Here is a 57671-nt window from a genome sequence, read left to right on the forward strand (position 1 = left end):
CCAGTTCTCGCCCTGCGACAGGGTCTCGCGGTTGCGCTCCACCCGGATCCGCGGGTCGCGGAACGACGTCGCGATCTCCCAGCTGCGGTCGGAGCTGTTGTTCTCCAGCACGACGAGCTCGAAGTCCCGCCAGGTCTGCTCCAGGACGCTGCGGATGGTCTCCGCGAGGTAGCTCTCACCGTTGTAGACCGGGATGCAGACGGACACGCTGGGCAGGAAGCCGCCGGGCCTCATCGGGTACCTCGCGGGATCGGGGACAGGACACGGACCGATCACGGTACCCGCCGGGGGACCACGTCCGGACGGCGGCGGCCGGGAACCGGCGACGGTCGCCGGGCGGGAGACGAAGGTCGACCCACCGCCCGTCCGTTCGTCGTGATCGACTGGCCGTTCGTCGGAAATTCGGCGTACGGCCCGCTACGCAGCGGCGTACGGGCGGTCCCGGGGACCACCGAACGGCGCACCGTCCGTACTATGAGGCGCTGTGTCCACCGGGTCGGAGCGCCTGCGGACGGCTCGTCGCGCAGCGGCGCTACGCCGTCCGGATGACACCCGCTGCGGTACGGGTCACGTAACGCAAGCGGCGGGGGCGCAGATAAGCCCTATGCCCCCCGTTGTGGGGGAACGCCACGATCCGGTGCCGCTGACGCCGCCGGACACCACCACATGCACGCCGAACCGCGCGCGCCCAGACCGATCGATTCGGGGGAGAGACCGGTGAACAAGCGCCCTGACCACGGAACCCACCGTCCGGACAGACCACGGGTGTCGGTGATCGTGCCGACCCGTAACGAGGCCCGCAACCTGGAGATCGTCCTCCCGGCCATCGCCGCCGTGCGGCCCGCCGTGCACGAGGTCCTCGTCGTCGACGGGAACTCCAAGGACGGCACCGTCGAGACCGCCCGGCGCGTCCTGCCCGGTGTGCGGATCGTCCGCCAGACCCGCAAGGGCAAGGGAAACGCCATGGCCTGCGGTTTCGCCGCGGCCAACGGTGACGTCCTGGTCATGTTCGACGCCGACGGCTCGGCCGACCCGCAGGAGATCCCGCGCTTCGTCCAGGCACTCGTCGAGGGCGCCGACTTCGCCAAGGGCAGCCGCTTCGCCAAGGGGGGCGGCAGCGACGACATCACCCTGCTGCGCAAGAGCGGCAACGCCGGTCTGAACCTGGTCGCGAACACGCTGTTCGGCACCCGCTACACCGATCTCTGCTACGGCTACAACGCGTTCTGGGCGGACATCCTGCCGCAGCTGGAGCTGCCGGCGGTCGACATGCCCCCGCACCCCGACGACGGCATGTACTGGGGCGACGGGTTCGAGATCGAGACCGTCCTGAACTGCCGGGTCGCCGCCGCCGGTCTGTCGATCACCGAGGTCCCCTCGAAGGAGCGGGAGCGGATGTTCGGCGAGACCAACCTGCGGACCTTCGCCGACGGCACCCGGGTCCTGCGCACCCTGGCCGCCGAGCGCCGCCGGGCCGGGCGCGAGCCCGGTGCCGCCGCCGCGCTGCCGGCCGCCGTCACCCCGCCCGCCGGGCACCCGGTGGCGCCGCAGCCGGGCCGGACCAACGGTACGAACCCGGCACCGCCCGTCTCCGGAAGCACCCCGCCCGCCGCTGCGCCGGAGCGTCCGCGCCCGGCCCCGCGGCCCGCGGAGGCCGACGCGCCGACCCTGCCGCCCTACCGTCCGCAGCCCTCGTCGCAGCCGGTCGCCCGTGATCGCCGTGGTCAGGAGGCCGGTGCGACCGGTCTGTCCGGCCGCGCCGCCGCGGCGCCGGGTGGCGCGGACCGGGACGGGACCGCGCGTCCCGACCCGGCCGGCGTGCGGTACGCATGGGGTGAAGAGGCGTCCTGAGGACCGGTCACCGGGCCGGTCCAGGCCCGGTGACCGCAGACCCGTGACCGTGCGGGTCCTACGACACACCACCGGCGCTCGTCCGATCGGACGAGCGCCGGTCATCGGAGGAAGGGGAGTGCCGCGGTGAGCGTGCCGTCCGCAGCAGAGCTGACCCGGGCGAGGACCGCGCGTCGCTACGTGGCGATCCTGCTCGTGGCGGCGGGGGTACTCGCCTGCGTGCTCAACATCGCGAACGTCAGCGGGGGCGGGCTCGGCGAGTTCCGGCTCCTGCTGACGATCGGCTTCCTGCTGCTCGGTCCGGGGTGGGCCGCCGCGGGCTTCCTGCGCCGCGCGCCCGCCGCGCACGTGTGGCTGCTGACGCTGGGCGTCGGGACCGCCGTCACGTTGATCGGCGGGCAGCTGATGGTGAGCCTCGGGCTCTGGTACCCGAGCGTCGCCCTGTTCGTCGTCACCCTGCTCAGCATCCCGTTCCTGCTACGGCACGCGGTGGTCGCACAGTGAGGCCGGTCGGGCCGGCGCACACCCGCCTCGGTGCGGGTGCCGCCGGTCCCGGCCCGGCCTCCGGTCCCGAGCGGAACCCGGCGGTGCCGGGCCGGCACGCCTCCGACTCCGGGACCCGTGCGATGCCCTCCCGTCCGACGGGCGGCCCCGGCCCGCACGACCCGTACGCCGACCCGACGACGCGGGCGCTGCCGGCCGCGGGGGGTGCCCCGGGCCCCGACACCGGCCCGGACGCGCCGACCCAGCGCCTCGAGCCCGCCCGCGAACGCGTGCGGTCGCGCGAACTCTCCGAGCAGCGCACCGAGTACATCCCGCTCGTGGGCCTGCGCGGCCCGGGCGAGAACCCGCCGCCACCCTCCGACCACGGCCCCGACACCGACGGCGACGACGGCGGGCACGGGAAGAACGGCGGGATCGGCGACGGGATCGCCCTCACCCTCTGCTCCGGCTTCGGCTCGGTCGCCGGCCTGCTCGGCGTCCTGATCGCGGCGCGGATCATGCCGCAGGAGGAGGTCGGCCGGGCCTCGGAGTTCGTGTCGGCGTTCCAGCTGATCGGCGGGATGGCCCAGCTCAACCTGGGTCTCGGCCTGATGCGCTGGCTGCCCGGGGCGGGCCGGAGATCGGTCCGGCTGACCTTCGGCGCGTTGCTGTTGATCATGCCGTTGTCCGGCCTCATCGGCCTGGTGTACGGCGTGATCGTGCCGCGCATCGCCGAGACCGCCGGTGGCGGGAGTCTCGGGCTCGGCCTGCTGGTTCTGGTGCTGACCTGCGCAGGCTGGGGCGTGTTCGTCGTCCACGACTTCGTCATGGTCGCGATCGGGAAACCCTGGGTCGCGGTCTGGCGGAACGGGACGTTCGCCGTCGTCCGGATCGTGCTGCTGCTCGCGCTCGGTGCGTCGCTGCACTCGCAGGCGATGGTCCTGTCCTGGGCGATCCCGGTCGTCCTCTGGGTGGCCGCCGGCACCGCGATGCTCTGGTACATGACGCGGCGGTTCGCCGCGGCCGGCGGTCCCGGCATCGTCCCGAGCCGTGCCGAGGCGATCGCGTTCCTCGCCCCGACGGCCCTGGCCCAGTGCGGGAACGCGCTGCTCTACAACCAGGTGCCGCTGTTCGCGAACATCCGCATGGGCAACGAGATCGGCGCGGTGTTCTTCATCTGCTGGCAGGCGGTGACGGTCATCGACCTCGCCGCCACGTTCTTCACGAACTCGCTGGCCGTGCAGACCGCGCGGGAGCCGCACCGGGCCGACGAGTTCGCCCGGCTCGCGCGGCGTCGCATGCTCCTGTTGTTCCTGCCCGCGCTCGGCGTGGGAGCCGTCCTCGGCTACCCCGTGCTGTCGCTGCTGGGCGAGGGCTACGCGGCCGGTGCGCCGGCCCTGGCCGTCCTGATGGCCGGCCTGCTGTTCCGGCTGCTCGTCGTGTTCGAGCTGGCCCGGCGCCAGGCCGACGGCGACGGCATGGGCTACGCGAAGATCCAGTTGCTCAACACCGGACTGGTCGTCGTCTTCGCCGGCCTGGTCCCGCTGCCCGACCCGGCGACCACGTCCGTCAGCATGGTCATGCTGCCGATGGTGCTGGGCTATGTCGGCGCACAGGTGCTGTGCGCCCTCGCTCTCAGATTCGTCCCGGCGTGGAACCGCCGGCCTTCCACGGAGGTGAAGTCGTGACGTCGGAGACCCGCCGGACGGGCGGCCCCGACCCGTCCGCCCGGTCCCGCGGCGAGCAGGGCCGGGCCGGTCGGACCACGCAGGTCGAGGAGAGCCCGAGCGAACGGACGCAGTTCGTCGCGCCGCCCGGGCCGGACTCGCCCACGACGGCCGTGCGCGGACCCGTTCCGCGCCCGGGCGGCGACGGGCCGGTCCCGCCGCCGCCTCCCGGCCCGGGCGGGCAGCCCCCGCCACCGCCCGGGCCCACCGGGCCGGTCGGCCCGTTGTGGACCTGGGCCGCGCCGGTGCTGGCCGTGCTGGCCGTCGTGCTGCTGCCGCTGGCCGCCGCGACGACCGACCTGTCGGACATGGGCGGCTGGGGTCTCGCCCCGGTCCTCAGCCCGCTGGCCTGGGTCGCGTTGCTCCTGGCGATCGCCTGCTGCGTGGTCGAGCTGTGGTCGCCGCGGCCGCGGATCCCGATGCTCGGCGCCGCGACGGGTGTGCTCGTCCTGTGCTCGACGGGCATGCCGTCGGTCGTGGAGCCGCAGGCCCGGTTCACCACCGCCTGGCTGATCTCCGGCTTCGTGGACGCGGTCTCGGCGAACAACGGTGTCCCGCCCACCGGTGTCGACGCCCGGTTCTACTGGCCGGGGTTCTTCGCCCAGTGGGCCTGGTTCCGTGACGCCGGCGGTGCCGACCAGCTGGACACGATCCTGCGCTGGTACCCGCCGGCCGTCACCGCGGTCTGGGCGATCGGCGTGTACGCGCTCGCCCGCTCGATGCTGGGCGGCACCCGCGCACCCTGGGTGGCCGCGTGGCTGTTCATCGGCCTGAACTGGATCGAGCAGGACTACTTCTCGCCGCAGGCCACCGCGATCGTGCTGCAGCTGACCGTCCTGACCTTCGCGCTCGGCCCGCTGGCGACCCGCCGGGTCGACAACGCCGGCATCGGCGGCTGGCCACGGTCGCACCGCGGTGCGCCACCGCTACCCCGGTGGCGGCGCTGGCTGGTCAGCGCGATGACCCCGCCGAACAGTCCGACGCTGCCGCCCCGGCAGCTGCTGCTGATCTTCTTCTGCGCCGCGCTCTGCGTGATCGCGGTCGCCCCGACGCACCAGCTGACCCCGTTCGCGATCATCGGCCAGCTCGTCGTGCTGGCGCTGGTCGGCCGCTTCCGGGGCCGGGGCCTGGTGTTCATCGCGATCGCTGCGGTCTCGGTGTTCATCCTGATCGCGGCCCGGGACTTCTGGATGACCCAGATCAGCATGATCATCGGCAGCAGCGACGAGGGCGGTGCGCTCGCGGCCGGTGTGGCAGACCGGTTGCAGGGGGATACCGGTCAGCTCGTCGGCAAGGGCCTTCGGATCGCGATGACCGGGCTCATCTACGTCATCGGCTTCGCCGGGGCGTGGGTGTACTGGAAGCGGCGCCGTGACCTGGTGCCGATCCTGCTGGCCGTCATCCCGATGGGCATGGCCGCGGTGCAGAGCTACGGCGGCGAGCTCTTCCTGCGCATCCTGCTGTTCGGCCTGCCGATCCTGACGATCCTCGCGGTCGACGCGCTGCGGGCGTTCGTCCGGGTCGACCGCGCCCGGGAGAAGCTGCTCGCGGTCGCGATGGTCGTGGTCTTCGGGCTGCTGGTCCTGATCCGGGGCGGCAACGAGGCCTATGCCGATGTCACCACCGAGGACGTCCAGATGACCCGGCAGGCCTATGACCAGGCTCCGCCCGGGGCGACCGTGCAGCCGTTGTCCACCATCGGCCCGTACGCGCTGGAAGGCGTCGGCGAGCACAACAACATGGCTTCCGGTGGTGAGGGCTGCGCGATCCTCGCGGCGGACGAGTTCCGGTGCATCGACCAGGTGCAGCCGCAGACGATCCTGTTCTACACGTCGATCGAGAAGCAGGGCATCGTGCTGAACGACCGTCAGCCGGGATGGACGCTCGCGATCCGTCAGCAGCTGATCGCCTCCGGGCAGTACCGAGCCACCTATGAGAACGGGTTCAACGCCGTCCTCGTCCGCAACGAGGTCGCTCCGGCCCCGGGTGTCCCGGCACCGGCCCCGCCGGCCGGGGACGCCCCGGCACCGGCTGCAGGGGAGGAGGTGCCGAACCCGTGACCGGATTCGCACTCACCTGGATCGTGTTCGCCCTCGTGCTCGCCATGTTCGGTGCACGGGCATGGGTGGTGGAGACCAACCGGGGGCGGCTGAGCACCGGTGGGGCCGCCCAACGCACGATGACGGTCGCCGTCGTGGCGTCGGTGGGGCTGCTGATCGTGATGATGGTGGCCAACGGCGGTGGCGAGCTGTTCCAGCTCGTGCTGAACGGGCAGACCGACATCACCGCCCCGGCCGAGCCCATCCCGGGGCAGGACCCGGCCGTGCCGGTGCCCCCGGGCGGGGCGCCGGCTCCTCCGGCGAACTGACCCGCCGCACACGACGAGGCCCGGTACCCGAACTCGGGTACCGGGCCTCGTCGTCCCGGGTCCGCGGACCCCGGGGGATCAGCCGGAGAAGCCGATCGCCACGTACTTGGTCTCGAGGAACTCGTCGATCCCGACGTTGCCGCCCTCGCGGCCGAGCCCGGACTCCTTGACCCCGCCGAACGGCGCCGCCGGGTTCGACACCAGGCCGGTGTTCAGGCCGATCATGCCGCTCTCCAGGTTCTCCGCGATGCGCAGCGCCCGGTTGATCTCACGGGTGTAGACGTAGTTGACCAGGCCGAACTCGGTGGCGTTGGCCGCGTCGAGGGCCTGCTGCTCGGAGTCGACGACCGTGATCGGCGCGACCGGGCCGAAGATCTCCTCGTGGTTGAGCCGGGAGTCGGCGGGCACGTCGGTGAGCACGGTGGGCGGGTAGAAGTAGCCCGGCCCGTCCTGGGCCTTCCCACCGAGTGCGACGCTCGCGCCGTTCGCGACGGCGTCGGCGACCAGGTCGGTGACCTTGTCCCGGCCCTTGGCGTCGATCAGCGGTCCGACGTTGACGCCGTCCTCGGTGCCCCGGCCGACCTTGAGCGCGCCCATCCGCTCGGCCAGCTTGGTCGTGAACTCCTCGACGACGCCGCGCTGGACGTAGAACCGGTTGGCCGCGGTGCACGCCTCGCCCATGTTCCGCATCTTGGCGACCATGGCGCCCTCGACGGCGGCGTCGACGTCGGCGTCGTCGAGCACGATGAACGACGCGTTGCCGCCCAGCTCCAGCGAGCTGCGCAGCACCTTGTCCGCGGCCTGCTCGAGCAGCTTCTTGCCGACCGGGGTGGAGCCGGTGAAGGAGATCTTGCGGGCGCGCCCGTCGCGGATGATCGGCTCGATCACGGCGCCGGCGTCGGTCGCGTTGATGACGTTGAGACCGCCGTCGGGCAGACCGGCGTCGGCGAGGACCTGGGCGAACGCCAGCATCGTCAGCGGCGTCTGCGGGGCAGGCTTGATGATCGACGCGCAGCCGGCCGCGATCGCCGGCGCGATCTTGCGGGTGCCCATGGCGAGCGGGAAGTTCCACGGCGTCACGAACACGCAGACACCGACGGGCTGGCGGATCGTGAGGAACCGGGTCTGCCCGTTCGGCGCGACCTGGTAGCCGCCGTCGATCCGGACGGCCTCCTCGGCGAACCAGCGCAGGAACTCGCTGGCGTAGACGACCTCGCCGCGCGCCTCGGCGACCGGCTTGCCCATCTCCAGGGTCATGAGCAGCGCCAGGTCGTCGGCGCGCTCGTGGAGCAGCTGGTAGGCCCGGTAGAGGATCTCGCTGCGCTGCCGGGGCGGCAGTGCGGCGATCCCCGGCTGGGCGGTGTGCGCGGCGGACAGCGCGTCCATGCCGTCGGCCGGGGAGGCGTCGGCGACCTCGGTCAGCACCTCACCGGTGGCCGGATCCTCGACCTTCGCGGTGGCCCCGTTCGCGGCCGGTCGCCACTGCCCGCCGATGAACAGCCCGGTCGGGACGGCCTCCAGGACCCTGCGCTCGTCAGCATTGGTGGTCATGGCCGCAACGTACCCCGGTGAGAAGCGGCATGGACACCGGCGAGCCGCGCCGTCGTGGGTGATGATGGCGGTCGTGGCAGGAGCAACGACGACGCTGACCAGACTGCCGGAGCTGGTGCCCGACCCGGTGGAGCTGCCGGGGCACCTGGCCGGCCTGCGGGCCGAGGTCCGGGAGTTCCTCGACGCCGAACGCGCGGCCGGGGCGTGGACCCCGCGGGCCGACGTGTGGCTCTCCGGCTGGGACGCCGGCTTCTCGCGACGGCTGGGGGAGCGCGGCTGGCTGGGCATGACGATCCCGGCGGAGTACGGCGGGCACGGCCGCTCCGCGCTGGAGCGCTACGTGGTGACCGAGGAGCTGCTCGCCGCCGGTGCCCCGGTGGCGGCGCACTGGATCGCCGACCGGCAGATCGGGCCCTCGCTGCTCCGGCACGGCACCGAGGAGCAGCGCCGGGCGTTCCTGCCCGGCATCGCCCGCGGCGAGGTCTACTTCGGCATCGGCATGTCCGAACCGGACTCCGGCTCCGACCTCGCGTCGGTACGGACCCGGGCGGAGAGGGTCGACGGCGGCTGGGAGCTGTCGGGCACGAAGGTCTGGACGTCCGGTGCGCACCACGCGCACGCGTTCTTCGCGCTCGTCCGCACCGAGCCCCGCGACGACGGCAACCGGCACGCGGGATTGTCGCAGTTCCTGGTGGAGCTGGACCGGCCCGGCGTCGAGATCCGGCCGATCCCGCTGCTCACCGGCGCGCACCACTTCAACGAGGTGCGGTTCGACCGGGTCTTCATCCCGGACGAGCGGGTCTTCGGCGAGCTGGGCAACGGCTGGGCGCAGGTCACGGGCGAGCTCGCCTTCGAGCGGTCCGGGCCGGAACGCTTCCTCTCGACCTACCCGCTGCTGGCCGCGCTGGTCGGCGAGCTGACGGCCCGCGGTGACGTGGACGCGGGCACCCGCCGGCGCATCGGTTCGCTGGTGTCCCGGGTCTGGACGCTCCGGTCGATGTCGCTCGCCGTCGCCGGAGCCCTGGAGTCGGGGGAGGCCCCCGAACTGGCGGCGGCCCTGGTGAAGGACCTCGGCACGCGCTACGAGAACGAGATTATCGATGCGGCCCGGCTGCTCGTCGACGTCCCGCCGGATCCCGGCGCCGAGGCCGGTTTCGCCCGGCTGCTGGCCGACGCGGTGCTCCACGCACCCGGCTTCACACTGCGGGGCGGTACGAACGAGGTCCTGCGCGGCATCGTCGCGCGGGGGATGGGACTGCGCTGATGGCACGCAACGCCGAGCTGGCCGAGCTGGCGGAGTCGATCTTCGCGGACTCGCACGACAAGGACGCCGCAGGATTCGACGCCGCGGCCTGGAAAGCGTGCGCCGGGTCCGGGCTGACGACGCTCACCGCCCCGGACACGGGCGGAACCCTGGACGACGCCGCCGTCCTCCTGGAGGCGGCCGGGGCCTGGGCGGCGCGGATCCCGCTGGCCGAGACCGACCTGCTCGCGGGATGGCTGGCCCGGGCCGCCGGCGTCACCGTGCCCGACGGGCCGCTGGCCGCGGTGGTCACGGGGCCCGCCCCCGGAGGATCCGGGCCCGGCGGGACCGCCGGGGGGACGCTGACCTCCACCGGTGACACGGTGTCGGGGACCCTCACCCGGGTGCCGTGGGGGCGGTCGCTCGCCGCGGTCGTCGTCCTGGACGGGGACCGGGTGCTGGTGCTGGAAACCTCCGCCGCCGCGGTCACCGAGGGCGTCAACCTCGCCGAGGAGCCGCGGGACACCCTGACCCTGACGGGCGTGACGCCGCTCGCGTCCGGTGCGGCGCCGTCGGGTGCCGCGGAGGAACTCGCGCTGCGCGCCGCGCTGGCCCGGTCGCTGCTGCTCGCCGGTGCCGCCCGCGGGGCGCTCGCCCGGGCGATCGGCTACGCCGGGGAGCGGCAGCAGTTCGGCCGCCCCATCGGGAGGTTCCAGGCCGTGCAGCAGATGCTCGCCGAGGCGGGCTCCGAGGTCGGCGCGGCGTCGGCCGCCTCCGCCGCCGCGGCCCGCACCGCACAGAACGCGGGGTTCGCCGACCCGGCGACCGGGTTCGCCGTCGCCGCCGCGAAGGCCCGGTGCGGGGAGGCCGCCACCGCGGTGGCCCGGATCGCGCACCAGGTGCACGGCGCGATCGGCTTCACCCGGGAGCACGACCTGCGGCTCGTGACGACCCGGCTCTGGGCGTGGCGCGACGAGGACGGCGACGAGTCGTACTGGACCGACCGGGTCGGCACCGCGGCCCTCGCCGCCGGCCCGGACGGCCTGTGGCCCCTGGTGACCGGCCGCCCCTGACCCACCTCGCCACCACCCCGCAGCCCCACAACCCCGCCACCCCGCCGCCCCACCCACCGCTCGCGCACTCGGTCTCCTGGCCCTTCGCGCTCACCGGATCCGAGTCCGCTCGCCCGATCGCGTGAGCATCGCCGCATCCGGTGAGCGTCTCCGGGACAGCGGTCCGTGAGTGAGTGGCCCGCGGATGGGCGGTGCGGGGTGGGCGGTGCGGGGTGGGCGGTGCGGAGCGGGCGGTGGTTCGGGAGGGGTGGGCGTCGGTGGGCGTCGGTGGGTGACTCGGGGCCGGCTCGGGGTGGCTCGGGGCCGGTTCTGTGGCGCTCAGGCCTGGGCGAGCTTGCGGAAGTCCCAGCTGCTGATCTTCTCGGGGCGCAGCCGCAGCCACCCGTGCCGCCCGTCGATCAGGACGTGCCCGCCGGTGTAGCGGTCCGCGAAGCTCTGCTCGACGCGCTCCAGCTCCGGGTTCGGCTCCCCGGTGCGCGGCACCTCGCCGACGATCTCGACCGAGCCGCGCAGCTCGACCCCGCGCAGCTCGTCGTAGGCGTGCCCGGCGTCGACGACGACCGCGATCCGCGGGTCCCGCTCCAGGTCGGTCCACCGCTGGGACCGCGACAGCGAGGTCAGCCACAGCGCCCCGCCGTCGGCGCCGTCCCAGAGGTACCAGAGCGGGGTGGCGTGCGGGCCGTTCGTGCCGTTGGTCGCGACCCGGCAGGTCCGCTCCTCGGCGAGGAACGCGGCGACCTCCTCGGGGGTCATCGCGATCTTCCGTGCGCGGCGTTGCGGCTTCGGTGCGGTCATACCCCGAACCTAGATCACCATCTGCCGCCCCGAGCGTTGCGTCCGGGTCCGCCGGACCGCCCGGGTGTCACGCCCGACGGGTCGTCCGGCTCACCTGGACGGTCGACGGCGGACGTGGGGAGGACCCGGTGCTCGGCGGATGCGCCGGACGGTCCGGCGCCGGCCTGCGGGAGCGGAGGCCCCGCCCGATGGTGACGGCGCCGGCGTCCGGGATCCGCGCGGCGCCCCGCCCGCGCCCGTCCGGAGGGCCCGGGAGAGCATCGGGACCGTGCTCAGCCCCGGTCTCGAGTCGATCCTCGCGCGCCCCCGTCCCACGCCCTTCCTCGCGCTCGACCCGCAGGTCGTGCGGGAACGGCACGCCGCGCTCGCCGCGGCGTTCGGCGACGCGCGGATCCTGTACGCGGTGAAGGCCTGCCCGGAGCCCGCGGTGCTGCGGGTGCTGGCCGACGCCGGTGCCGGGTTCGACGTGGCCTCCCAGAACGAGATCGCGCTGTGCCTGGCCGCAGGCGCCGACCCGGCGTCGTTGCAGCACGGCAACCCGGTGCGCGGTCCCGGCGCCGCGGCCCGCGCGGCCGCCGACGGGGTGCGCCGGTTCGTCACCGACAGCGCCGAGGACGTCGACGCCCTCGCCGCCGAGGTCCCCGGGGCCCGGGTGCAGGTCCGGCTCTCCGTCGACGACGCCGGGTCGGCCACCCCGTTCCACGGCAAGTTCGGGGCGCTGCCCGGCGAGGCCGTCGCGCTGCTCCGCCGCGCGGCCCGGCTCGGGCTGGAACCGGCAGGGGTCACGTTCCACGCCGGGTCGCAGCAGACCCGCCCGGCGACCTACGCCGAGGCGGTCGCCGTCGCCCTCCGGACGGCCGGACGGGCCGGACTGCGCCGTCCCGAGCTGGACCTCGGTGGGGGCTGGCCGGTCACGTACCGCGCGGACGTCCCCGGGCCGGGCGAGTTCGCGGCCGCCGTCCGTGCCGCGGTCGCGGGCGCGGTGGCCGCCGGGCACGTCGACGGCGCCGACCTGCTCCTCGAACCGGGACGCGCGATCGCCGGCCCCGCCGGGGTGCTCCGGGCGACCGTGCTGCGGGTGTCGCGCCGGCCCGGCATCGACCACCGTCGCTGGGTCTACCTCGACGTCGGCCGCTACCAGGGCCTCGCCGAGACCGAGGGGGAGGCGATCGGCTACCCGCTTCGCGTGCCGGGCCGCAGCGGGCCGGACGGGCCGTGCGTGCTGGCCGGCCCCACCTGCGACGGCGACGACGTCATCTACCGGCGGACCCCGGTGGCGCTGCCGGGTGACCTCGCCGCGGGCGACGTCGTCGACCTGCTGCACGCGGGCGCCTACACGTCCAGCTACGCCTCGGTCGGCTTCAACGGGTTCGGCCCGCTCGACGTCGTCGTGGCCGGAACGGCATGAGGCGTGCCACCGCCCGGCGCGCAGAGGGGGCACACGTCCCGCCGGGCGTTTAACGTGTCCGGACGTGTCACTCTCGACTTCGCCGACCCCGCCCGCGCCGTCCGAAGCGGCCGGAGAGCTCCATCCGAGCGTCGCGCTCACCGGATCGGAGAGTCCCGCGCTGCCGAGCACGGCGTCACCGGTGGGCCGGCACGTGCTCGCCGAGCTGGGCGGCATCGCGCCGGCGGTGCTCGACGACGTCGACCGGCTCCGTACCGAACTCGCCGGCGCGCTGACCGAGGCCGGTGCCCAGGTCCGGCAGATCGTCACCGAGCGCTTCGAGCCGCAGGGCGCGACCGTCGTCGCCGTGCTCGCCGAGTCGCACGCGTCGATCCACACCTGGCCCGAGCACGGCGGCATGCACGTCGACGTGTTCACCTGCGGTGAGAGCGCCGACCCGGTCGCGGCCGTGCGGAACCTCGCCGCGCGGGTCGACGCGTCCGACACCGCCCTGCAGGTCGTCGACCGCGGCGGCGCCCCGCGCACCGTCACCGAGCCGATCTCCGACGACCTGACCCGGCGCTGGCAGCTCGGCACCGTGCATCACGTGTCGCACACCGGGTTCCAGAAGGTCGTCGTCGCCGACACCGCGCACGGCGTCACCCTGTTCTGCGACGACGAGCGCCAGTCCGCCGAGCACACGCAGCTCACGTACCACGAGGCACTCGTCTGGCCGGGCGCGCTGCTGGCCCGCACCCTGGACCGGGTGCTGATCGTCGGCTCGTCCGAGGGGGTCGCGTCCGAGATGGCCGTCGCCGCGGGTGCCCGGCACGTGGACCACGTCGACATCGACACCGAGGCCGTCCGGATCTGCGCCGAGCACCTGCCCTACGGCTACACACCCGAGACGCTCGCCGCGGCCGAGCGCGGTGACGGCCCGGTCCGGCTGACCTACGCCGACGGCAGGCGGTTCGTGCTCGACGCGACCGAGCACTGGGACCTGATCCTCGTCGACCTCCCCGACGAGCGGCCCGACGAGCCCGACGCCCAGATCAACCGGCTCTACGACGAGGAGTTCGTCCGGGCCTGCTCGCGACGGCTGACCGAGGGCGGCGTGCTCGTGTTCCAGGCCGGTAGCCCCGCCGTCTGGCGCGACGCGACCCTGCGCGCGGCCTGGCAGCGCTTCCGGTCCGTGTTCGGCGAGACCGGCGGGCGCGGGGTCTACATCGGCTGCGAGGAGCACGAGTGGGCGTTCCTGGCCGGGGTCCGCGAGCCGCTCGACGACCCCGGTGCGACGGCCGCCGCCCGCCTCGCGGAGATGCCCTCGCGTCCCGCCCTGTGGGACGAGGTGTCCCTCCGCCACCGCCTCGTCGCGCCGCTGGCGCTGCGCCGCCTGGGGGAGTGAGCCGAGCACCCCGCCGCTCCGGCCGCCCGTTCCGCGGCCCGGAGCACCCCGTCGCCCGGTGCCGCACCCCTCGCAGCGGGTGCGGCACCCGGGTACGGAGTGCCGGGCCCGGGGAACGGGTGCGGCACTCCGGCACGAGGTGCCGGGCCCAGGGGTGCGGCACCCGGGCACGGGGTGCCGGGCCCAGGGACGGTGTGCGGTGGCCGGGGACGGGTGTGCGGCGGGGGAGGAGAGCGCGTCCCGGTCACCGGTGGCGTACGTGGCGTAACCGCGGCTCCCGATGATCGTTGGGCGGGACAGGCCGGTGCGGTGAGCTCCGGTCCCCCCCACGACCGGAGGTCCGAGAGCTCGTGCGCCGTCCCCGTCCCGCCCGGTGGCTCGCCGTGGCGACCATGACCCTGCTGAGCTCGGCGGGGATGGGTGCTCTCGCTCCCGCCCAGGCGGAGGCCCCGACGACGTTCGCCGAGACGACGATGTCGGCGCGCAACCTGGACACGGCCCCGGTCGGGCGCTACGTCGCCCTCGGCGACTCGTACGCGGCCGGGCCGCTCGTGCCGCTGCAGACCGGGCAGCCCGCCGGGTGCCTGCGCTCGGACCACAACTACCCGTCGGTGCTGGCCCGCTCGGCCGGCTTCGCGGACTTCACCGACGTCTCGTGCAGCGGCGCGACCACCGAGGACATGACCGCCGCGCAGGAGGTGAAGCTCGGCCCGAACCCGCCGCAGCTCGACGCGCTGGACGGCTCGGAGTCCCTGGTCACGCTCACCATCGGTGGCAACGACATCGGCTTCGGCGAGATCATCCAGGAGTGCGCGACGCGGTCGTCGACGAACCTGCTCGGCTCCGCCTGCAAGGACTTCTACACCGAGGGCGGTGACGACCAGCTCGCCGCGCGCATCGACGACGCCTCCTCGAAGGTCGCCGACGTGCTCTCCGAGATCCGGGACCGGGCGCCCGCCGCGCGGGTCGCCGTCGTCGGGTACCCGTCGATCCTCCCGGACACCGGCCCCGGCTGCTACCCGGTCGCGCCGTTCAGCGCCGGCGACACGGCCTACCTGCGGGACACCGAGAAGCTGCTCAACGGGATGCTCGCCGAGCAGGCCGCCGAGGCGGGCCTCGACTACGTCGACACCTACGGCCCGACGGTCGGCCACGACATCTGCCAGCTCCCCGGCGTGAAGTGGACCGAGGGGCTCGTCCCGACCTCGCCCGCGGCACCCGTGCACCCGAACGCGCAGGGGATGCGGGCGATGGCGGCCGCGACCGGCGCGGTGATCGGCGTCCCGGTGGCTGCGCCGTCCTCGCAGCCGGTCCCGGCCGAGGCCGCGGCCGCCCGCACGAACGGCTGACGACACCCGGTCCACTGTCGGGGCGGCGTGTCAGACTCGCCGCCGTGAGCGGGTGGACGAGCGGGCAGAGGCCCGCGTGGTGGGCCGAGCTGCGCTCCCGGGCGGCGGCCGTCGATCCCGGGCACACCCGCCTGCACCTCGCGTCGGTGGCGACGGCGTCGATGATGACCGCCGCGCTCGTCATGAGCGGGCTGCGGGCGCTCACCGGGCAGCCGGTGACGATCGTGCTGTTCGCCGTCGTGCTGGCGATGGTCGGCAACCTCGCGGTGAACGAGCCGGAGCTGCGCCGCCGCCGGGTGACGACGGCGCTCATGGTGCTCCCGGCCTGCGCCTCGGCGACGCTCTCGGCGCTGCTGTCCGGGCACCGGGTCGTCGCGGACGTCGTGTTCGTGCTGGTCATGATCGTGGCCGTCGCGGTCCGGCGGTGGGGCCCGCGCGGCGTCGCCCTCGGCATGGCCGCGTTCATGCCGTACTTCTTCGTGCAGTTCCTGCAGGCCGGGCCCGCCCAGCTGCCCTACCTGCTGGCCGGCGCGGTGGTCGGCATCGGCAGCACGTTCCTGCTGCGCTGCGTGGTGTTCACCCGCCGGGTCGAGGTCGTGCTCGAGGCGCTCGTGCGGTCCTTCGAGGCCCGCCTGCACGTGCTGCTGCTGGCCGCCGTCGACGTCCTCGAGGAGCCGGGCGGTCTCGCCGACCCGGATCTCGATCCGCTGCTCCGTGCGCAGGCCCGGCTCAACGCGACGGCGCTGGCCGTCGCGGACCGCCTCGACGACGCCGACGACGACCCGGCCGCCCGGCGCCCGGTGTACCTGCCCGGCGGCGCCCGTCCCGGCGGACCGGACGACGCCGAGACCGAGATCGCCGGGCTGCGGCAGTGGATCGTCGACTCCGAGCTGGCCGCCGAGCGGGTCGCGATGTCGATCCGGCGGACCGTCGAGCACCACGACCCGATCCCCGGCCCGGACCGCGAGGCGCTCGCGGCGGGGGTGCGGGCGCTGGCCGCGGCGACGGCCGTCGGGACTCCGCGCGCGATCGCCGCGAGGCTCTACCAGGAGGCTCGGGAGGCGGTCGGCGAGATCGTCGGACGGCCCGGTGGCACCGGGGCGGAGGCCCGCGAGCAGCGGATCGGGTTCGCCGTGCTCCGGCTCGCCGACGCCGTGCAGTCCACCATCGAGGAGGCGTGGCGGGGGATCGCGCGGCGCCGCGACGCACCCGGGGAGGACCCCTCCGACGACGACACCGGGGGCGCGGGCCTGCAGGGCGGGCCCGAGCTGCACACCCGGCAGGCGGTGCAGGTGGGCGTCGCGACCAGCCTCGCGATCGTCGTCGGCGAGCTGATCTCCCCGGCGCGCTGGTACTGGGCGGTGATCGCGGCGTTCGTCGTGTTCGCCGGTACCGCGAGCCGCGGTGACGTCCTCAGCCGCGGCTGGGCCAGGGCGGTCGGGACCGCGGGCGGGGTGGTCGCCGGGATGCTGCTGGCGCTGCTCGTCGCCGGGAACCTCGTCGCCAGCCTCCTGCTGCTCTTCGCCTGCGTGTTCCTGGCGCTGTACCTGGTCCGGATCTCGCAGGCCATGATGGCGTTCTGGATCACCGCGGTGCTGGCGCTGCTCTACGGCGTGATCGGCCAGTTCAGCGTGGAGACGATGCTGCTGCGGGTCGAGGAGACCGTGGTGGGCGGCGCGCTCGGCATGCTCGCCGCCTACCTGATCCTCCCCACCCGGTCCCGGACGGCGTTCGCCGAGGCGCTCGACGACGCGCTGACGGCCGTGGACGTCTCGCTGCGGTGCTCGGTGGACCGGGCGCTGGGCCGGCCGGGGGAGAATCCGCTGGAGAAGGCGCGGGAGGTCGACGAGGCCGTCGCCACCGTCCGGGAGCGCGCCCGGCCGCTGGAGCACCCGGTCGCCCGCAGGCCGCTGCGCCGCGGGGTGCACCACACCGTGCGGGTGGTCGGCGCGCTGGACCACTACACCCGGCTGCTCGCCGCGCAGGCCGCCGTCGCACACGTCCCGGAGTGGGCCACGACCCTGGACCCGGCCACCGACCGGGTCCGGCAGAACGTCGACGGCCTGCGCCGGATCCTCGTCGACGGCTGGGGCCCGGCGGCCCGCCGCGAGCACGCCCCGGGCACGAGTCCCGCCGACTACGGCGTCGGGTCCGCCGAGGACCTGATCGACGCCGCGGAGGCCGACGCGGCGTCCTCCGGTCCCGCGACCGGCCGGACCGGCGGGGCGGTGGACCCCTTCGGCGCGCTGCCCGCGGGCCACGGTGCCACGGACACCGCGGGCTGGGTCGCACCGGCCGATCCGCGGACCCGCGACAGTGCCGCCGGCGCCCCGCCCGGGGACCGGCTCCGGCGGCTCGCGGCCGCCCGGCTGCTGCGGCGGATCGACCAGCTCGCCGTCGGGCTCGCCCGGGAGCTGAGCGGCGGGACCCGGCACGAGGCGCCGGAGCCCCGGACCGGGACCGACGGGACCCGCAGCGGCCCGGGTTAGGCTCCGGTGCGTGATCACCGTGAGCACCACCGACGGCGTCGGGCTGATCGAGCTGAACCGCCCCGAGCGGCGCAACGCGCTGGACATCGCCACCTGCAGGCAGCTCGTCGGGGCGGCGGAGCAGGTCCGCGCGGACGGGGCGCGGGCGGTCGTCGTCGCGGGGAACGGTCCGGCGTTCTGCTCCGGGGCCGACTTCGGCGAGGTCTACACCGAGGAGTTCCTCGACGCCCTCTACGCGGGCCTGCACGCGGTCGCCGACCTGCCGATGCCGGTCGTCGCAGCGGTCACCGGCCCCGCGATCGGCGGTGGCCTGCAGCTCGCGCTGGCCTGTGACCTGCGAGTCGCGGCCCCCGAGGCCGTGTTCGGGCTGCCGACGGCGCGGCTCGGGCTCGCCGTCGACCCCTGGACGATCGAGCGGCTGGTGCAGATCGCCGGCGGGGGCACCGCACGGAGCCTGCTGCTCGCCTGCGCGACGCTCGACGCGACGACGGCGCACGCCCGCGGACTCGCCGACACCCTCGGCGACCGGGACACCGCCCTGGCACTGGCCGCCGACATCGCCACGATGGCCCCGCTGACCCTGGCCTACAACAAGCGGACCGCGAACGCGTTCGGCCGCGGCGGGGACACCGCGCCCGGTGTCGTCGCCGACCTGCAGGCCGAGTTCGACGCCTGCTGGCAGGCCGAGGACATCACCGAGGGCCGGACGGCCCGCGCGGAGAAGCGCGCGCCCGCCTTCCGGGGCCGCTGACGCCCGTCCGGACGCGTGCGGACCCCCCGCACGGATGAAGATCCTCTTCGGCTACCCTCCGGAAGCAGATGATCGCGGAGGGCGTCGAGTCCGCGTGGTCGTCGCCCCGGAACGGACGGCAGTCGCCGCCGGCCGGGCTCGACAGGAGGACGGGACGGATGCAGCGACGGATCCGGCGTGGCCGGTGGATCGGTTCCCTGGCCGGGGTGCTGGCGCTGGCCGCCGCACTCACCGCGGGCGTCGCGATCGCCGAGCCGTCGTCCGACTCGGCCGAGCCGGCCCCCGCGTCCGCACCGCAGGTCGCCTCCGGTGCGCTCGTCCCGGGCACGCCGTGCACGGCGTCGGCGCGGGCGTGCGTGGACGTCGCCGCCCGCTCGACCTGGCTGATCGAGGACGGCGCCGTCGTCACCGGGCCGGTGCCGATGCGCCCCGGCGACGCGTCCGACCCGACCCCGCGCGGGACGTTCGGCGTGCAGTGGAAGGCCGAGCAGTGGACCAGCCGGGAGAGCTGGACGCAGATGCCCTGGTCGGTGTTCTTCGCCGAGGGCGGCGTCGCCTTCCACCAGGGCCGGATGGACACGCCGTCGGCGGGGTGCGTGAAGCTCGACGAGGCGAACGCGAAGGTCTGGTTCGACGGCCTCCAGGTCGGCGACCAGGTCCAGGTGCACTGAGCCTCCTGTCCGCACCGGACCATGGGTGACCGGCGGATGTCCTGCCGTGCAACCGGGTGTGACGTTTCTCCCGGAGCCTTTCTACACACCGTAGAACGGTTCGCGTAGGATGAGCTGCGTGACGAGTCTGGGGGAGCTGGAGCGAGCGGTCATGAACGTCCTGTGGGAGACCGACCGGGACATGACCGCGCGTGAGGTGCAGGACCAGCTCGCCGACCGGGACCTGGCCACCACCACCGTGCTCACGGTGCTGGGCCGCCTCGAGCGCAAGCAGCTGGTGCAGCGGATCCGCGACGGCCGGGCGCACCACTACCGCCCGGTGGCCAGCCGCGAGGACCACGTGGCGGAGCTGATGAGCGACGCCCTGGACGACGCGTCCGACCGTGGCGCCGCGCTCGCCCGCTTCCTCGGAACGATGTCCGACGAGGAGCGCTCGCGGCTCCGGGACCTGCTGGGCTGAGCGCACGCGGCCACCGGTCCGGCCGCCCGGCTCCCCGTTGTATCGGAGGGGTCGTGCAGCGCGCCGCCGCAGGTTCGGCCACGATGTGACGCGATGGAGCTGATCGCGCTGGGACTCGGGCTGCTCGGCCTGGCACTCGCCGAGCCGTTCAGCCGTGCGCTCGCGGGGGCCCGCTGGCCCGCGCGGGACCCGGTGGGGGCCCTGCTGCTGTGGCAGGCCGTCGGGCTCGGCGGGGGGATCTCGCTGTTCGGTGCCGGGCTGGCCTACGGGCTGTCCCCGATGGGCGACAGCCTCCCGGCCGCGGCGTGGGCGTTCCGGGAGTCGCTCGCGTCGGGCGGCTGGCCCGCCGCGATGGACCCGCTGCACGTGGGCGCGCTGCTGATCGCGCTCGGCCTGCTGATCCGGCTGCTGGCGGTCCTGGTCGTCACCACGGTCCGGACGCTGCGGGCCCGCCGCCGCCACCGCGACCTGCTCGACGTCCTCGCCACCCCCTGGCCGTACGCCTCCGGTACCCGCGTGCTCGACCACCCGGTCCCGGTCGCCTACTGCCTGCCCGGGCGCAGCTCGCGGCTCGTCGTGTCGGCCGGGGTGCTGGACGCCCTCGACACCCCCGGTGTCGTCGCCGTCCTCGCCCACGAGCGCGCCCACCTGCGGGAACGGCACGATCTGGTGGTCCTCCCGTTCGTCGCGTGGGGCGCGACGGCGCCGTTCGTGCGCGGGATGGTGTGCGCCCAGCTCGCCGTCGCCCGGCTGATCGAGATGCGGGCCGACGACGTCGCCCGCAAGCTGTGCGACCCCACCGAGCTGGCGACGGCGCTCAAGGCCGTCGGCGGGTCGGCCCCGGCGGCGGCGCTGTCGTCGTTCACCGACGCGCTGGAGGCCCGGATCGACCGGGTCACCGCCCCGCCGGCGCCGCTGCCCGCGGCGGTGCGGTGGCTGGTCCGTGTGGTCGCGGTGGCACTCGTCGCCGGGCCGCTGTGGCTGCTGCTGGCCCCCTGATCACGGCCCGCGGGGCCCCCTGATCACAGCTCGCGCCGATACGCTGCCCGGCATGACGCTGCCCGACGCGCACGGGTTCGAGGGCCGTACCCGTGCACTGGCCGACCGGGGCGTGGTCGGTGTGACGATCGGCTGGGCCGACAACAACGGCGTCCTGCGCTCGCGCACGGTGCCGGTCGAGAGCCTGTCCGACGTGGCCCACCGCGGTGTCGGGGTGACGTCGCTGTTCGCCGTCTTCGACACCGGCGACGCCATCACGTTCGACGCGCCCGGGATCTCGACCCCGTCCGGCGACGTCCGGCTGGTCCCGGCGGCCGGCCCGGACGCCGTCGTCCCGCTCGCCCGGCGGCGTGGTCTGGGCTGGTCGCCGGGCCGGCTCGTCGCCGACGACGGGGCGGCCTGGCCGTACGACCCGCGCGGGGTCCTCGAACGGCAGCTCGCCGCCGCCGACCGGGCCGGCGTGACCGTGCGCGCCGGGTACGAGCTCGAGTTCGCGCTCTACCTCGACGACGGCGCCGAACCCCCGGTGCCCGCCTTCACCGGACCGGTCTACGGGCCGAACGCGCTGGTCGGCCTGGACGGCTTCGTCACCCGGCTGCTCGGCGACCTGCGCGACAACGGGGTCCCGGTCGGGCAGTTCCACGCCGAGTTCGGGCCCGCCCAGATCGAGCTGAGCATCGAGGCCGCCGATCCGCTCACGGCCGCGGACCGCCAGCTGCTGGCCCGCCAGACGGTGCACGCCGCCGCGGCCGCGCACGGGTTCCGGGCGAGCTTCGCGCCCCTGCCGTCGACGTCGTCGGCGGGCAACGGCTGGCACCTGCACACCTCGGTCTCCCGCGGCGACGTGCCCCTGCTCGCCGGTGGTGAGGGCCCGGCGGGGCTGACCGGCGACGGGTCCGCGTGGCTGGCCGGGCTGCTCCGCGACCTGCCCGCCGTCGCCGGGGTGACCGCGCCGAGCGTCGGGTCGCTGCACCGGCGCCGTCCCGGCCACTTCGCCGCCGCGTACGCGTTCTGGGGCGTGCAGAACCGGGAGGCGGCGCTGCGGATGGTCCCGGCGACCGGACTGCTCGGTGCGGCGCACGCGAACGTCGAGCTGAAGGTCTCCGACGCCTCCGCCAACCCCTACCTCGCCCAGGCCGTGGTCATCGGCGCCGGGCTGGCGGGGCTGGCCGACCGGCCCCCGCTGCCGGACCCGGTGCAGAGCGATCCCGGTACGTGGACCGCCGCCGAGCGCGACGCCGCCGGGATCGTCGCGCTGCCCGCCACACCGGAGGAGCAGGCAGCCGCGCTGCACGCGAACCCGCGGATCACCGGGGTGCTGGGGGAGGAGCTCACCGGGGCGTTCCGCGCCGTGCGGGCCTCCGACGCCGCGTCCGCCGAGGGCCGGGCGGTCGACGACGTGCTGGCCGCGCTCCGCTTCCGGTACTGACGGCCCCGCCCATGGCCTTCGTGCCCTTCACCGCGGTCGACCTGCTCCTGGCCGAGCACGCCGCGGCACTGCCCCAGCCCGACCAGCTGTGCGGGCCGTTCGTGGCGCGGCTCGCGGTCTCGGCGCTGACCGGAGCACCGGTCCCGGACGTGACGGCGTTCGCCCGCGCGGCCGGGAGCGCCGTCCTCGCCGAGGACGTCGTGTCCGCCCGGCCGCCCACCGCCCCGTCGCGGACCGACGCCTGGACGGGCGTCGGCCGGACCGCGTCGGCCGAGCGCGCCGGGACGTCGGCGCCCGGCGTCGGCCGCGCCGTCGAGGAGCTCTCCGGCGGCGCGCTCGCGGCGGTCCCGGCCACCGGGACGTGGAGCGCCGACCGGCTGCGCGTCCTGCTCGACAACGTCGTCGGCATCCCGCTGCTGCCGATCGCGAACGTCCTGACCAGGTGGTTCGTCTCGTCGCACACCCCGGCGGAGGATCTCGAGGCGTTCCTGGAGACCGGCGACGACAGCGGGCTGCCGCGCGCGGACTGGCGGGTCGGGCACTTCGTCGTGCTCTACGGCCGGGAGGACGGCCCGGGCGGGACGCTGCTCGCCGTCGCCGACACCTACCCGCAGCTCGGCGAGCGGGGGACGCACCGCCAGCCGTTGCCGCGGGTCGCGGCGGCGCTGGCCCGCCGCCGTCGCCGGGCGGGTGGCCTGGTGCTCGTCACCCCCGCGGACCGGCGGGGGGAGGCCGAGGCCGCGGTGCGGGCGGCCGGCATGCGGGTCGAGTGGTGGGACAACGGCACCCCGGACCCGGGGCCGGCGGACTGACCCCTGGTGGGCGTCGTCAGCTCCGGGCGGGTTCGGACGTGTCCGGCCGGTACGTCTGGAACAGCGCGGGGGCGCCGTCCGCGGCGAGGATCGCGCGGGTCGCGGCGACGTGACGGGCCCGGGTCCGTTCCAGCGCGCCGGGCCGTCGGCGGATCCACGCCCGCCGGGCCCGCACCACGCGCGCACCGGCGCCGAGGAGCGCATCGAGCCCGGCGTTGCGGCGCAGACCCAGCGCGTCCGCGGTGGCCGGCCCGTGGAAGCGGCGGCCCAGGACCTCCAGCAGGAGCCGCCCGGCCGGGAGCGGGAGCCGCAGCGGCTCGCGCAGCAGCCCCGCGACGGCGTCGACGGTGGCGGCCGCGAGCGTGCGGGACTGCGGGGCGAGCGGCCCGGTGACGGCGCCGACGAGCGCGTCGAGCCGGGCGGCCCCCGCGTGGCCGGTGATCCCGTCGAGCAGCTCCGGCTCGATGCCGAGCTGGTGGGCGAGCACCTGCCAGTAGGCGTACACCTCGGCGGTCTCCGGACCGGTGAGCCCGAAACCGATGGTCTCCTCGGCGGTCAGCGAGACGAGAGTGAAGTCGAGCCAGGTCCGGGCGAGGTCGATCTGGTTGATCGCGACACCGTGCACCGTCTCGTCGTAGCCGCGGGTGCGGGCGAGCTCCCGCATGTGCGCGTGCAGCATCCGGACCTGCAGCGTCGTGATGTAGCCGGGGCTGCCGGGACGCAGCCCACCGGGCAGGGTCGCCGAGAGCAGCCAGCGGCCGGTCTCGGCGAGACGGCGCTCCGCACCGTCGACGAGCCGGCCCGTGGTGTCGAGCAGGACCGCGATCGACGGCGATCCGTAGGTGCGCAGCAACGCCCCGGCGGACAGCGAGAGGGTGTGCACGGGCGGCGGTGAGGTGAACAGCGGCCGCGCACCGGTGTCGAGCAGCGCCGGGTCGGCGCCCGGGGGCAGCGACTCCGCCGACGCCAGCAGTGCGGCGACGGCGGGCGGTGGGTCCTCCAGCGCGGCGAGCCCCTCCCGGATGCCGAGATCGAGCCGGGCACGGACCTCGCGACCGCCGTCCCGGATCTCGGCGACGACGGCGTCCGCGAGCGGGTCACCGGTGCGCAGCGCGCGCCCGGCCATCTCGGCCCGCTCCGCACCGACGCGTGCGGCGAGATCGGTGCGGGTGATGCGGCCGGTGGGCCAGTGCGTGCTCACGAGCGTTCTCCCTCCGCGGTCCGCGCGGGTTCCCGGGCCAGGCCGTGGCTGTCGAGGAGGCGGGCCATGTGGTCGCGGATCCGGGCCGGATCCGGTTCGGCCGGGTCGAGCGCACCGAGGGTGGCCAGCCCGACCACCGAGGCGAACAGCTCGCGGGCCCGGTCCCGGTTGCCGAGGTGGTCCTGGATCAGGTCGACGACGGCGTCCTGCCCGCCGGGCGGCGCCACCCGGCCGGGATCGCGGGCGGCGCGGATCCGCAGCTCCAGCATGGTCAGGTACGCCCGACGACCCGGGCCGAGCAGGTCGACGAGGTAGGTCGTGCAGGCGTCGAGCAGGGTGAGCTCGCCGGCCCGGCTGCGCCGGGTCAGGTCCGCGAGCCGTGCGGTCGACCGGTCGTCCAGCTCCGCGACGACGGCGGCGAGCAGGTCCGCGACCGTGCCGAAGTGGTAGGTGGCCGACGCGGGGGAGACCCCGGCCCGGGACGCGACCTCGCGCAGGGTGAGCCGGTCGAACCCGCCGGTGGTGACGACGTCGACGGCTGAGTCGACGAGTGCGCGGCGGGTGTCCGCACCGCGACGGCGACGCCCGTCCCGCGTGCCCTCCATCGGTCCTCCCGGAGCCGCCCGACAAACTATCTGTACAGCCAGACAGTATTCTCTGCCGCCGGGCCGGCGCACCGTGGCGCCGGTCACCCCGGACCTTCCGCCCGGGGCACGACGCGATCGCGCGCCGGTCGCCGCGACCGGGCGTAGCGTGGAATCCGTGCCCGTCACACCTGACCTTCCCCGTACCGTCGGCGCGCTGCGTACGTCCGGCCACGAACTGCGGGGCGTGAAGCAAGAGATCCGCGACAACCTCCTGGCGGCCCTGCGCGAGGGCCGCGACCCCTGGCCCGGCATCGTCGGGTTCTCCGACACCGTCGTCCCGCAGCTCGAGCGGGCCCTCATCGCCGGCCACGACCTCGTCCTGCTCGGTGAGCGCGGCCAGGGCAAGACCCGGCTCCTGCGGTCGCTGGGCAACCTGCTCGACGAGTGGGCCCCCGTCATCGACGGCTCCGAGATCGGTGAGCACCCCTACGAGCCGATCACACCGGCCTCCGTCCGGCGGGCGGAGGAGCTGGGCGACGACCTGCCCGTCGCCTGGGTGCACCGCTCGCACCGCTACACCGAGAAGCTCGCCACCCCGGACACCTCGGTCGCCGACCTGATCGGCGACGTCGACCCGGTCAAGGTCGCCGAGGGCCGCTCGCTGGGGGACCCGGAGACCATCCACTTCGGTCTCGTCCCGCGGGCGCACCGCGGGATCGTCGCCATCAACGAGCTGCCCGACCTGGCCGAACGCATCCAGGTCGCGCTGCTCAACGTGATGGAGGAGCGCGACATCCAGGTCCGCGGCTACACGCTGCGGCTGCCGCTGGACGTGCTGCTCGTCGCGAGCGCGAACCCGGAGGACTACACCAACCGCGGGCGGATCATCACCCCGCTCAAGGACCGGTTCGGCGCCGAGGTCCGCACCCACTACCCGCTGGAGCTGGCGCCCGAGGTCGAGCTCGTCGCGCAGGAGGCCTCGCTGGAGGCCGAGGTCCCGCGGCACCTGATCGAGGTCGTCGCCCGGTTCACCCGGCACCTGCGGGAGTCCTCGGCGATCGACCAGGGCTCCGGCGTCTCGGCCCGGTTCGCCGTCGCCGCGGCGGAGACCGTCGCCGCCGCCGCGCTGCGCCGGGCCGCGCTCGTCGGTGAGGACCGCGCCTACGCCCGCCCGGTCGACCTGGAGTCGGTGCCCGCCGTGCTGCGCGGCAAGCTGGAGTTCGCGGCCGGCGAGGAGGGGCGCGAGGACGAGGTGCTGGAGCACCTGCTGCGCCGCGCCACCGCCGACACCGCGCGGTTCGCGCTGCGCGGCGTCGATCTCGACGAGCTCGCGGTCGAGGTCTCCACCCGCCCGGTCCGTACCGGTGAGCGGGTCCCGGCCCGCGACGTCGTCGCCGCGCTGCCGCAGGTCGGGGCGCTCACCGAGATCGCCGGGAAGCTCGGTGCGTCCGGCACCGAGGACCCGGGCCCGATGGCCTCGGCCGCCGAGCTGGCCCTGGAGTACCTGTTCCTCACCCGGAAGCTCGCGAAGGACGCCGGCGACGACGGGGACACGGTGTCGTATGGCTGATCCGCGCCGCGCGAAGCGGCGTTGGGCCTACGGGCCCTACACCGGCGGGCCCGACCCGCTGGCGCCGCCGTTCGACATCCGGTCCGCGATGGACCAGATCGGTCGCGACGTCATGGAGGGCAGCTCCCCGCGGCAGGCGCTGCAGGAGCTCATGCGGCGCGGTCTCGACGGGCGTCGCGGTCTCGACGACCTGACCCGCCGTGTCTGGGAGCAGCGTCGCGACCTGCAGCGGGACAACCGGATCGACGGCACGCTGCAGGAGGTCCGCGAGCTCCTGCAGCGTGCCCTCGACGCCGAGCAGGAGTCCCTGCGCAACGAGGACTCCGACGACGCCCGGTTCCGCGAGATGCAGCTCGACGCCCTGCCGTCCGACACCGGCGGTGCCGTCCGCGAACTGGGCTCCTACGACTGGCGGTCCGCCGACGCCCGCGAGGCGTACTCCGAGATCCGCGACCTGCTCGGCCGGGAGATGCTCGACCAGCGCTTCGAGGGCATGAAGCAGGCGCTCGAAGGAGCGACGCCGGAGGACGTCGAGCGGATCAACGAGATGCTCGACGACCTCAACGACCTCCTGGAGCACCACGCCCGCGGCGAGGACACCACGGAGCGGTTCGCCGAGTTCATGGGCAAGCACGGTGACCACTTCCCGGAGAACCCGCAGAACACCGAGGAGCTGGTCGACGCGCTGGCCGCCCGGTCCGCGGCCGCCCAGCGGATGATGAACTCGATGTCGGCCGAGCAGCGGGCCGAGCTCGCCGAGCTGGCCCAGCAGGCGTTCGGCGACCCGCGGCTCGCGCAGTCGCTGGCGCGGCTCGACGCCCAGCTGCAGGGCATGCGGTCCGGCGAGGACTGGTCGGGGGAGGGGAACTTCCGCGGCGACAACCCGATGGGCATGGGCGAGGCGACCCGCGCGCTGGAGCAGCTCGGGCAGCTCGACGCGCTGGCCGAGCAGCTCGCCCAGAGCTACCCGGGTGCACGCATGGAGGACATCGACCTCGACGCGCTCACCGAGATGCTCGGCCCGGAGGCGGCGGCCGACGCCCGCACGCTCGCCGAGCTGGAGCGGGAGCTGCAGCGCCAGGACCTCTTCCGGCGGGCGCCCGACGGGTCGCTGATGCTCTCGCCGAAGGCGTTGCGCACCCTCGGGCAGTCCGTGCTGCGCGACGTCGCCGACCGGATCGCGGGGCGCCAGGGACAGCGGGAGACCCGCCGCGCCGGTGCGGCGGGGGAGGCGACCGGGGCGACCCGGCCGTGGGCGTTCGGCGACACCGAGGCCTGGTCGGTGCCGCGCACCCTGCTCAACGCGCAGCTGCGGCGGGCGGGCGGCGACGACCGCGCGCTCGACGTGGCCGACGTCGAGATCGTCGAGACCGAGCAGCGGACCCGCGCCGCGGTGACGCTGCTGGTGGATACCTCGTGGTCGATGGTGGCCGAGGGCCGCTGGGTGCCGATGAAGCGCACGGCGCTGGCCCTGCACCAGCTGATCTCGACCCGGTTCCGCGGCGACGACCTGTCGCTGATCACGTTCGGGCGGCACGCGCAGACCGTCGACCTCGCCGAGCTGGTCGGGTTGGAGGGCGTGTACATGCAGGGCACGAACCTGCACCACGCCCTGCTGCTGGCCCGCGAGCGGCTCGCCCGGCAGCCGGACGCCACCCCGGTGGTCCTGGTCGTCACCGACGGCGAGCCCACCGCGCACCTGGAACGCGACGGCGAGGCGTACTTCGACTACCCGCCCAGCCCGCACACGCTCCGCGCGACCGTCGACGGGCTGGACCGGCTGATCGGGATGGACGCACGGTTCACGTTCTTCGTGCTCGGCGACGACCCCGGGCTGGCCGCGTTCATAGACCGGCTGGCCCGTCGCGCCGGCGGCCGGGTCGTGAACCCCGACCTGGACGGGCTCGGTGCGGAGGTGGTCGCGGACTACCTGCGCAAGCGGACGGGCTGACCCGGTCACGGGCCGGGCGCGACGGCCCCGCGCAGGTGCTCCGCGGCCCACGACCGCAGCGACGTCGGCGTGGTGGTCGTCGCGTCCCGCGGCGGCTCGGGGGCGACGCCGTCGGTCAGCCCGGCGGCCATGCCGGCCACCGCGTCGACCTCGGGCGCGCTCAGCCCGGCGGCGGCGAGCATCGCGCGGAACCCGGCGTCGGGCAGGTGCACCGGGCGCACCGGGTGCCCGAGCACCCCGGACAGCACGTCCGCCGCCTGCGCGAAGCAGAGGTCCTCGGGGCCGTGCACACCCTGGACGCTCCGGCCCGTCCACGCGGGGCCGAGCAGCCGGACGGCCGCCACGTCGCCGATGTCGCGTGGATCCACCCAGGGCAGCGGATGGTCGAGCGGCCACGGCGTGGACAGCGTGCCGTCCGCGATCTCCGCCGCCGACATCAGCAGGTTCGTCGTGAAGTAGCCGCAGCGCAGGTGCAGGACCGGTGCCCCGGTGGCGTCGAGCGCCTCCTCGGTCGCACCGAGCCCGTCGATGTCGCCGGTGCCGTGCCGCCGCTCCGCGCCGCCACTGCTCTGGAACACGGTGCCGCCGATCCCGTTCTCCCGAACGGCCGCGGCCACCACCTCCGCGCAGACCGCGTGCTGCTCCATCGGATCCGAACCGGGCGGCCCCGGAGGGTTCACCCAGTACAGCCGGTCCGCTCCCGCCGTCGCGCGCAGGACGGCGTCACGGTCGGTCTGGTCGGCCTGCGCCACCTCGACGAACCCGGCCAGGTCCGGAGGCAGCCGGGCCGGGTCGCGCGCGAGGGCGACCGGACGCACCCCGGCCTGCACCAGGAGCCGGAGCACCCGCGAGCCGACGTTCCCCGTCGGCGTGGTCACCACGATCCGCATGCCCGCACCGTGGCAGGGACCCCCGACAGAACCGCTCAGCCGAGCCAGGGACGGGCGAACCGCTCCCAGGTGCCGTCGGTCCGGGCGGTCTTCAGCCAGACGTCGACGCGCTGGGTGAACGCCGGGTCGCCGGCCTGCGTCAGGTACGCCTTCTCCGAGTCGGTGAAGGGGTCCTCGGGGTGCACCGCGCACAGCTCGCCCGGCCGCTGAGCGGCCTGCCAGCGGGTCTCGATGGCGTCGGTGACCATGAGGTCCGCGCCGCCGTCGGCGACGACGTCGAAGATCGTGTTGTTGTCCGGGTGCGGCACGATCGTCGCGTTGCGCAGGTTCTCCCGGGCGAACCGCTCGTTGGTGCCGCCGGGGTTCACCACGGCCCGCACCCCCGGCCTGTCGATGTCGGCGACGGTCCGGAACCGTTCCGCGTCGGGGCAGCGGACGATGGGCGTCTTGCCGTCCCGCAGGTACGGGATCGTGAACGCGGCCCTCTCCGCACGGTCCGGCGTGATCGACACCCCGCCGACGGCGATGTCGCACTTCCCGGCGACGACGTCGTCGAGCAGGCCCGACCAGGTCGTCTCCACCATCGTCGTCCGCGCGCCGAGCTCCGCTGCCAGGTCACGGGCCATGTCGACGTCGATACCGGACCAGGTCCCGTCCGCGGCGAGGTGGGTGAGGGGCCGGTAGTCACCGGTCGAGCACACCCGCAGCTCCCCGGACTCGGCGATCCGGGCGAGCGCCGGTGAGTCCACCTGGTCCCCCGTCCCGCACCCGGTCAGCACAGCCACGCTGAGCAGGACGGTGGACAGGAACCCCCGGCGTCGTCGCACGATCGAGGACCCTAGCCGCCGGATCCCGCACCGGACAGATCGTGTGCGCCGCCCCGCACCCGCACCCCGCGCCGCGCTCTCCCGGCCCGGCCGCCGCACCCGCTGCTCGCCTGTCGCACCCCGTGCCCGGGCACCGCACGCCGTGCCCGGGCACCGCACGCCGTGCCCGGGTGCCGCACCCTGCCCGGGTGCCGCACCCCGTGCCCGCCGCCGCACCCGTGCTCGGCCGCGGCTCCCCGTGCCCCAGCGCCGCACCCGCTGCCCGGTCGCGGCTCCCCGTGCCCCGGCGCCGCACCCCAGGCGACGGGTGCCCAGAGCGGTGACGGGGTGCGCCGGACACGGCCGCGGTGCGCCGGACGGGCGGGGACGGGCGAGCCGATCCCGGGCCCGGCTGCGCGTCCGTGACGGCGCGCGGCACCCTGAGCCCTGTCGCGGCACCCCGTGACCGTGCGCCGCACCCCACGCAGCGGGTGCGCCGGGCCGGAGCGAGGTGCGGCGGCCGGGAACGGGGTGCGTCAGCGTGGGACGAGGTGCGCGAGCGCTGGGGCCCGGGCACTGCGGGGCCCGAGCCCTGAGGGCCCGAGCCCTGAGGGCCCGAGCACTGGGTGGCCCGAGCGCTGGTGGCCCGAGCACTGCGGGGCCCGAGCACTGGGGGCCAGAGCCCTGGCGGGCCCGGGCCCGTCGGTCGTGCGCCGCACCCGTGGTCGTGCGCCGCACCCCACGCGAGGGGTGCGCGGTGCGGCGACCAGGTGCGGGCGCGGGACCGGGCGGTGCTACGCGCCCGAGCGGAGGTCGGCGGCTGCGGTCCGGATGCTGTGGGCCAGTGCCTCGGCCGGGCCGGTCCGGCGTCTGCCGTGCACCAGCACGACCTCGACCGGTCCGAGGGCCGGCAGCCCCGCACGGGCCGGGACCTCCTCCAGGCCGTCCGGCACCAGGGTCCCGGCGTGTGCCAGCACGCCCAGCCCGGCGAGCGCGGCGGCCCGCAGGCCGGAGAGGCTGCCGCTGGTGCAGACCATCCGCCAGGGGCGTCCGGCCGCCTCGAGCGCGCCGACCGCGGCGCTGCGGGACAGGCTCGGCGGCGGATAGCCGAGCAGCGGGACGGGGTCGTCCGGCCCGATCCCGCAGCCCGGCGGGCCGACCCACACGAACCGGTCGCGGCGCACGACGGCCGGGTCGCCGTCCGCCCCGGGCGCCCGCTTGGCGAAGATCAGGTCCAGCTCGCCGCGGTCCAGGCGTCGTTCGAGGCTGTCGGCCAGCCCGACGGTCAGCCGCAGCTCGACCTCGGGGTAGCGGCGCCGGAAGTCGGCGAGGATCGCCGGGAGCCGGGTGAGGACCAGGTCCTCCGAGACGCCGAACCGGACCCGTCCGTGCACCCGGGCGGAGCGGAAGTGCGCCAGGGCGCGGTCCCCGGCGTCGAGGATGGTCGCGGCGAACTCCTGCATCGCCTCGCCGTCGGCGGTGAGGGCCACCGAGTGCGTGTCGCGGTCGAGCAGCGGGCGCCCGACGATCGCCTCCAGCTTCCGCACGTGCTGGCTGACCGTGGACTGCCCGAGCCCCAGCGCCGTCGCGGCACGGGTGAAGCTCCGCATCCGCGCGACGGCGGCAAACGAGCGCAGCAGCACCGGATCCATCACCCGGTCATCGTAGAACGCGCTGACAGTGAGTGTGCTCAGCTGGTTTCCCGATGGCAGCGGTGCGCGGAGAATCGGTCGGGTGCGTGTGCGTCCCGATCCGTTCCTGGTGCTGCTGGTCCTCACCGTCGGGGTCGCGGCGCTCGTACCGGCCCGGGGCACGGCCGCCGACGTGGCCGACGGCGCGGTGACGGCGGCGATCGCGCTGCTGTTCTTCCTCTACGGCGCCCGGCTCTCCGCGGCGGAGGCGTTCTCCGGCCTGCGGAACTGGCGGCTGCACTCGACGGTGCTCGCCGCGTCGTTCGTGGTCTTCCCGCTGGTCGGGGCGACGGCGCTGCTGTTGCCGGAGTGGCTCCTGCCCGCGCCGCTGGCGACCGGCGTCGTGTTCCTGTGCTGCCTGCCGTCGACCGTGCAGTCGTCGATCGCCTTCACCGGGATCGCCCGCGGCAACGTCCCGGCCGCGATCGTGGCGGCGTCGGTGTCGAACGTGCTCGGCGTGTTCCTGACCCCGGTGCTCGCCGCGCTGCTGCTCGCGACCAGCGGCGGGTTCGACGCGGCGACGTTCGGCGACATCGCGCTCCGGCTGCTCGTGCCGTTCCTCGCGGGGCAGGCGGCGCGGCCGCTGATCGGCCGGTGGGTGACGGCGCACCGGTCCCGGCTGGTCCTCGTGGACCGCGGCTCGATCCTGCTCGTCGTCTACACGGCGTTCAGCGAGGGTGTCGTCGCCGGGACCTGGCGGACCCTCACCCCGCTCTCGCTGGGCGTCCTGCTGGGTGTCTGCGTGCTGCTGCTGGCCGTCGTACTGGGGCTGACGGCGCTCGGCACCCGCGCACTCGGCTTCCGGTCCGCGGACCGGATCGCCATCGTGTTCTGCGGCTCCAAGAAGTCCCTGGCCAGCGGGCTGCCGATGGCCGGCGTGCTGTTCGGCGGCCCGGCGGCGGCGCTGGTCGTGCTGCCCCTGATGCTGTTCCATCAGATCCAGCTGATGGCCTGCGCGGCGATCGCGAACCGCCTCGGCCGGCGCCGGGAACATCTCGACAACCCGGCCGCGTCCGGAGCACCATCTCGGACATGACGACGCCCGCCTGCCGGTTGTGCGGCGCCGTACGGCCCGGCGACGCCGGTGCGGCGGCCGTCGCGGGGTGGGTGTCCGACCGCGACGAGCGCGGCCGGGACGGCTGGCTGTGCCCGGCCTGCGCACGCAGGCACGTCCGCGAGATCGAGTCCAAGCTGGACGTCGAGTGGTGGTGACGCGGGGCACGGCGCCGGTCAGGTGACGGGCGCGCCACCCCGCAGGACGCCCTCGACCACGAGGTCGTCGGACAGCAGCACGAGATCGGCCCGCGCGCCCGCGTCGAGACGACCGGCGCCGGTGTGCCCGAGCAGGCGGGCCGGGGTCGTCGAGGTCCACGCGACGGCCCGGGCCAGTGCCGCCTCCCGCGGGCCCGGGTGCGCCGCCACGATCCGGCGGAACAGCGCGTCGGCGGTCGCGGTCGATCCGGCGATCGTCCCGTCGGCGAGGCGTGCGACGCCACCGTCGACCCGGACGTCGAGCGCACCGAGCCGGTAGCCGCCGTCCGGCATGCCGGCCGCGGCCATCGCGTCGGTGACCGCCGCGACCCGCCCCGGCGCCGCGCGGTCCACGATCTCCCACAGCGCCGGGTGCACGTGCACGCCGTCGGTGATCAGCTCGACGGCGGCGCGGGGATCGGCGAGCAGCGCCGCGACCGGGCCGGGATCGCGGTGGTGCAGCGGCGCCATCGCGTTGAACAGGTGCGTCCCGAGGCGGGCGCCGGCGTCGACCGCGCGGCGGGTGAGGTCGTAGCCGGCCGCGGTGTGCCCGACGGCCGCGAGTGCCCCGGCCCGGTGCACCTGCTCGATCGCCGCGAGCCCGCCGGGGAGCTCGGGCGCGACCGTCACGACGGCGACGGCGCCGGTGGCGAGCAGCGGCTCCAGCTCGGCCGGGTCCGGGTCGCGCAGCAGCGCGGGGTCGTGGGCCCCGCACCGGGAGGCGGCCAGCCAGGGCCCCTCCAGGTGCACCCCGGCGATGACGCCGTCGTCGACGAGCGGCCGCAACGCCCGGACGGCGGCGAGAAGCTCGGCTCGGGGGAGCGTGACCAGGGAGGCGAGCATCGTCGTCGTGCCGCGGGCGGCGTGGAACGCGGCCACCCGGGCCGCCTCGGCGGCGTCGGTGCCGAAGGCGGCGCCGCCCCCGCCGTGGCAGTGCAGGTCCACGAACCCCGGGACGACGACGGCGGCCCGCCGGTCCGGTTCCCGCGGCGGCGGCCCGGAACCGGCAGCCGTCACCCGGCCTCCGCCGAGCTCCACCCACCCGGGCCCCGGCCCGTCCCCGGTGCCCGTGGCCAGCGTCTCCGCGGCGACGAGCAGGCTCACAGGGTCTCCGTCACCTTCGCCAGCCCGCGCGGCGCGTCCGGGTCCCCGCCGCGCGCGACGGCGACGTGGCGGGCCAGCTGCTGCATCGGGAGGATCTCCAGCAGCGGCGCGAGTTCCTCGCGCGGCGCGCCGGGCAGGGGCAGCCCGCCGTCGCCGCCGACCCGCAGGACGTCGGCGTTCCGCGCGGCCAGCGACGCCAGGACCGGCGCCATCGCGTCGCCGCCCGCACCGGGGGAGACGACGGCCAGCACCGGGACCAGCGGGTCCACCAGGGCGAGCGGGCCGTGCAGCAGGTCCGCCCCGGAGAACGCCTGCGCCGAGACGTAGGCGGTCTCCATCAGCTTGAGCGCGGCCTCGCGGGCCGCCGGATAGGAGTAGCCCCGCCCGGTCGTGATCATGCGCTGCGCGAAGCGGTACCGGGCGGCGACCGCGACGACGGCGTCCTCCCCGGCCAGCACCCGCTCGCCCAGCCCGGGCAGTGTGGCTGCTCCGGCGTCGGGCTCACCGCGGACCGCCGACACGAGCAGGTGCAGCGCGAGCAGCTGTGCGGTGTAGGTCTTGGTCGCCGCGACCGCGCGTTCGGGGCCGGCGAGGACGTCGACGTGCCCGTCCGCGGCCGTCGCGAGCGCCGACCGGGCGTCGTTGGTGACGGCGACCGTCAGTGCCCCCTGAGCCCGGGCGGTCTCGACGCACGCCAGCAGGTCCGGCGAGCCGCCGGACTGGCTCACCGCCACGAGCAGGACGTCGCGCAGATCGGGACGGGCCGCGTAGGCGGTCAGGGTCGACGGCGACACCAGCCCGGCGGGCAGGCCCAGCCGGATCTCGGTCAGGTACTTGGCGTAGAGCGCAGCATGGTCGCTGGTGCCGCGGGCGGCGAACAGCACGAACCGCGGTGACCGGTCCCTGACCAGTGCCGCCACCTGGTCCACACCGGACTCCCCGCCGGGGCCGGACGCGCCGAGCAGCCGCCGCCAGACCTCCGGCTGCTCGGCGGTCTCCGCGGCCATCAGGGCTCCGGGATCGTCGGGCACGGCACTCCTCTCGACGTCCGGTGGTCCAGTGGTCCACCGGAGGGCTTGCGATTCGGCGCGCAGAACTGTACCACTGGTCCAGATCTGGAGGAGGGCCGATGAAGTACCGGCGGCTGCACGACGAGCTGCGCGAACGGGTCGACGCCATGGCCGCGGGCGACCCGCTGCCACCCGAGCGCGAGCTCGCCCGCGAGGTGGGCGTGTCCCGGACGACGCTGCGCCGTGCCGTCGACGAGCTGGTCGCCGCCGGCCGGCTGCGCCGCCGGCAGGGCGCCGGGGTGTTCGCCGTCGGGCCGCGGATCGCGCACGGGCTCACCGCGACGTCGTTCTCGGCGGACATGCGGGCCCGCGGGCTGGTCCCGGCCACCCGGATCGTGGAGTTCGAGACCGGTCCGGCCGGGGCGCGGCTGGGCCGGCGCCTGGAGCTGTCGCCGGACGCCGTCGTCGTCCGGGCGTTGCGGCTGCGGCTCGCCGACGACGAGCCGATGGCCCTGGAGACCCTGCACGTCCCGGCCGACCTCGTGCCCGGGCTGACCGAGGAGACCCTGGCCGCGGCGTCGTACTACGAGCTGCTGGCCCGGCACGGTCACGCGGTCGCCGGTGGCCGCCAGTCGATCGAGCCGACGGTCACCGACGGGCCCGAGTCGGACCTGCTGGGCGTGCCGGTGCACAGCCCGGCGCTGTTGTTCGAGCGCACCACACGTGACGACGGCGGCCGGGTGCTCGAGTTCGTCCGCGCCGTCTACCGGGGCGACCGGTACCGCATCGAGGCCGAGATCGCCCCGGTCGCGGCCGGAGTGGGTGCCACGTGACCCGGCTGCTCGCGCTCGACGTCGGCAAGACCGGCTGCCGGGCCGCCCTCGTCGAGGACGGCCACCGCGTCGCGACGGGGGAGTGGAGCGGGGCGAGCGGCCTCGCCGACCGCGACGGCGTCGGCCGGGCCCTCGCCGCGGTCGACGGCGCCACCGGCGGCTGGCCCGCCCCGGACGCCGTCGCCGCGGGACTCGCCGGCCTCGCGTCGGCACCGGACCGGGCCGATGCCCTCGCAGACGGGCTGCGGGAGCGGTTCGGTGCGGGCGTGCGGATCCTCCTGGCCAGTGACATGACCACCTGGCACGCCGGAGCCCTCGGCGGGGCGCCGGGCGTCGTGCTGGCCGCCGGGACGGGGACCGTCGCCCTCGGGATCGACTCCGCCGGGCGTCCGGCCCGGGTGGACGGCTGGGGCTACCTGCTCGGCGACGCGGGCAGCGGCCACGCCATCGGCCGCGGCGGTCTGGACGCCGCGCTCCGCGCCCACGACGGCCGTCCCGGCGGATCGGCGACGCTGCTCGCACGCCTGCGGGACCGCTGGGGCGACCCGGACGGGCTGCCCGGCCGGATCCACGGCTCGGACAACCCGGCCCGCGAGGTCGCCCGGTTCGCCCGGGACGTCGTCGACGCGGCGGGCACCGGGGACCCGGTCGCGGGCGCGATCGTCACCCGGGCCGCGTCCGATCTCGCCGACACCGCGGCCGCGGCCCGGGACCGGCTCGATCCGGGACCGGCAGGCCCGCACGGCCCGCACGGCCCGCACGGCCCGCACGGCCCGCACGGCTCGGACGGCCCGTGGCCGGTCGCCTGCGCCGGCGGCCTGCTCGACGCGGGCCCGGTGCTCACCCGTCCGCTCGACGACGCCCTCGCCGCCCGCGCCCTGACCCGCACCCCACCCCGCGGCGACGCCCTCGACGGCGCCCGCCTGCTCCTGGAGGACCCGACCGTGCCCCACCACGCCCTGCTCGCCCCGCTCCCCGGGGTCCTGCGGTGACCGAGGACCTCGGCGCCCTCGCCACCGAGCGCGCCCGCCCCGACCTCGCCGACCTGGACCAGTGGTCCACCCGCGCGCTGGTCGATCTCGTCACGACCGAGGACGCGCTCGTCGTCGAAGCCGTGCGGGCCGAGGCGGAGCGGATCGCCGCCGTCGCCGATCTCGCCGTCGAGCGACTGGAGCGCGGCGGCCGGATGGTCTACGGCGGCGCCGGCACCGCGGGCCGTCTCGCCGTCCTCGACGCGACCGAGCTCGCCCCCACCTACGGCGTCGGCGACGACCGGGTGGTCGCCCTCCTCGCCGGCGGCCCCGACGCGATGACGCGGGCGGTCGAGGGCGCCGAGGACGACACCGGCGCCGCCCGCGCCGATCTCGCCGCGCTGGACCTCGGCCCCGACGACCTGGTGATCGCGATCAGCGCGTCCGGCCGGACCCCCTACGCCCGCGCGCTGCTCGTCGCCGCCCGCGAGGCCGGGGCGGCCACCGTCGCCGTCGCGAACAACCCCGGCAGCGTCATGGCGGAACTCGCCGACGTCGCGATCACGCTCGACACCGGCCCGGAGATCGTCGCGGGCTCGACCCGGATGAAGGCGGGCACCAGCCAGAAGATGCTGCTCACCGCCCTGTCGACGGCCGTGATGGTCCGGCTCGGCAAGGTGCACCGCAACCTGATGGTCGACGTCGCAGCGACCAACGTGAAGCTGCGCGTCCGGGCGGAGCGGATCGTCGGCGAGGCCACCGGGGCCGGCCCGCGGGAGGTGCGCACCGCGCTCGACGACGCCGGCGGGCACGCCAAGACCGCGATCGTCGCGCTGCTCGCCGGGGTGGACGCCCGCACCGCGGGCCGTCTCCTCTCCGGTGCCGACGGCCGCGTCTCGGCTGCCGTCGCGGCGGGTGCCGGCGGCCCGGTGGACGGCGGCCCGGTGGACGGGGGCACCGTGGACGGGGGCACGGAGTGATCGTCGTCGGCCTGTCCTCGGGGACCTCGGTCGACGGCATCGACGTCGCCGCGGCCGGCCTGGAGATCGGTGGCGGGACGGTCACCATGGCCCCGCTCGGGCACCTCGAGGTGCCGTTCGAGCCGGAGCTGCGTGCCGCCGTCCTGGAGGCCCTCCCGCCGGCCGCGACCACGCTCGGCGCCGTCGCGCGGATCGACACCGGGCTCGGCCACGCGTTCGCGGCGGCGGCACGCACGGGGATCGACGAGCTCACCGGCGGCCGCGCCGACCTGGTCGCGAGCCACGGCCAGACGCTCTTCCACGATGTCGAGGACGGTGCCGTGCTCGGCACCCTGCAGCTGGGCCAGCCCGCGTGGATCGCGCAGGCCACCGGCCTGCCCGTGGTGTCGGACCTGCGGGCCCGTGACGTCGCGGCGGGCGGGCACGGGGCCCCGCTCGCCTCCGTCCTCGACGTCCTGCTGCTCGGTGACCGTGCCGAGGCTGCCGGGGGACCGGTGGCCGCGCTCAACCTGGGCGGGATCGCCAACGTCACCGTGGTCGGGGCGGGACCTGCGGCCGCTTTCGATACCGGCCCGGCGAACGCGTTGCTCGACGCCGCCGCCCGCGCCACGACGGGTGCGCACCAGGACACCGGCGGGGTCCGCGCCGCCCGCGGCACCGTCGACGCCGGCGCGCTGGCCCGGCTGGTCGCCGAGCCGTACTACCGGCTGCCACCGCCGAAGAGCACCGGCAAGGAGCTGTTCGACCCCGCCTACACCGCGCGGGTGCTCGACGGCCACCCCGTGCTCGACCGGCCCGACGACCTGCTCGCGACGCTCGTCGAGCTGACCGCGGGCACCGTCGCCGACGCGCTGGCGCCCTACGGCGTCCGCGAGGTGCTGGTCTCCGGGGGCGGGGCGCGGAACCCCGCCGTCGTCGCTGCGCTGGAACGCCGGCTCGCGCCCGCCCGCCTCGCCCCGGTCTCCGACGCCGGCCTGCCCGGCGACGGGAAGGAGGCGCTGCTGTTCGCCCTGCTCGGGTTCCTCACCTGGCACGGCGTCGCCTCCACGGTGCCGTCGTGCACCGGCGCCCGGGAGCCGACGATCGCCGGCCGGATCAGCCCGGGAGCGGCACCACTGCGGCTGCCCGCACCCGCGGAACCGCCGCTCCGGCTCCGGCTCCGGCTCGCGACCGGACGGGCGGGCGCACCACCCCGCCCGGACTGATCCGGACCGCCGACCCGTCCCGACCCGTCCCCCGCTCCCGGCAGTGTCGCCGGGCCCACACCCCAGGGAGCCGCCGTGCTGCGCACCCTCGACCTGATCGTGATCGTCGCCTACCTGGTGCTGTCGCTCGGCATCGGACTCTGGATGGCCGGCCGGCAGAGATCCAACGAGGACTACTTCCTCGGTGGTCGCGAGATGCCCTGGTGGGCCATCTCGCTGTCGGTCGTCGCCACCGAGACCTCGGCGCTGACCGTGATCAGCGTGCCGACCGTGGCCTACCTGGGCTCGCTGACCTACCTGCAGCTGGCGCTGGGCTACCTGATCGGCCGGATCGTCGTCGCGTTCGTCCTGCTGCCGCGCTACGCCGCGGGGAGGCTGACGACCGCCTACGGCTACCTCGGGCAACGGTTCGGTCGCGGGATGCAGGGCACCGCCTCGGTGGCGTTCCTGCTGACCCGGCTGCTCGCCGACGGCGTCCGGATGTTCGCCGCCGCCATCCCGGTCAAGGTCATCCTCGCCGGGATGGGGCTCGACGTCTCGTTCTTCTGGATCATCGTCGTCCTGTCGTTGGTGACGGTCGCCTACACCTACGTCGGCGGGATCAAGGCGGTCGTCTGGACCGACGTCCTGCAGATGGGGCTCTACGTCGCCGGCGGGATCGTCGCGCTCGCGGTGATCGGGCCGCAGCTGCCCGCCGGGTTCTGGGACGACGCCGTCGCCGCGGGGAAGACCCAGCTGCTCGACTTCACCTCCAGCCCGTTGTCCGCCCCCTACGCCTTCGTGACCGCGGTCGTGGGCGGCGCGCTGCTGTCGATGGCGAGCCACGGCGTCGACCAGATCATCGTGCAGCGGCTGCTGTCGTGCCGGACCGTCCGTGACGGGCAGAAGGCGCTGATCTTCTCCGCGGTCGTCGTCGGCGTGCAGTTCGCGCTGTTCCTGGTCGTCGGGCTCTTCCTCTGGGGCTACTACGGCGGGGCGACCCCGGGCGCGCTGGGACTGGAGACCGGCGACGAGCTGTTCCCGAAGTTCATCGTCGAGGGCCTCCCGGCGGGCGTGTCCGGTCTCCTGCTGGCCGGGATCCTCGCCGCCGCGATGTCGACGCTGAGCTCGTCGCTGTCGGCGCTGTCGTCGTCGACCGTGATCGACCTGGTGCAGACGCTGTCCCGGCGCGAGCTGTCCGCGCAGCAGGGCATCCGGCTGTCCCGGTTCACGACGCTCGTGTGGGGGCTGGTGTTCATCGTCTTCGCCAACCTGTTCACCTCGACCGAGGACCCGGTCGTCGAGCTGGGGCTCTCGGTCGCCGGGATCACCTACGGCGGGCTGCTCGGGGCGTTCGCGCTCGGCATCGTCGTCCGCCGGGCCCGGCAGGCCGACGCGATCGTCGCGTTCGCCGTCGCGGTGGTCGTGATGGGCTCGCTGTTCCTGTTCGCGCCGGACGCCGTCGGCTTCACCTGGTACACCGCCATCGGACTCGTGATCACGATGGTGCTCGGACTGCTGCTGTCACTGCGGCACCGGACACGTGCGACCGAGGAATCGGCGGACGATCCGGCGCGTTCGTCCGCATGAGCACTCCCGACACGTAGGTAGGTTTGACCGCATGGAGACCTGGGCCCCGACCGACGTCCCGGCACTGGAGGGCAGCGGTCCGCCGCTGCGGCTGCACGACACCGCCACCGGGCGGGTGCGGCCGACCGCGCCGGGCCCGGTCGCGACGATGTACGTCTGCGGGATCACCCCGTACGACGCGACCCACCTGGGCCACGCGGCCACCTACCTGGCCTTCGACCTGGTGAACCGGCTCTGGCGCGACCTCGGGCACGAGGTGCACTACGTCCAGAACGTCACCGACATCGACGAGCCCCTGCTCGAGCGGGCCGAGCGCGACCAGGACGACTGGGTCGTGCTCGGGCTGCGCGAGACGGCCCTGTTCCGCGAGGACATGGAGGCGCTGCGGGTGCTGCCGCCGCGCCAGTTCGTCGGCGCGGTCGAGGCGATCCCGGAGATCGCCGAGCTGGTGGAGAAGCTGGTCGCCTCCGGCGCGGCCTACCGGCTGGACGACCCGGAGTACCCGGACGTCTACCACGACGTCTCCGCCACCGGCCGGTTCGGCTACGAGTCGAACTACGACCTCGAGACGATGTTGCAGTTCTCCCGCGAGCGCGGCGGCGACCCGGACCGGCCCGGCAAGCGGAACCCGCTCGACCCGCTGCTGTGGCGGATGGCGCGGCCGGGGGAGCCGGCGTGGGAGTCCGGGCTCGGCCGTGGGCGTCCGGGGTGGCACGTGGAGTGTGCCGCGATCGGGCTGAACCGGCTCGGCCAGCAGATCGACCTCAACGGCGGCGGCTCCGACCTGATCTTCCCGCACCACGAGTGCGGGGCGCTGCACGCCGAGTCGCTCACCGGCGAGCACCCGTTCGCCCGGCACTACGTGCACACCGGGATGATCGGCCTCGACGGCGAGAAGATGTCGAAGTCGAAGGGCAACCTGGTCTTCGTCTCGAAGCTGCGCAGCTCCGGCGTGGACCCGAACGTCGTACGGGTGGCGCTGCTCGACGGGCACTACCGCGACGACCGGTCCTGGACCGACGAGGTGCACGCGAAGGGGGAGGGCCGCGTCGCCCGCTGGCGCGAGGCCGTCGAGCTCGACGCGGGCCCGGACGCCGCCGAGCTGGTCGCGAAGCTGCGCACGCACCTCGCCGACGACCTGGACACCCCCGGCGCGCTGGCCGCCGTCGACGCCTGGGCCGACGAGGCGCTGACCCGCCGCGGCACCGACGCCGGCGCCCCGCAGCTGGCCCGCACCGCCCTGGACGCGCTCCTCGGCGTCCGCCTCTGACGGCACCCGTGGCGCCCCGCCGCCCGGGTGCGGCGGGGCGTCTCACGGTCGCAGAAGGATCTTCCCCGTGGAGCGGCGCCGCTCCAGGTCCGTGTGGGCCCGGGCCGCCTCGGCGAGGGGGTACTCCGCTCCGACCAGCGGCCGGAGCTCCCCGCGTGCGGCGCGCGCCAGCACCTCACCTACTCGGCGGGGCGCGTCCGCCGCGACACCGGCGAGCTGTTCCATGGTCACCACGGTGAGCCGCCGGGAGCGTTCCTCGCACGGCCCCGGCTCGGGCGGGGGACCGCCGACGGCGCCGTAGGAGCTGTACCGGCCGCCGTCGGCGACCAGCCAGGCCGCCGAGCGGCCTGCCGTGCCCCCGACGCCGTCGAACACCACCGCCGGGCCGCGCGGCAGCAGCGCGTGCAGCTCGGCCACCCAGCCCGGACGGCCGTGGTCGACGACGTGCTCGGCGCCGAGCTCCCGCACCTGCCGGCCGCGCGCCACACCCCGCGCGGCACCGATCACCCGGCCGCCTGCCGCCGTCACCAGTTGCACCAGCAGGCTCCCCAGGCCGCCCGCCGCCGGGAGGACGAGCACGTGCTCCCCGGGGTGCACCGGCGTGCGTTCCAGCAGCGCCAGCGCGGTGGCCCCGTCCCCGAACAGGGCGGCGGCAGCCCCGAGGTCCACGCCGTCCGGCACCGCGACCAGCAACGACGCCGGCGCCACGACCCGCTCGACGTAGCCGCCGTGCGGGGCCCGGAGCGCCACCCGGGCCCCGTGCAGGTCCGGGTCCACCCCGGCACCGAGCCCCGTCACCGTCCCCGCGACCACCCCGCCGGGCACGTACGGCGGCTCGGCCGCGAGGTGCGGCGGCCCCGCGCCGCGGCGGATCGCGGTGTCCACCCACAGCACCCCGGCGGCCCCGACGTCGACGAGCACCTCGCCGTCGCCGGGTGCGGGATCGGCCACGTCCCGCACCTGCAGCACCTCCGGCCCGCCGAACCGGTCCACCACGATCGCCTGCATCGCCCGCTCCTCCACACCGTTCCCGTACCAGCGTGCGACCTCGACCGGGCTTCAGGTCCAGTGCGGGATGCCGGGAGCCGGGGTGCGTGGTCGAATGGCCGTATGGCGCGCAACGTGCTCGGCGGGGAGCTGGAGAGCTGCTCGACCGATCCGCTGACCGGCTTCTACCGCAACGGCTGCTGCGACACCGGCGGGGAGGACGCCGGGGTCCACACGGTGTGCGCCCGGGTCACCGCGGAGTTCCTGGACTTCTCCCGGGAACGGGGCAACGACCTGTCCACGCCGCGGCCGGGGTTCGGCTTCCCGGGGCTCGAACCGGGGGACCGGTGGTGCCTGTGCGCGAGCCGCTGGGTGGAGGCGCTGCGCGAGGGTGTCGCCCCGCCGGTGGTCCTCGAGGCCACGCACGCGCGGACCCTGGAGTGGGTGGACCTGGCCGACCTGCGCACGCACGCCGCGGAGCGCTGAGCGCGGCCGGTGCCGGTCAGCCGGCGGGCCGCGGCGCCCTGCCCGCCACCAGCACCGCGGGCGCGGCGACGGCCAGCAACCCGGCAGGCACGACGAACGCCGCCACCGGGTCCACGTGGTACACGGGGGTGAGCCCGACCGGGGACGCCGCCGTCCCCGCGAACCGCACCGCCTGCACCACCGACACGGCGCCGCCGCTGTTCGGCCCGCCCGCACCCAGGACGAGTGCGTTCACCCCGACCAGGATCAGCTGGCTGCACACCCCGCCTGCGGCCCACAGCGCGACGACCACCCAGAGCACCGGCACCAGACCGATGAGCGCGACGAGCACCCCGCCGGCGACCGCACCGGTGAGGACGCAGCGGCGCGGCCCCAGCCGGTCCACCGCACCCCCGATCAGGCGGGCGGTGAGGATCCCGGCCACGCCGAGTGCGGTCAGCACCAGCCCGCGGGACGCCGAGCCCAGGCCGAAGTCGTCCTCGAGCCGCAGCGCGAGCAGGAAGTTGAGACCGGCCAGGCAGCCCCAGCCCAGCCCGGCGACGACGCCGAGCCGCAGCACGGGCCCGGTCCACGCCGAGCGCAGCCGGGGACGGCGGCCGTCCCGGGCCGCGGCGGGTCCGGACGGGATCCCGACCACCCCGAGCAGCAGCGCCACGGCCGCCGCCCCGCCGAACGCGAGCCGCCAGTCGACCTCGGCGGCGAGACCGCCGACCAGCGGCGCCGAGGTCTGCCCGGCTGCCTGCAGGGAGCCGAACCAGCCCAGCGCGCGCCCGAGCCGCTCCGGCTCCACCGCGGTCGCCAGCGCTGCGAGCAGCAGCGGGGTGGTGAACGCGTTCGCCACCCCCTGCAGGGCCCGGCCGGCGAGGAACAGCGTCCAGGAGTCCGCGAGCACGCACACCACCGACGCGAGGACGTAGACCGCGTACCCGGCGACGACCGTCCGGCCGCGGCCCCAGCGCTCCCCGAGCGTGCCCGAGACCAGCATCACACCGGCGAACGGCAGCAGGTAGGCCGTGATCGACACCGCGGCCGTCGCCGTCGGCACCCCGAAGTCGCCGCCCAGCTCGGGCAGCATCGCCGCCGTCATCCCCCCGCCGAACGGCCCGAGGAACGCGCCCGCGAACAGCGCGCCGCGGCGCAGCGCCCCCGTCACCGCGGCACCGGCCCGCCCGTGAGGGGCCGCGCCGGCCCGCCCGTCAGGAGTTCGGGCCGCGACGGCGCAGGTAGCGCTCGAAGTCGGCCGCGATCGTGTCGCCCGAGGTCTCCCGCAGCTCGGTGCGGGTCTCCTCCTCCTCGGTCTCGTTCGCCTGCTCCTCGAGCTGGCGGACGTACTCCCGCACCTCGTCGTCGGCGTCGGCCATCTCGGAGACGGTGCGCTCCCACTCCTCGGCCTTCTCCGGGAGCCCGCCGAGCGGCACCTCGACGTCGAGCGCCTCCTCGATCCGGTGCAGCAGCGCGACCGCGGCCTTCGGGACCTGCGCCTGCGAGACGTAGTGCGGCACCTCGGCCCAGTACGACAGCGCCGGGATCCCGGCCTGCACACAGGCCTGCTGGAACACCGCCACGATCCCGGTCGGGCCCTCGTAGTTCGACGGCTCGGTGCCCATCTCCTTGAGCGAGTCCGCGTCCCACGACGTCCCGCTCACCGGCGTCGGCCGGGTGTGCGGGACCTCCGTGAGCAGGGCTCCGAGTGTGATGACCTTCGTCACCCCCAGGCGCTCGGCGTGACCGACCAGTTCGGCGCAGAACGAACGCCAGCGCAGATTCGGTTCGATGCCGCTGACCAGCACGACGTGCCGGTCCGTGCCCGGCAGCGTGGCCCACGACAGCCGGGTCGTCTGCCACTCGATCTTCCGTGTCACCCCGCCGGCGAGCTTCACGTGCGGCCGGGTCACCTGGAAGTCGTAGTACTCCTCGGGATCGATCGAGGTCAGAGGCTCGGCGTCCCAGCTGAGCTCCAGGTGTTCCAGCGCGGTGCTCGCGGCCTCCCCGGCGTCGTTCCAGCCCTCGAACGCGGCGATGAGGACCGGCTCGACCAGGTCGGGGGCGTCCGCCCCGCCCGTGGTGCTCGGCTCTCGGTCGGTCATCGGCCCAGCCTACGGCCCCGGGGCTTCAGAACCCGGGCGATACCCCGGCCCGGGGTAGCCTGACTGATCGTGTCATCTACGACGGGAGCGGATCACTCGGTGAGCACCTCTTCGGACGGCGACATCTCCACCCGCCGCATCGACCCCGAGCGGGTCGCCACGGCGGAACGGAGAACCGGCCAGCTGCGGGAACTCCTCGGCAGCCGGATCGGTGTCATCGACGGTGCCTGGGGCACCGTCATCCAGGGCCTGGGCCTCACCGCCGACGACTACAAGGCGGAGTGGCTGGAGGGCCACCACAAGGACACCAACGGCGACCCGGACCTGCTGAACCTGACCCGTCCGGACCTGATCCTGGACAGTCACCGGCGCTACTTCACGGCCGGCGCCGACCTCACGACGACGAACACCTTCACCGCCACCACCATCGGCCAGGCCGACTACGGCCTCGAGGACCACGTGGTGGCGATGAACGTCGAGGCCGCGAAGCTGGCCCGGCAGGCGGCCGACGAGTCGGAGGCGGAGACCGGCGAGCCCAAGTGGGTCGCGGGCTCCATCGGGCCGCTGAACGTCACCCTGTCGCTGTCGCCGAAGGTCGAGGACCCGGCGTTCCGCGCGGTGACCTACCAGGAGGTCTACCAGTCCTACGCCGAGCAGATCGCGGCGCTGGACGACGGCGGTGTGGACCTGCTGCTGATCGAGACGATCTTCGACACGCTGAACTCGAAGGCCGCCCTGCACGCCGCGCACGACATCGCGCCGCACTTGCCGATCTGGATCTCGGTGGCGATCGTCGACCGGTCGGGCCGGACGCTGTCCGGGCAGACCGTGGATGCCTTCTGGACCTCGATCCGGCACGCCGACCCGCTGGTCGTCGGCCTGAACTGCTCGCTGGGTGCCGAGGACATGCGCCCGCACGTCGTCGCGCTGTCCGAGATCAGCGACACCTTCACCGCGAGCTACCCGAACGCCGGCCTCCCGAACGCCTTCGGCGGCTACGACGAGACCCCGGACCAGACCGCGGCCCTGCTCCGCGAGTTCGCCGAGTCCGGCCTGGTGAACATCGTCGGCGGGTGCTGCGGCACCGGGCACGACCACATCCGCGAGATCGCGGGCGCGGTCAAGGACGTGGCCCCGCGGACCCCCGTGGAGCCCGCCCACCGGACCCGGTTCTCCGGGCTCGAGCGGTTCGACATCGTCCCGGACACCGGCTTCGTGATGATCGGTGAGCGGACCAACGTCACCGGGTCCAAGCGGTTCCGCAGGCTCATCGAGTCGAAGGACTACAACGGCGCGCTCGACGTCGCGCTGGACATGGTCCGCGGCGGCGCGAACATGCTCGACGTCAACATGGACGCCGACCTCCTCGAGTCCGACGAGGAGATGACGACCTTCCTGAACCTGCTGGCCACCGAGCCGGAGATCGCCCGGCTGCCGATCATGATCGACAGCTCGCGGTGGTCGGTCGTCGAGGCCGGGCTGCGGTGCGTGCAGGGCAAGGGCGTCGTCAACTCGATCAGCCTGAAGGAGGGGGAGGAGCCCTTCCTCCGCCAGGCCGCGACGGTCCGGTCCTACGGGGCGGGCGTCGTCGTCATGGCGTTCGACGAGACGGGCCAGGCCGACACCGCCGACCGGAAGGTCGAGATCTGCGGACGGGCCTACGACCTGCTGGTCGAGAAGGCGGGCCTCCCGCCCGAGGACATCATCTTCGACCCGAACATCCTCGCCATCGCCACCGGCATGGAGGAGCACAACGACTACGCGAAGGACTTCATCGAGGCCCTCCCGCGGATCAAGGAGCGCTGCCCGGGCGCGCACATCTCCGGTGGCGTCTCGAACCTGTCGTTCGCCTTCCGTGGCAACAACGTCGTCCGCGAGGCGATGGACTCGGCGTTCCTGTTCCACGCCATCCAGGCCGGCCTGGACATGGGCATCGTCAACGCCGGCCAGCTCGCGGTCTACCAGGACATCCCGGCCGACCTGCTCGAGATGGTCGAGGACGTCCTGTTCAACCGGCGTCCCGACGCCACCGACCGGCTCGTCGAGAGCGCCGACCGGTTCAAGGGCGAGGGCACCCAGCGCAAGGTCGACCTCAGCTGGCGGGAGAACGACGTCCGCTCGCGGATCTCGCACGCCCTGGTGCACGGCATCGTGGACTACATCGAGGAGGACACCGAGGAGGCGCGCGCCGAGGCCGACCGGCCGCTGCACGTCATCGAGGGTCCGCTCATGGACGGCATGAAGGTCGTCGGCGACCTGTTCGGCGACGGCAAGATGTTCCTCCCGCAGGTGGTGAAGTCGGCGCGCGTGATGAAGCGGGCGGTCGCCTACCTCGAGCCGTACATGGAGGAGGAGAAGGAGGAGGCCAGGGCCCGCGGGGAGATCGACGACCGCGGCAACGGCAAGGTCGTCATGGCCACGGTCAAGGGCGACGTCCACGACATCGGCAAGAACATCGTCGGTGTGGTGCTCGGCTGCAACAGCTACGAGGTCGTCGACCTCGGCGTGATGGTGCCCGCGCAGACCATCCTCGACACCGCCGTCGCGGAGAACGCCGACGTCATCGGCCTGTCGGGTCTCATCACCCCGTCGCTGGACGAGATGGTCGGCGTCGCCGCGGAGATGGAGCGCCGGGGGCTCAAGCTGCCGCTGCTCATCGGTGGGGCGACGACCTCGCGCCAGCACACCGCGGTGAAGATCGCGCCCGCCTACGACGGCAACGTGCTCCACGTGCTCGACGCCTCCCGCGTCGTCGGGGTGGTCTCCGACCTGCTCGACGACGACCGCGCGGAGGCCCTGGGCAAGCGCAACGGCGAGGACCAGGAGCGGCTGCGCGAGCAGCACGCGAACCGGGAGGCCAAGCCGCTGCTGCCGTTCGAGGAGGCGGTGGCCAACCGCGAGCAGGTCACCTTCGACGACCTGCCCGCGCCGGAGTTCACCGGGGTCCGCGAGTGCGCGCCGACCATCGCGGAGCTGCGCGAGCTGATCGACTGGCAGTTCCTGTTCCTGGCCTGGGAGCTCAAGGGCAAGTTCCCCGGGATCCTGAACTCGCCGGTGGCCAAGGAGCTCTACGACGACGCCAACGCGATGCTCGACGAGATCATCGAGGGCGACCGCTTCACGGCGAAGGGCGTCTACGGGTTCTGGCCCGCGCACGCCGAGGGCGAGGACATCGTCATCTCGCCGGACGCGGGTGACGTCCGGCTGCCGATGCTGCGCCAGCAGACCAAGAAGCCGGAGGGCCGCGCCAACCGCAGCCTCGCCGACTACGTGGCGCCCGAGGGCGACCACCTCGGCGCCTTCGCGGTCTCCATCCACGGTGCGGAGGAGATGGCCAAGGAGTACGAGGACGCCCTCGACGACTACCGGGCCATCATGGTGAAGGCGCTGGCCGACCGGCTCGCGGAGGCGTTCGCCGAGTACGCGCACCTCCAGGCACGCCGGCAGTGGTTCGAGCCCGGTGCCGAGCAGCCGCTCGAGGAGCTCCTCGGCGAGAAGTTCCGCGGCATCCGGCCGGCGTTCGGCTACCCGGCCTGCCCGGACCACACCCAGAAGCGTCCGCTGTTCGACCTGCTCGGCGCGGAGGAGCTGGGCATCGAACTGACCGAGTCGTACGCGATGACCCCGGCGGCCGCCGTCAGCGGCATGATGTTCGCCCATCCCGACTCCCGGTACTTCACCGTGGGCCGGATCGGGCGCGACCAGGTCACCGACTACGCGGGCCGGCTCGGCACCGAGGTCGACGAGGTCGAGCGGTGGCTGCGGCCCAACCTCGGGTACAACCCCGATGCCTGAGCCGCGGGCGCTGCGGGGCGTGCTGCTGGACATGGACGGCACGCTCATTGACTCCGAGAAGGTGTGGGAGGTCGCCCTCAACGACCTCATGAAGCACCTCGGCGCGCCTCCGCTGTCCACGGAGGCGCGTCTGGAGTCGGTCGGCGGGTCGCTCGACTCGTCGCTGCGGATCTGCTTCCGCGAGGCGGGCCGGGACCCGGCAGGCGTCCCCGCCGACGAGTACCGGGAGACCGGTGAGTGGCTCTACGACCGGGCCGGCGAGCTGTTCGCGCACGGCGTGCCGTGGCGACCGGGCGCGCGGGAGCTCCTCGGGGCGCTGCGCGCCGAGGGGATCCCGGCGGTCCTGGTCACCAACACGATCCGGGTGCTGGTGGAGCGCGCGCTGGAGACGCTGGGCCGCGAGCACTTCGCGGCCGTCGTCCCCGGCGACGAGGTGGCCGAGCCGAAGCCGGGGCCCGAGCCGTACCGCCGCGGGGCGGAGCTGCTCGGGCTCGACCCCGGTGACTGCGTGGCGGTGGAGGACTCGCCGACCGGCGCGCTGTCCGCGGAGCGGGCCGGGTGCGCGGTGCTCGTGGTGCCGTGCGAGCTGGCCGTCCCGGCGGGGGAGCGGCGCGTGCAGCGCGACTCCCTCGACGGCGTCGGGCCTGCGGAGCTGGCCGCGGTGCTGGCCGAGGTCCGCGCCCGCGGCTGAGACGGTCCCCGCCTCCCCGGTCACGTGCGAGCGGTTCGTCGCCGGCGACGAACGGCCGCACGCGCCCGGGCTGGTCACAAAGGGTGAACCACCCGGCGCGGTGCGTTGCCCGCACGGCTCGGAGCCCCGGGTCTCCGGTGGTGTCGGCCGCGTCACGGTTCACACTGGTCGGCGGAAGGGGTCGATGCACGTGAAGACATTCGACGGGTTGTTCGCCGAGCTCCAGGCCAAGGCCACGGAGCGGCCGGCAGGCTCGGGGACCGTCGCCGCACTGGACGCCGGGGTGCACGCCCAGGGCAAGAAGGTGCTGGAGGAGGCCGGCGAGGTGTGGCTGGCCGCGGAGTACCAGGGTGACGACGAGCTGGCCGAGGAGATCTCGCAGTTGCTCTACCGGCTACAGGTGATCATGATCCAACGGGGGCTCGCCCTCGAGGACGTCTACAAGCATCTGTAGCTCCCGCCCGCACCAGACAGCACAGCCGAGACCGAGATTCAGGAGAGCGTCATGCTCCGCGTGGCACTGCCGAACAAGGGCACCCTGGCCGAGCCCGCCGCCACGATGATGCGCGAGGCGGGGTACCGCCAGCGGACCGACTCACGTGACCTCAGCGTGGTCGACGAGGAGAACGAGATCGAGTTCTTCTACCTGCGGCCCAAGGACATCGCCACCTACGTCGGCAAGGGCGACCTGCACCTGGGCATCACCGGCTTCGACCTCATGGAGGAGTCCGGCAGCCAGACCCAGCAGATCCTCCCGCTGGGCTTCGGCAAGTCCCGGTTCCACTTCGCGGCGCCGACCGACTCGGACTGGAAGCTCGAGGACCTCGACGGCCGCAAGATCGCGACGTCGTACCCGCGGCTGGTCCGCTCGTACCTGTCCGGCAAGCGGATCGGCGCCGAGATCGTGAAGCTCGACGGTGCCGTGGAGATCTCGATCCAGCTCGGCCTGGCCGACGCCATCGCCGACGTCGTCTCCTCGGGGCGGACGCTGCGCCAGCACGGGCTCCAGATCATCGGTGACCCGATCGCGACGTCGCAGGCCACGCTCATCGAGCGCGAGAAGCGTCCCGACCGCGTCGAGGACGGCGACGTCACGTCGACCAAGCGGGTGTTCGCCGACCGGCTCCAGGGTGTCGTCCTCGCCCGCGAGTACCTGATGATGGACTTCGACTGCCCCGAGTCGCTGCTGCCCGACGTGGAGAAGGTGGCCCCGGGCCTGCAGGCGCCGACCGTCTCCCCGCTGCGGAAGGCCGGCTGGGTCGCGGTCCGTACGATGGTCCCGACCAAGGACACCAACCGGGTCATGGACCGGCTCGCCACGATCGGCGCGACCGCGATCCTGACCTCGGAGATCCGGTCGTGCCGCGCCATGACCGTGAACGGCCACGGCAGCTGAGTCGTCCGCTCCCACGACAGCGGCCCGCTCCCGGATCCCGGGGCGGGCCGCCGTCGTGTGCGGGGTGGGGCGCCGCGCTCAGCGCGGGCGCACGGTGAGCGCCTGACCGCTGCGGCCGGTGTGGCCGTGCTCGTCGAACAGGGTGGCCGAGCAGGTGCCGAGCCCGTCCGGCCCGATGACGGTGGCGGCGTCGACCCCGATCCATTCGCCCTCCGGCGCCCGGTGCAGGTGCACGGTCAGCTCCGTGTTGACGAACAGCCACTTCCGGACGTCCAGCGGCGCCGCGACGCCGTTCGCGCAGTCCGCGGCGACCATCAGCCGCTGCGCCGGGGTCGGCTCCTCACCGTCGACCAGCGGGACCCGGAGCCGGACCCAGGCCCGCGCCGGCCCGAGAGCGCCCAGCTCGTCGCCGCCGAGCCACGACCACTCGGTGGCGTCGAGGAAGCCGGGCAGCCAGCCGTCGGGCCGCTCGGTGCGGATCGTGCCGGTCCCCGGGCCCGGCAGCGGCGCGACCGCGCCCTGCTCGGCACCGGCGGTGTCGCCGGCGGCGAGCCGCCAGGCCCGCGCCCGGAGCACGTCGCGACCGCCCGCCGACATCGTCGCCGAGAGCAGCTCGATGGTGCGGCCCGGCCGCTCGACCTCCGCGGTGACCGTGACCGGGCCGGCCGGGACCATGCCCAGCACCTCGACCGACGCGCGGGCGAGTCGCCAACCCGCCTCGGCGCCACCCGGGCGCGACTCGGGCAGGCGCTCCATCGCCCGGACCAGCAGCGCGGACGGCGGCCCCATGTGCTGGGCGTCGGCGTACCACGGGCCGGTGGTCGACGGGGTCGCCTCGAACTCGCCGACGGTGCCGCCGCCGTCGCCGGTGCGCTCGCCGTGGGGCAGGTAGAACGGTCCGGGGGGAATGGGGGACGTCACGGCCGCGATCATGCCCCGACGGCCTCGCCCGCGGCGTCACCGGGCCACCCGGGGTAGGGCGGTGGCACGCCGTCCCAGGCGGGGCAGTGCGCGCGGTGGTCGCACGTGCGGCAGGCCCGCCCCCGGTTCGGGCGGAAGTCCCCGGTCGGTGCCGCCCGCCGGATCGCGGACCAGACGGCGTCGAGGAGACGGGCGAAGCGGTGCAGCTCGTCCTCGTCCGGCCGGTAGGTCAGCGCGGTGCCGTCGGACAGGTACAGCAGCCGCAGCTCGTCGGGGACCCGGCCGCGGGTGAGCAGCACCGTGAGCGCGTAGAACTTCAGCTGGAACAGCACCGAGCCCTCGAAGCCCTCGCCGGGCGTCGCACCGGTCTTGTAGTCGACGACCCGCAGCGTGCCGTCCGGTGACTCGTCGAGCCGGTCCACGATCCCCCGCAGTGGGACGACGCCGTCCGCCCCGTCGAGACTCGTCTCGACGCGCTCCTCCACGGCCACCGCGGGGACCTCCGCCGGGTCCTCGAGGGTGAAGTAGGTGTCGAGCAGCCCGGCCGCGGAGTCCAGCCACACCGCCAGCTCCGGGTCGCCGGGACCGGTGAACAGCGGGCCGCCGGTGACCGCGTCGCCGAGCCCGGCGGACAGCTCGTCCCAGCAGGGGCCGAGCAGGGCACGTGCCGCCGCCGGGGTGCGCTCGGGCGCCGGCAGCGCGAACAGCCGCTCCAGCACCGCGTGCACGAGGGTGCCGCGGACCTGCGCGCGGGACGGCGGCTCGGGCAGCCGGTCGACGGCCCGGAACCGGTAGAGCAGCGGGCAGCGCCGGAAGTCCGCCGCCCGCGACGGCGACAGCGCGGGCGGGCGCGGCGCCGGACCGGCGGACCCGGCCTCCACGACCCCCGCGGCGGGCGGCACCGCGGCGGCCGGGTGGGGGAGCGGCTCCTCGGCGGTCACGATCCCGAGGCTAACCGGGACCCCCGACGGTCCCGCTCAGCCCGGCGGCGTCGTCGTGGCCGCACCGGGGCCGTCCGGATCGGGCGCGCCCTCGGGGACGGCCCCGGGGGCGGCCGGGTCCGCGGCCGGGGGCGCCGGTGCGGCTGGTTCCGGTGCGGTGCTGCCGGCCGGCGGGGCGGGCTCCGTCGCGGGGCCGTCCGGGGTCCCCTCGGGCACGGCCGGAGCCGGGCTCCCCGGCTCCGGGGTGGCCGGTGCCGGTGCGGCGGGCCCCGGGGGGACGGTGCACGCGGTGACGGCGTCCTCGGGCCCGGCGTCCGGGCAGTCGCCGCCGTCGGCCCCGCCGTGCAGGACGTCGGCCGCGGGCGGGTCCTCCGGGCCACCGAGGAGCGTGTCGGCACCGGCGTTGCCGTAGAGCCGGTCCGCCCCGTCGCCGCCGGTGAGCCGGTCGTCACCGTCGCCGCCGACGAGGACGTCGTCCCCGGCGCCGCCGTCGAGCACGTCGTCGCCCCCGGCCCCGACGATGCAGTCCCGCCCGGGCGAGCCGGTGATCCGGTCCGCACCGGGGGTGCTGATGATCAGGAACGGGCCGGTCGCCCCCGGTCGCTCGGTGCGGGCGTCGAAGGTCGCCCCGTTCCCGGACAGGCTGATCGTCTCGGCGGGCTCGGTGATGCCGGCGTCGACGCACTCGGCGGGCGGCGCCGCCACGGCCGGGGCGACGGTGGGGGAGGAGGCGGCGGGCGCGGCGACCCGCAGCGACCGCGTGCCCAGCAGGTTCGTCGTGATGCGGAGGGTGCCGTCGACCCGGTCGGTGAACCCGCCGCTCACCTTGAGCCGCAGGGTGGCGGCCTCGGTACGCGGCAGCAGCACGATCGCCCCGACCGTCACCTTCACCGGGACCGTCGTCACGGTCCCCGGCTGCAGCGTCGCGACGACGCGGTCCTTCCCGTCGAGCAGCGCGCAGTACGACTCCGCGGCGCGCGACCCGAGCGTGACGACCAGCGACCCGACGTTGAGCCCGTCGAGGAGGCCACCGACCCCGTTGGTGCACGCCGTCGACGTCGTCGCGGGCAGCGACAACGACAGCGTCGCGGGCACCGTGCCCCGGTAGTCCACGGTGACCGTCGCGGTCGTCGTGGACCCGGCGCGGAGCCCGGTGAGCGCGACGGCGGGCGGCGCCGACCGGCCGCCCAGCACGACCGTCGCCGACGAGGTGGCGCCTGCCGCTCCGGGATCCCGGTCGACGAAGGTCGCCCAGGTGCCCCAGGCCGCGGCGGAGACCGCGACCAGCACGACCGCGGCCCCCAGCGCGAGCACCGCCCGCCGCCGGGGGACCGCCGGGCTCACGTGTTCTGGTTCAGGGTGAACGTCGACCCGATCGAGATCCGGTCACCCTGCACCTTGTTGTCGGCCGCCGCCGGGAGGGCGAACTGCAGCTTGTAGACGCCGTCGGAGTTGCCCCCGAGCGTCCCGGCCGGGAGCGGCGAGTTGACGAAGGTCTTCAGCGGGACGGCGGCGGCCGGCGTCGTCACCCCGGGCCCGGACAGCACCTGGACGGTCATCTGGTCCTGCAGGTTCCCGCCGGCGGCGCACTTGCCTGCCGCGACGCCCTCCGCCTCCGCCTCCGGCTCGGTGCAGGTGACGTCGGCACCGGTGACGGTCAGGTTCCCGGTGACGGTGCCGGGGACGGTCCCGACGTTCCGCACCGTGACGTCGACGGTCGTGCTGAACCCGGGGGCGATGTTGTCCTGGTTGAACAAGGTCGTGCTCGCGTTGGAGCCGACGGTCAGGTCGAGGGTGCCGGACGCGGCGTTGCCGGACGGGCCGTCCTCGGTGTCGGTGAAGGCGGCATAGGTGCCGAGGCCGATGGCGAGCACAGCCACCGCCACGGCCGCGATGCCGATCGCGAGGCGCTTGCGGTTGTCCATGGGACACTCTTTCCCACCGGGTCGCCGCAGGTCACCGCTCGATCGTGTACTGCACGTGCCGTAGCGGGCACTTATGGTGAGCGGATGGGCCGACATTCCTCCGGACCCTCCCGTGCGTCCTGGCCGGCGGCCGAGCCCGCTCCCCGCCGCTCGTTGCCCGGCCGGCTGGTCGGCGGGCTGGTCACCCTGCTCGTCCTCGCGGCGGTCGCGGTCGCCGTGGCGGTGGCCGTGGTCCCGGCCGCGACCGGGTCGCGGGCGCTGACGGTGCTCTCCGGGAGCATGGTGCCGACGCTGCCGGTGGGGTCACTGGTCGTCTCCCGCCCGGTCGACCCGGGATCGGTCGTCGTGGGCGACGTCGTCTCGTTCGTCGACCGCGACCCTGCGAGCGGGGAGACCCGCACGGTGACCCACCGGGTCGTCGAGGTGGCACCGGGGCCGGTGTTCACGACCCGCGGGGACGCGAACGCCGCGCCCGACCCGCACCCGGTCACGGCGGAGAACCTCCTCGGGCGGCTCTGGTACCACCTGCCGTGGGTCGGTGGCGCCGCCGGCTTCCTGCGGACCGGGCCCGGGCTGGTCGTCGGCGGGGGTGCGGTGCTGCTGCTGATCGGGCTGGTGCTGCTGGTGCCGAAGCGGGGCGGGCGCCCCGGCGGCGGGACGGGTGGGGCGCGCGGCTAGCGTCGTCGCCCGTGCACGACGCCCTCCCGACCCCCGACGGTCCCCTCGCCGCCTCCGACGACACCGTCACCTGGGAGCCGCCCCGGCGCGGCGGCCCGTTCCGGGACGGGGACCGGGTCCAGCTGACCGACCCGAAGGGACGCCACTACACCGTCGTCCTCGAGTCGGGTGGCGCCTACCACACCCACCGCGGCCAGATCGAGCACGACGACATCATCGGCGCCGACGAGGGCAGCCTCGTCCACTCCGCCGCGAACACCCCCTACCTGGCCCTGCGGCCGCGGCTGGCCGACTACGTCCTGTCGATGCCGCGCGGCGCGCAGGTGATCTACCCGAAGGACGCCGCACAGATCCTGATGTGGGGCGACGTCTTCCCGGGCGCCCGGGTGCTGGAGGCCGGTGCGGGGTCCGGGGCTCTGACCTGCTCACTGCTGCAGGCCGTCGGGCCGACCGGCCGGGTCGTGTCCTACGAGGTCCGCGACGACCACGCCCCGCACGCGGTGAGCAACGTCGAGAAGTTCTTCGGGCACCGCCCGCCGCACTGGGACCTCACCGTCGGCGACGTCCGCGAGCACCGAGGCGAGGTCGACCGGGTCGTCCTGGACATGCTCTCGCCGTGGGACGTGCTCGACACGGTGAAGGAGAGCCTGGTCCCGGGCGGGATCCTCGTCGGGTACGTGGCGACCACGACCCAGCTGTCGGTGCTCACCGAGAAGCTCCGCGAGATGCAGTGCTGGACCGAGCCGGAGGCGTGGGAGGCCATGGTCCGGCCGTGGCACGTCGTGGGGCTCGCGGTCCGGCCGGAGCACCGGATGATCGCGCACACCGCCTTCCTGGTGACGTCGCGCCGGCTCGCCGACGGCGTGACCCCGCCCCGGCAGCAGCGCCGCCCGACCGGCCGCTGAGGACGGCGTCCGCACCAGGGGATTCACCCGGATCGCCCTGGCGGCGGACCGCGACGCGCCCGGCGCGGAACAAGAACGTTACGAAGTCCCCTCCGTGTGGACGTGGCGGTGACGGGCGAGAAGCCGCAGAGTGACCACGTGGTGCCGACCGGCTGAGGCCCGGATCACCGGTTCGACGCACCGCCGCGGTTCCCCCGCCCGGGTACCGTGGTGAGACGGAACACGGAGGGAGGCTGCCGTGAACCACCCCTACGACGACGGTCCCGGCAGGCGGGACATCCAATCTGGTCACGATCTCGGCCCGGCCGAGACCGCGGAGCACATCCGTCACCTCGAGAGCGAGATCGCGACGCTGCGTCAGCGGCTGACCGAGACGCCCCGGCACGCCCGAGTGCTGGAGCAGCGCCTGGCCGAGACCACGAGCCGGCTCTCCGCGCTCAACGCGCGCAACGAGAAGCTCACCGAGACCCTCAAGGAGGCGAGGGGGCAGCTGGTCGCACTCCGCGAGGAGGTCGACAGGCTCGCCCAACCCCCGTCCGGATACGGCGTGTTCCTCGGCCGGTACGACGACGACACCGTCGACGTCTTCACCTCCGGCCGCCGGATGCGCGTCCCCGTCTCGCCCGCGGTGGAGGGCGAGCAGCTCCGCAGCGGGCAGTCGGTCCGGCTGAACGAGGCGCTGACCGTGGTCGAGGCCATGGGCTTCGAGCAGGTCGGCGACCTGTACTCGCTGCGCGAGATCATCACCAAGCCCGGTGACGACGGCTCGGCCGGTCGCGGCCTGGTCGTCGGCCACTCCGACGAGGAACGGGTGGTGTGGCTCGCCGCACCGCTGTTCGACCTGGGCGACGAGGAGGGCACCAGCCCGCTCAAGTCCGGGGACTCCCTCATGGTCGACTCGCGGGCGGGCTACGCCTACGAGCGGGTCGCCAAGGCCGAGGTCGAGGACCTCGTGCTGGAGGAGGTCCCGGACATCGCCTACCACGACATCGGTGGCCTGTCCCGGCAGATCGAGCAGATCCAGGACGCGGTCGAGCTGCCGTTCCTGCACACCGAGCTGTTCACCACGTACGAGCTCCGCCCGCCCAAGGGCGTGCTCCTCTACGGACCGCCCGGCTGCGGGAAGA

The 57671-nt window shown here is 75.0% G+C and carries 52 protein-coding genes (2 of these 52 only partly in view); 35 read left to right on the forward strand and 17 right to left on the reverse strand.

Annotated elements, in window-relative coordinates; genetic code table 11:
- Positions 1-234, reverse strand: partial view of a glycosyltransferase family 2 protein gene (locus PP1_RS01140; RefSeq protein ID WP_010224347.1) — the 5' end (the start) only. Its footprint begins 660 nt before the window's first position; 234 of the gene's 894 nt are visible here — the first part of the coding sequence; it begins with the start codon at positions 232-234; its stop codon lies beyond the left edge, outside the window.
- Positions 235-666: 432 nt separating this feature from the next.
- Here PP1_RS01140 and PP1_RS01145 point away from each other — a divergent pair, with 432 nt between their 5' ends.
- The 5 genes from PP1_RS01145 (at position 667) to PP1_RS01165 (ending at position 6429) form a co-directional block, all read left to right on the forward strand.
- Positions 667-1851 (forward strand): glycosyltransferase family 2 protein, encoded by a 1185-nt coding sequence (locus tag PP1_RS01145; protein ID WP_083697145.1) that lies wholly within the window; start codon positions 667-669, stop codon positions 1849-1851.
- A gap of 126 nt (positions 1852-1977) precedes the next feature.
- On the forward strand, positions 1978-2355 hold the full coding sequence (locus PP1_RS01150) for a hypothetical protein (RefSeq protein ID WP_139316786.1): 378 nt from the start codon (positions 1978-1980) through the stop codon (positions 2353-2355).
- A 122-nt stretch (positions 2356-2477) separates the two neighbouring features.
- Positions 2478-4022: a lipopolysaccharide biosynthesis protein gene (locus PP1_RS01155; RefSeq protein WP_139323885.1), complete on the forward strand. Its 1545-nt coding sequence runs from the start codon at positions 2478-2480 to the stop codon at positions 4020-4022.
- Positions 4019-6121, forward strand: a complete 2103-nt coding sequence (locus tag PP1_RS01160) for a hypothetical protein (RefSeq protein WP_170918897.1) — start codon at positions 4019-4021, stop codon at positions 6119-6121. The genes PP1_RS01155 and PP1_RS01160 overlap by 4 nt, the downstream gene beginning before the upstream one ends.
- Positions 6118-6429: a hypothetical protein gene (locus PP1_RS01165; RefSeq protein ID WP_010226858.1), complete on the forward strand. Its 312-nt coding sequence runs from the start codon at positions 6118-6120 to the stop codon at positions 6427-6429. The genes PP1_RS01160 and PP1_RS01165 overlap by 4 nt, the downstream gene beginning before the upstream one ends.
- Before the next feature lie 78 nt (positions 6430-6507).
- Here PP1_RS01165 and PP1_RS01170 read toward each other — a convergent pair whose 3' ends face one another.
- Positions 6508-7980, reverse strand: a complete 1473-nt coding sequence (locus PP1_RS01170; RefSeq protein ID WP_010226856.1) for an NAD-dependent succinate-semialdehyde dehydrogenase — start codon at positions 7978-7980, stop codon at positions 6508-6510.
- 64 nt (positions 7981-8044) lie between these two features.
- Here PP1_RS01170 and PP1_RS01175 point away from each other — a divergent pair, with 64 nt between their 5' ends.
- On the forward strand, positions 8045-9244 hold the full coding sequence (locus tag PP1_RS01175; protein WP_139324123.1) for an acyl-CoA dehydrogenase family protein: 1200 nt from the start codon (positions 8045-8047) through the stop codon (positions 9242-9244).
- Positions 9244-10296 carry an acyl-CoA dehydrogenase family protein gene (locus PP1_RS01180; protein ID WP_075314261.1) on the forward strand — a complete coding sequence of 351 codons (1053 nt, stop codon included), beginning with the start codon at positions 9244-9246 and terminating at the stop codon, positions 10294-10296. The genes PP1_RS01175 and PP1_RS01180 overlap by 1 nt, the downstream gene beginning before the upstream one ends.
- 318 nt (positions 10297-10614) lie before the next feature.
- Here PP1_RS01180 and PP1_RS01185 read toward each other — a convergent pair whose 3' ends face one another.
- The gene (locus tag PP1_RS01185; protein WP_010229255.1) at positions 10615-11091 is read right to left on the reverse strand and encodes a pyridoxamine 5'-phosphate oxidase family protein; all 477 of its coding nucleotides are present in this window, start codon (positions 11089-11091) and stop codon (positions 10615-10617) included.
- Between the two features lie 139 nt (positions 11092-11230).
- Between PP1_RS01185 and PP1_RS01190 the strand changes: the two genes are divergently transcribed.
- The 10 genes from PP1_RS01190 (at position 11231) to PP1_RS01235 (ending at position 22843) form a co-directional block, all read left to right on the forward strand.
- Positions 11231-12499: an ornithine decarboxylase gene (locus PP1_RS01190; RefSeq protein WP_010229252.1), complete on the forward strand. Its 1269-nt coding sequence runs from the start codon at positions 11231-11233 to the stop codon at positions 12497-12499.
- A gap of 64 nt (positions 12500-12563) precedes the next feature.
- Positions 12564-13883, forward strand: a complete 1320-nt coding sequence (speD, locus tag PP1_RS01195) for an adenosylmethionine decarboxylase (protein ID WP_249265989.1) — start codon at positions 12564-12566, stop codon at positions 13881-13883.
- 392 nt (positions 13884-14275) lie between these two features.
- A complete protein-coding gene (locus tag PP1_RS01200) occupies positions 14276-15232 on the forward strand; it encodes an SGNH/GDSL hydrolase family protein (protein ID WP_139316784.1) in 957 nt (318 codons plus the stop codon).
- 44 nt (positions 15233-15276) lie between these two features.
- Complete coding sequence (locus tag PP1_RS01205; RefSeq protein WP_075314260.1) at positions 15277-17721, forward strand: FUSC family protein; 2445 nt, start codon at positions 15277-15279, stop codon at positions 17719-17721.
- Positions 17722-17731: 10 nt separating this feature from the next.
- Positions 17732-18472 (forward strand): enoyl-CoA hydratase, encoded by a 741-nt coding sequence (locus PP1_RS01210; protein ID WP_010229667.1) that lies wholly within the window; start codon positions 17732-17734, stop codon positions 18470-18472.
- A 158-nt stretch (positions 18473-18630) separates the two neighbouring features.
- Positions 18631-19143: a L,D-transpeptidase gene (locus tag PP1_RS01215; protein WP_029239514.1), complete on the forward strand. Its 513-nt coding sequence runs from the start codon at positions 18631-18633 to the stop codon at positions 19141-19143.
- Between the two features lie 118 nt (positions 19144-19261).
- Positions 19262-19603 carry a BlaI/MecI/CopY family transcriptional regulator gene (locus PP1_RS01220; RefSeq protein ID WP_010229669.1) on the forward strand — a complete coding sequence of 114 codons (342 nt, stop codon included), beginning with the start codon at positions 19262-19264 and terminating at the stop codon, positions 19601-19603.
- Between the two features lie 93 nt (positions 19604-19696).
- Positions 19697-20602 (forward strand): M56 family metallopeptidase, encoded by a 906-nt coding sequence (locus PP1_RS01225; protein ID WP_010229670.1) that lies wholly within the window; start codon positions 19697-19699, stop codon positions 20600-20602.
- Between the two features lie 52 nt (positions 20603-20654).
- Positions 20655-22031: a glutamine synthetase family protein gene (locus tag PP1_RS01230; RefSeq protein ID WP_075314258.1), complete on the forward strand. Its 1377-nt coding sequence runs from the start codon at positions 20655-20657 to the stop codon at positions 22029-22031.
- Between the two features lie 11 nt (positions 22032-22042).
- Complete coding sequence (locus PP1_RS01235; protein ID WP_075314246.1) at positions 22043-22843, forward strand: DUF6885 family protein; 801 nt, start codon at positions 22043-22045, stop codon at positions 22841-22843.
- A gap of 16 nt (positions 22844-22859) precedes the next feature.
- Here PP1_RS01235 and PP1_RS01240 read toward each other — a convergent pair whose 3' ends face one another.
- Positions 22860-24044, reverse strand: coding sequence for an oxygenase MpaB family protein (locus tag PP1_RS01240; RefSeq protein WP_075314245.1), 1185 nt, complete (start codon positions 24042-24044; stop codon positions 22860-22862).
- Entirely contained in the window at positions 24041-24649 is a 609-nt protein-coding gene (locus PP1_RS01245) for a TetR/AcrR family transcriptional regulator (protein WP_010234051.1), read from the reverse strand. Before PP1_RS01245 ends, PP1_RS01240 begins: the two co-directional genes overlap by 4 nt.
- Before the next feature lie 157 nt (positions 24650-24806).
- Between PP1_RS01245 and PP1_RS01250 the strand changes: the two genes are divergently transcribed.
- A complete protein-coding gene (locus PP1_RS01250; protein ID WP_010234048.1) occupies positions 24807-26201 on the forward strand; it encodes an ATP-binding protein in 1395 nt (464 codons plus the stop codon).
- Positions 26194-28152, forward strand: coding sequence for a vWA domain-containing protein (locus PP1_RS01255; protein WP_010234044.1), 1959 nt, complete (start codon positions 26194-26196; stop codon positions 28150-28152). The genes PP1_RS01250 and PP1_RS01255 overlap by 8 nt, the downstream gene beginning before the upstream one ends.
- A gap of 5 nt (positions 28153-28157) precedes the next feature.
- Here PP1_RS01255 and PP1_RS01260 read toward each other — a convergent pair whose 3' ends face one another.
- The 3 genes from PP1_RS01260 to PP1_RS01270 all read right to left on the reverse strand — a co-directional run bounded on the left by PP1_RS01260 (position 28158) and on the right by PP1_RS01270 (position 31500).
- Positions 28158-29042 carry an NmrA family NAD(P)-binding protein gene (locus tag PP1_RS01260; RefSeq protein ID WP_010234042.1) on the reverse strand — a complete coding sequence of 295 codons (885 nt, stop codon included), beginning with the start codon at positions 29040-29042 and terminating at the stop codon, positions 28158-28160.
- A gap of 35 nt (positions 29043-29077) precedes the next feature.
- Positions 29078-29869, reverse strand: a complete 792-nt coding sequence (locus PP1_RS01265; protein ID WP_010234040.1) for a transporter substrate-binding domain-containing protein — start codon at positions 29867-29869, stop codon at positions 29078-29080.
- Positions 29870-30642: 773 nt separating this feature from the next.
- Positions 30643-31500, reverse strand: a complete 858-nt coding sequence (locus tag PP1_RS01270) for a LysR family transcriptional regulator (RefSeq protein WP_010235011.1) — start codon at positions 31498-31500, stop codon at positions 30643-30645.
- Between the two features lie 88 nt (positions 31501-31588).
- On the opposite strand from PP1_RS01270, the gene PP1_RS01275 reads away from it, so the two are divergent.
- Both PP1_RS01275 and PP1_RS01280 read left to right on the forward strand, forming a co-directional pair.
- The gene (locus PP1_RS01275) at positions 31589-32575 is read left to right on the forward strand and encodes a bile acid:sodium symporter family protein (RefSeq protein WP_010235008.1); all 987 of its coding nucleotides are present in this window, start codon (positions 31589-31591) and stop codon (positions 32573-32575) included.
- A complete protein-coding gene (locus PP1_RS01280) occupies positions 32572-32751 on the forward strand; it encodes a hypothetical protein (protein WP_010235005.1) in 180 nt (59 codons plus the stop codon). The genes PP1_RS01275 and PP1_RS01280 overlap by 4 nt, the downstream gene beginning before the upstream one ends.
- Positions 32752-32769: 18 nt before the next feature.
- Here the strand turns inward: PP1_RS01280 and PP1_RS01285 are convergent, their stop codons facing one another.
- Positions 32770-33894 carry an N-acetylglucosamine-6-phosphate deacetylase gene (locus tag PP1_RS01285; RefSeq protein WP_212592109.1) on the reverse strand — a complete coding sequence of 375 codons (1125 nt, stop codon included), beginning with the start codon at positions 33892-33894 and terminating at the stop codon, positions 32770-32772.
- Complete coding sequence (locus tag PP1_RS01290; protein ID WP_050802493.1) at positions 33891-34901, reverse strand: SIS domain-containing protein; 1011 nt, start codon at positions 34899-34901, stop codon at positions 33891-33893. Before PP1_RS01290 ends, PP1_RS01285 begins: the two co-directional genes overlap by 4 nt.
- A 122-nt stretch (positions 34902-35023) precedes the next feature.
- On the opposite strand from PP1_RS01290, the gene PP1_RS01295 reads away from it, so the two are divergent.
- The 6 genes from PP1_RS01295 to mshC all read left to right on the forward strand — a co-directional run bounded on the left by PP1_RS01295 (position 35024) and on the right by mshC (position 41732).
- Complete coding sequence (locus PP1_RS01295; protein ID WP_010238322.1) at positions 35024-35737, forward strand: GntR family transcriptional regulator; 714 nt, start codon at positions 35024-35026, stop codon at positions 35735-35737.
- Positions 35734-36729 (forward strand): N-acetylglucosamine kinase, encoded by a 996-nt coding sequence (locus PP1_RS01300; RefSeq protein WP_075314244.1) that lies wholly within the window; start codon positions 35734-35736, stop codon positions 36727-36729. Before PP1_RS01295 ends, PP1_RS01300 begins: the two co-directional genes overlap by 4 nt.
- Entirely contained in the window at positions 36726-37688 is a 963-nt protein-coding gene (locus tag PP1_RS01305) for an N-acetylmuramic acid 6-phosphate etherase (protein WP_083697144.1), read from the forward strand. Before PP1_RS01300 ends, PP1_RS01305 begins: the two co-directional genes overlap by 4 nt.
- On the forward strand, positions 37685-38893 hold the full coding sequence (locus PP1_RS01310; RefSeq protein ID WP_010224126.1) for an anhydro-N-acetylmuramic acid kinase: 1209 nt from the start codon (positions 37685-37687) through the stop codon (positions 38891-38893). Before PP1_RS01305 ends, PP1_RS01310 begins: the two co-directional genes overlap by 4 nt.
- Positions 38894-38971: 78 nt before the next feature.
- Complete coding sequence (locus tag PP1_RS01315) at positions 38972-40462, forward strand: sodium:solute symporter (protein ID WP_029239139.1); 1491 nt, start codon at positions 38972-38974, stop codon at positions 40460-40462.
- A gap of 31 nt (positions 40463-40493) precedes the next feature.
- Positions 40494-41732, forward strand: a complete 1239-nt coding sequence (gene mshC / locus PP1_RS01320; protein WP_010224122.1) for a cysteine--1-D-myo-inosityl 2-amino-2-deoxy-alpha-D-glucopyranoside ligase — start codon at positions 40494-40496, stop codon at positions 41730-41732.
- A 42-nt stretch (positions 41733-41774) separates the two neighbouring features.
- Here the strand turns inward: mshC and PP1_RS01325 are convergent, their stop codons facing one another.
- A complete protein-coding gene (locus tag PP1_RS01325) occupies positions 41775-42740 on the reverse strand; it encodes a zinc-binding dehydrogenase (RefSeq protein WP_075315086.1) in 966 nt (321 codons plus the stop codon).
- Positions 42741-42842: 102 nt separating this feature from the next.
- Between PP1_RS01325 and PP1_RS01330 the strand changes: the two genes are divergently transcribed.
- The gene (locus PP1_RS01330) at positions 42843-43205 is read left to right on the forward strand and encodes a DUF2237 family protein (RefSeq protein WP_075314242.1); all 363 of its coding nucleotides are present in this window, start codon (positions 42843-42845) and stop codon (positions 43203-43205) included.
- A 16-nt stretch (positions 43206-43221) separates the two neighbouring features.
- Here the strand turns inward: PP1_RS01330 and PP1_RS01335 are convergent, their stop codons facing one another.
- Positions 43222-44358, reverse strand: coding sequence for an MFS transporter (locus PP1_RS01335; RefSeq protein ID WP_075314241.1), 1137 nt, complete (start codon positions 44356-44358; stop codon positions 43222-43224).
- A 43-nt stretch (positions 44359-44401) separates the two neighbouring features.
- Positions 44402-45292, reverse strand: coding sequence for a PAC2 family protein (locus tag PP1_RS01340; RefSeq protein ID WP_010227415.1), 891 nt, complete (start codon positions 45290-45292; stop codon positions 44402-44404).
- A 138-nt stretch (positions 45293-45430) separates the two neighbouring features.
- Between PP1_RS01340 and metH the strand changes: the two genes are divergently transcribed.
- The 4 genes from metH to hisG all read left to right on the forward strand — a co-directional run bounded on the left by metH (position 45431) and on the right by hisG (position 51174).
- Entirely contained in the window at positions 45431-49087 is a 3657-nt protein-coding gene (gene metH, locus PP1_RS01345; protein ID WP_075315084.1) for a methionine synthase, read from the forward strand.
- The gene (locus tag PP1_RS01350; protein WP_010227419.1) at positions 49080-49778 is read left to right on the forward strand and encodes an HAD family hydrolase; all 699 of its coding nucleotides are present in this window, start codon (positions 49080-49082) and stop codon (positions 49776-49778) included. Before metH ends, PP1_RS01350 begins: the two co-directional genes overlap by 8 nt.
- A gap of 190 nt (positions 49779-49968) precedes the next feature.
- On the forward strand, positions 49969-50232 hold the full coding sequence (locus PP1_RS01355; protein ID WP_010227420.1) for a phosphoribosyl-ATP diphosphatase: 264 nt from the start codon (positions 49969-49971) through the stop codon (positions 50230-50232).
- 51 nt (positions 50233-50283) lie between these two features.
- Complete coding sequence (hisG, locus tag PP1_RS01360) at positions 50284-51174, forward strand: ATP phosphoribosyltransferase (RefSeq protein WP_010227422.1); 891 nt, start codon at positions 50284-50286, stop codon at positions 51172-51174.
- Positions 51175-51252: 78 nt separating this feature from the next.
- Here hisG and PP1_RS01365 read toward each other — a convergent pair whose 3' ends face one another.
- The 4 genes from PP1_RS01365 to PP1_RS01380 all read right to left on the reverse strand — a co-directional run bounded on the left by PP1_RS01365 (position 51253) and on the right by PP1_RS01380 (position 54961).
- Positions 51253-52107, reverse strand: coding sequence for a thioesterase family protein (locus PP1_RS01365; RefSeq protein WP_010227424.1), 855 nt, complete (start codon positions 52105-52107; stop codon positions 51253-51255).
- Positions 52104-52976 carry a RecB family exonuclease gene (locus PP1_RS01370; protein ID WP_075301595.1) on the reverse strand — a complete coding sequence of 291 codons (873 nt, stop codon included), beginning with the start codon at positions 52974-52976 and terminating at the stop codon, positions 52104-52106. Before PP1_RS01370 ends, PP1_RS01365 begins: the two co-directional genes overlap by 4 nt.
- Before the next feature lie 96 nt (positions 52977-53072).
- Positions 53073-54380, reverse strand: coding sequence for a calcium-binding protein (locus PP1_RS01375; protein WP_075314240.1), 1308 nt, complete (start codon positions 54378-54380; stop codon positions 53073-53075).
- The gene (locus PP1_RS01380; RefSeq protein WP_010224419.1) at positions 54377-54961 is read right to left on the reverse strand and encodes a TasA family protein; all 585 of its coding nucleotides are present in this window, start codon (positions 54959-54961) and stop codon (positions 54377-54379) included. The genes PP1_RS01375 and PP1_RS01380 overlap by 4 nt, the downstream gene beginning before the upstream one ends.
- Positions 54962-55045: 84 nt before the next feature.
- On the opposite strand from PP1_RS01380, the gene PP1_RS01385 reads away from it, so the two are divergent.
- From PP1_RS01385 to arc, 3 genes are all read left to right on the forward strand, one after another.
- Positions 55046-55639: a signal peptidase I gene (locus PP1_RS01385; RefSeq protein ID WP_083697350.1), complete on the forward strand. Its 594-nt coding sequence runs from the start codon at positions 55046-55048 to the stop codon at positions 55637-55639.
- A gap of 11 nt (positions 55640-55650) precedes the next feature.
- Positions 55651-56544, forward strand: coding sequence for a tRNA (adenine-N1)-methyltransferase (locus PP1_RS01390; protein ID WP_010224421.1), 894 nt, complete (start codon positions 55651-55653; stop codon positions 56542-56544).
- Positions 56545-56821: 277 nt separating this feature from the next.
- Positions 56822-57671 carry the 5' end (the start) of a proteasome ATPase gene (gene arc / locus PP1_RS01395; protein WP_050802187.1) on the forward strand. The gene runs 932 nt beyond the window's last position, so 850 of the gene's 1782 nt are visible here — the first part of the coding sequence; the start codon lies at positions 56822-56824; its stop codon lies off the right edge, out of view.

The sequence above is a fragment of the Pseudonocardia sp. P1 genome, assembly GCF_000178675.2.
Lineage (GTDB): Bacteria > Actinomycetota > Actinomycetes > Mycobacteriales > Pseudonocardiaceae > Pseudonocardia.

What these genes read in the sequence shown, in the direction of transcription:
- PP1_RS01180 (WP_075314261.1), top strand. Translation starts at nt 9,244, where the DNA reads ATGGCACGCAACGCCGAGCTGGCCGAGCTGGCGGAGTCGATCTTCGCG.
- PP1_RS01295 (WP_010238322.1), top strand. Translation starts at nt 35,024, where the DNA reads ATGAAGTACCGGCGGCTGCACGACGAGCTGCGCGAACGGGTCGACGCC.
- hisG (WP_010227422.1), top strand. Translation starts at nt 50,284, where the DNA reads ATGCTCCGCGTGGCACTGCCGAACAAGGGCACCCTGGCCGAGCCCGCC.
- PP1_RS01255 (WP_010234044.1), top strand. Translation starts at nt 26,194, where the DNA reads ATGGCTGATCCGCGCCGCGCGAAGCGGCGTTGGGCCTACGGGCCCTAC.
- PP1_RS01290 (WP_050802493.1), bottom strand. Translation starts at nt 34,901, where the DNA reads ATGGCCGCGGAGACCGCCGAGCAGCCGGAGGTCTGGCGGCGGCTGCTC.
- PP1_RS01230 (WP_075314258.1), top strand. Translation starts at nt 20,655, where the DNA reads ATGACGCTGCCCGACGCGCACGGGTTCGAGGGCCGTACCCGTGCACTG.
- PP1_RS01185 (WP_010229255.1), bottom strand. Translation starts at nt 11,091, where the DNA reads ATGACCGCACCGAAGCCGCAACGCCGCGCACGGAAGATCGCGATGACC.
- PP1_RS01280 (WP_010235005.1), top strand. Translation starts at nt 32,572, where the DNA reads ATGACGACGCCCGCCTGCCGGTTGTGCGGCGCCGTACGGCCCGGCGAC.
- PP1_RS01270 (WP_010235011.1), bottom strand. Translation starts at nt 31,500, where the DNA reads ATGGATCCGGTGCTGCTGCGCTCGTTTGCCGCCGTCGCGCGGATGCGG.
- PP1_RS01235 (WP_075314246.1), top strand. Translation starts at nt 22,043, where the DNA reads ATGGCCTTCGTGCCCTTCACCGCGGTCGACCTGCTCCTGGCCGAGCAC.
- PP1_RS01215 (WP_029239514.1), top strand. Translation starts at nt 18,631, where the DNA reads ATGCAGCGACGGATCCGGCGTGGCCGGTGGATCGGTTCCCTGGCCGGG.
- PP1_RS01350 (WP_010227419.1), top strand. Translation starts at nt 49,080, where the DNA reads ATGCCTGAGCCGCGGGCGCTGCGGGGCGTGCTGCTGGACATGGACGGC.
- PP1_RS01325 (WP_075315086.1), bottom strand. Translation starts at nt 42,740, where the DNA reads ATGCAGGCGATCGTGGTGGACCGGTTCGGCGGGCCGGAGGTGCTGCAG.
- PP1_RS01145 (WP_083697145.1), top strand. Translation starts at nt 667, where the DNA reads ATGCACGCCGAACCGCGCGCGCCCAGACCGATCGATTCGGGGGAGAGA.
- PP1_RS01225 (WP_010229670.1), top strand. Translation starts at nt 19,697, where the DNA reads ATGGAGCTGATCGCGCTGGGACTCGGGCTGCTCGGCCTGGCACTCGCC.
- PP1_RS01340 (WP_010227415.1), bottom strand. Translation starts at nt 45,292, where the DNA reads ATGACCGACCGAGAGCCGAGCACCACGGGCGGGGCGGACGCCCCCGAC.
- PP1_RS01385 (WP_083697350.1), top strand. Translation starts at nt 55,046, where the DNA reads ATGGGCCGACATTCCTCCGGACCCTCCCGTGCGTCCTGGCCGGCGGCC.
- PP1_RS01365 (WP_010227424.1), bottom strand. Translation starts at nt 52,107, where the DNA reads ATGATCGCGGCCGTGACGTCCCCCATTCCCCCCGGACCGTTCTACCTG.
- PP1_RS01245 (WP_010234051.1), bottom strand. Translation starts at nt 24,649, where the DNA reads ATGGAGGGCACGCGGGACGGGCGTCGCCGTCGCGGTGCGGACACCCGC.
- mshC (WP_010224122.1), top strand. Translation starts at nt 40,494, where the DNA reads ATGGAGACCTGGGCCCCGACCGACGTCCCGGCACTGGAGGGCAGCGGT.
- PP1_RS01155 (WP_139323885.1), top strand. Translation starts at nt 2,478, where the DNA reads ATGCCCTCCCGTCCGACGGGCGGCCCCGGCCCGCACGACCCGTACGCC.
- PP1_RS01260 (WP_010234042.1), bottom strand. Translation starts at nt 29,042, where the DNA reads ATGCGGATCGTGGTGACCACGCCGACGGGGAACGTCGGCTCGCGGGTG.
- PP1_RS01200 (WP_139316784.1), top strand. Translation starts at nt 14,276, where the DNA reads ATGACCCTGCTGAGCTCGGCGGGGATGGGTGCTCTCGCTCCCGCCCAG.
- PP1_RS01330 (WP_075314242.1), top strand. Translation starts at nt 42,843, where the DNA reads ATGGCGCGCAACGTGCTCGGCGGGGAGCTGGAGAGCTGCTCGACCGAT.
- PP1_RS01175 (WP_139324123.1), top strand. Translation starts at nt 8,045, where the DNA reads ATGGCGGTCGTGGCAGGAGCAACGACGACGCTGACCAGACTGCCGGAG.
- PP1_RS01190 (WP_010229252.1), top strand. Translation starts at nt 11,231, where the DNA reads ATGCGCCGGACGGTCCGGCGCCGGCCTGCGGGAGCGGAGGCCCCGCCC.
- PP1_RS01170 (WP_010226856.1), bottom strand. Translation starts at nt 7,980, where the DNA reads ATGACCACCAATGCTGACGAGCGCAGGGTCCTGGAGGCCGTCCCGACC.
- PP1_RS01380 (WP_010224419.1), bottom strand. Translation starts at nt 54,961, where the DNA reads ATGGACAACCGCAAGCGCCTCGCGATCGGCATCGCGGCCGTGGCGGTG.